This is a genomic window from Sphingobacterium micropteri (genome assembly GCF_014692515.1).
Classification (GTDB): Bacteria; Bacteroidota; Bacteroidia; order Sphingobacteriales; family Sphingobacteriaceae; genus Sphingobacterium; species Sphingobacterium micropteri.
On sequence record NZ_JACOIK010000015.1, the window covers coordinates 1 to 57,671 of the forward strand.

Below are 57,671 nucleotides of genomic sequence, written 5' to 3' on the forward strand. Positions count from 1 at the left end.
CCTCTTCCCATTCCGAACAGAGCAGTCAAGCCCGCCAGAGCCGATGGTACTGCCGTAAAAGGTGGGAGAGTAGGTCGGTGCCGGTTTTTATACGGAGCCCCTGCAGTATAACTGCAGGGGCTTTTTTTGTTTGTGAGGGGCAAACTTCACACATTACTCGCTACTAATTACTACCTTTGCAGAAGATGGGGACTTTACTAGACAACGGTATCAAACCGTATAATCATTATGGAGCATACTTAAAAGAGAAGTATGATGGGCAACGAGTGTTTAAGGTTATTGTAGATGGGAATTTCACTTGTCCTAACCGGGATGGAACAAAAGGTTATGGTGGCTGTACGTATTGCAATGTAGATTCGTTTACTCCCGATACCGCCCGTAAAATACCCTCTATACAGGAGCAGGTGCAGAATGGCATAACACGAGCACGAAATTCCTATGGAGCGGAAAAATTTATTATTTATTTTCAACCTAACACCAATACCTACGCACCTACGCATTTGCTAAAAATGATGTATGACGAAGCTTTAAGTATAGATTCCGAAAATACATTAGGTTTGTCTGTGGGAACTCGTCCGGATTGTTTGGACTTTGAGAAAATCGCCTTGTTAGAATCTTATACTGACCGTTTTGATGTTGATTTGGAAATGGGAATGGAGTCTATTTATAATGATACGTTAGAACAGATCAATAGAGGTTGTTCACATGACGAATTTCTGGCCACGATGCATATGCTTCAAAATACAAAACTGGATTTATGTGTACATACAATTTTCGGTTTTCCTTGGGAGACGGAAGAAATGATGCTTCGGTATGCGGAGGAAATTAATAAACACCCTCAAATAAAGTTTATCAAATTACACCATCTTCATATTGTCGAAGGATCCATTATGGGGGTAAAATATAAGAGGGAACCGTTTAAGTTGTTTTCTATAGAGGAATACACGGATTTCTTGGCAAAATTCATGCCCTTGTTACGTCCTGATATTATCATTCAGCGCATTTTTGGTATTGCAGATAAAGAACTGTTGATTGCACCTAATTGGGGATTTCCAAAATCAAAAATACAAACACATATTGATAAAGGTTTAGAAAGCCGAGGGGTGAAGCAAGGTAGTAAATATATTGGAAATTAAATGGGGCTAAAAATATTTAGCCCCAGATCTATCTTCTATTTTTCAAGAATTGCTTTCAAGTTGGCAGGTGAATAATTGACCGATTTTAAAGTCTTATTATCTCCCTCTCTATACACTAAAAACATGCCGTCGATTTCTTTATAATAAGAATTAACGCCTTTAGTGGAGTAATGGGCTTGGGTCGCCTTTGCTTCTTCCTCTGTTTTACACGCTTTGCTCATGTTCGAGCGCTGTACTTCTTCAAATAACGCATTGAATTTATCTTTTAACCCAAATTCTAATACAGCACCTGAGAGCACATATTGAATATCGCATAGTGCATCAGCTATTTCTACAATATCTTTGTCTTCAATAGCTTCTTGCAATTCCTTTAATTCTTCAGCGATTAAAGAAACCCGTAAGTTGCAGCGTATCTCAGACGGAATGGTTGGTTCCTCCAGGATAGGATGTTGAAAGGTTTTATGAAATTCAGCTACGGAAGTCAGTGTTTTAGGATCTGTCATATTTTAAAGTCAAAAGTTAAAAACCAAAATTGTCTAAAAATGGAGGAGTTTATTTAATGAAATGTTTTAACTGTATAAGTTCTTTCTCTTCCAAATATCTCCATCTCCCACGTGGCAAATCTTTCTTTGTTAGATTAGCATAAACTACGCGATCTAATTTAATAACTTCATAACCCAATGATTCAAAAATACGTCTTACAACCCTGTTTTTGCCAGAATGGATTTGGATACCAATTTCATTTCTACTTCCTCCTTGTACATAGCTTATATCGTCAGGTTTGATGACTCCATCTTCTAATTCAATGCCAAATTGGATTTTATTGAAATCACCCTGTGTTAAATTTTTGTCCAACTCTACATGATATATTTTACTAATATTGTTTCGCGGATGGGAAAGCTTTTCTGCGAGTGCACCGTCGTTAGTAAGCAATAACAAGCCTGTAGTATTTCTATCTAAGCGTCCTATCGGATAGATCCGTTCCTTTGTGGCTTTTGCCACAAGTTGCATAACGGTTCTACGTTCTTGCGGATCATCGGTAGTCGTAATAAAATCTTTGGGTTTGTTTAAAAGCACATAAACCATTTTTTCGCGTTTTAAGCGCTCGCCATTATACCTTATCTCATCCTTTGCCGGATCTACTTTAGTTCCTAATTCTGTTACCACTTCACCGTTCACGGATACCACGCCGGACTCAATTAGTTCATCTGCTTTGCGGCGTGAGCATACACCAGCATTGGATATATAACGATTTAATCGGATTAAACCATCATCTTTAGGTTCCGCACTAGCAATTTTCTTTCTAGGGTAGGATGGTCTATATGTGTCTTTATTTTTGTATTTGTCTTTCGTTTTATTTTCGCCATCGAACCGATCAAACGATTTTTTACCTGACTTATCAAATTTGTTGGAACCACGATAGTTTCCTTTTTCGTCCTTTGAAAAAGGACGGTCTGTATTCTTCTTTAGTTTATCGAATTTATTAAAAGAGCGACTGGAATCATCTTTTTTATTCTTTTTTTCAAACTTGCTAAAGGGATTTGATTTCTTGCTATCTTCTTCTTCAAATCTGGATTTTCTAAATTCATTCGTTGAAGACGACCGTGTTGAGCGACCATTTTTTGAGCGGAAGTTTTCGGAGTTACTTCTACTTTTTTTGGAGTTGTCGTCGCGACTGTTCCTTTTGTTATTGAATGGCATATTTGTAAAGTTTAGCTACAAAGGTAGTATTTTTATCTGGTTCATAGAAAAAAATAATATTATCAAAAGATGTATTGTCATAGCATAGACCACGTTTTTGTGTTTACAAAGCATCTTCGTTCGATTATAACGGTTTGGAAAATTAGGGGAACCTTTGTATATTTGCAGGCTTAAATTGAACCAAGCTATCTTGATCGCTTTTAAGTATTGATCTTAATTTCGTGGATGGGTAGCAGTAAGGGATTGAATGATAAAAAAAAGAGTACTGTGTAGCAGTATAGTATTGTCTGTAATGATTTTGTCAAAGCTATACTCCACGCCAAACTCAACGTCCAAAGAGGATCCTATACGGAAGGCCTTGTTGGAGCAGGTTGAGAAACAAAAAAAAGCGATAGCCTTATCGCCTGAGAGACAAAAGGAAGCATATTATCGCTCCGTAATGTTTGCTAATGAGCAGGTTCCTCTACACAACCCTTCAGTAGAGAAAAAATTTGAGAGATATCTAGCAAACTTTTCTTTCCGAAAGCAACAATCTTATGATTTGCATAAAAAAGCAGCAGCGCATTTACCGCAGATAGCAGCTATTTTAAAATCGTACGGGATTCCAGAGGATTTTAAATATGTTCCACTTGTGGAAAGTGACATGAATCCTCGGATAACGTCCCATAAAGGAGCAGGTGGTTACTGGCAATTTATGCCCGCTACCGCACGGCTTTATGGCTTGAAAGTTAATGGCAGTGTGGATGAACGTAAGGATTTGATCAAATCTACACACGCCGCAGCACGTTATTTAAAAAGCCTATATAAAGAATTTAATGATTGGACGTTGGTAGCCGCGGCCTATAATGTAGGTGGTGGCAGCTTAAAGAATACTATACGTCGTCAGGGAACAAAGGATTATTATAATTTACACTTGAATAGAGAAACAGGTTCTTATGTTTATAAGCTAGTCTCAATGAAACAGGTTATAGAGAATCCTAACAAACATGGATATAAACGCTATGCGCAAACATATGATAGATATCAACACACGAATGAACGAAATTTGCTATAATCTATAGATTAAGTGATAATACGAAGAAAGACTTTCCTTTTTGGAAGGTCTTTTTTTGTTTACACGCTCTATTATTTAGAAAAAGTAAAGAGTGATAAATGTCACTTTTTTATAAAAGATGTATCATTACAGTGTCATAAAAAAAAGGCTACCTTTACCTCCGAAATCAACTATTAGAGTATGCAGGTAGAGCAATTTAATTATGACAACAAGATTGTGCGAAACTTTGGGATCGCAACAATTATTTGGGGATTGGTGGGCATGTCCATCGGTTTACTCATCGCCACGCAATTGATTTGGCCCGAGATGAACTTTCTAAATCAGTACACGACATTCGGTAGAGTACGCCCCGTACACACAAATGCGGTTGTTTTTGCTTTCGTTGGGAACGCAATTTTTATGGGGGTATATTACTCCATGCAACGTGTTCTAAAGGCAAGAATGTTCAGTGATTTGTTGAGCAAAATCCATTTTTGGAGCTGGCAATTAGTTATTGTTGCTTCTGCAGTTACTTTATTGCTAGGTTATACTTCCTCGCACGAATATGCAGAAATGGAATGGCCAATTGACATTGCTATTACCTTGGTTTGGGTGGTATTTGGAATAAATATGTTCGGTACAATCATCAAACGCCGTGAACGTCACATGTATGTAGCGGTTTGGTTTTATATAGCCACTTTTGTAACGGTGGCTGTATTGCATATTGTAAATTCTATTCAGCTTCCGGTAAGCTTATGGAAAAGTTACTATGTCTATGCAGGTGTGCAGGACGCTTTGGTGCAGTGGTGGTATGGGCATAATGCAGTTGCTTTTTTCTTGACTACACCTTATTTAGGTATGATGTATTACTTCTTACCTAAAATGGCTAACCGTCCTGTATACTCATATAAATTGAGTATCCTTCACTTTTGGTCTTTGATATTTATTTATATCTGGGCAGGACCTCACCACCTTCTTTATACCTCATTACCATCATGGGTGCAGTCGTTGGGGGTTGTATTTTCCATTATGTTGATTGCGCCGAGCTGGGGGGGGATGATCAACGGATTATTAACATTACGCGGAGCTTGGGATAAAGTGCGTACAGAACCCACGCTTAAGTTTATGGTGGTTGCGTTGACAGCCTACGGTATGGCAACCTTCGAGGGGCCCTTATTATCGTTAAAACAAGTAAATGCGATCGCACACTTTACAGACTGGATTGTGGCACACGTACACGTAGGTGCATTAGGATGGAACGGTTTCTTAACATTTGCTGTTTTGTATTTTATCATTCCGAAAATTTATAAAACACCGTTATATTCGAAAAAACTAGCGAATGTCCACTTCTGGATCGGTACATTGGGGATTTTATTTTACGCTATCCCGATGTATTGGGCCGCTGTAGTACAGGGACTGATGTGGAAAGAGTTTACGCCGGAAGGTGTATTGAAATATCCAAATTTCTTAGCTACCACCTTGGAGATTCTTCCGATGCATATGATGCGTGCTGTAGGTGGTGCGTTGTATTTAACAGGTGTCATCATTATGACGTACAACTTGATTAAGACAATGAAAGCTGGGAAATTGGTTGCCAACGAAGCTGCTGAGGCACCAGCTTTAGAGCCTGTGGTAACAAGAGAACCTGCTCCGCACCGTCGTTTAGAACGTAAACCTGTTCTATTCATGGTATTGGCTTTGGTTGCTATTCTTATTGGGGGCATCGTGGAAATGATTCCGACGTTTACAATTAGTAGTAATGTGCCTAAAATAGCGTCTGTACAACCCTATACCGCACTTGAGCTTCAAGGACGTGATCTATACATCCGAGAAGGCTGTGTTAACTGTCATTCGCAAACGGTTCGACCATTCCGTTCGGAGACTGCTCGTTATGGTGAGTATAGTAAAGCTGGAGAGTTTGTTTACGATATGCCGTTCCTATGGGGATCTAAACGTACCGGACCGGATTTGCATCGTCTCGGCGGCAAGTATCCGAATAAATGGCATTTTGACCATTTGTTGGATCCAACTATTACGTCTCCCGGAAGTATTATGCCAGCTTATCCGTGGCTAATCGAGCAAACATTGGATAACAGCCTTTTGGATAAGAAGATGAATGCTATGCGTGTATTAGGTGTGCCTTATTCAGAAGAGGAGATCCAAAATGCTTTTACAAATTTGCAAAAACAAGCGGATGAAATAACAGCGGATCTAGCGGCAAATCAAGTGGAAGTTCGGTCTGATAGCGAAATTATTGCCGTGATAGCTTATTTACAACGTTTAGGGAAGGATATCAAGGCTGAAGCACCGCAAGCAGCTGATGAAATTGTATTGTCAGATAATTAAAAGGAGGACTTATGTTTAAGCAGATAACAAATTTAAATGGAGATGAGATTTATTTAATAGCATCGTTGTGGGTCTTTCTGGTATTCTTTGTACTTGTGGCTTGTATGTTATTTTGGATGAAAAAAGATCACATCGATCACATGAAAGATATTCCTTTTGACGATGGGGAGTCGGAAAAGGAAAATGACCAATCATTGCAGAAATAGAGATTTATGAATACATTATTATTAACAGCCGATACCACTGCGACAGCATCCGAATGGGCTTTTGGATCGGGAAATATATACAACGATATTCTTATTGTCGCCCTTATCGTCGTCATGATAGCTCTTTTGGCCTCAGCATTGGTCGTCAATAAGGCCATGAAATCAATTATTAATTTAACTATGCCACAGTTGGCGACCGAGCAACAGGTAAAAAAAGCCAAAAAGATTAACTGGCAGGCTATCGCGGCCAAATTATTGAGCTTGAGACCAATAGAAGAGGAAAAAGACTTGGAAATTGAGCATGAATACGATGGTATCAAAGAATTGGATAATCCTGTTCCGGCATGGTTTAATGCACTCTTTTATTCTACGATTACTTTTGGTGTAGTTTACTTGCTTGTTTACCATGTTTTTGGATGGGGACCTAATCAAGACCAAGAGTATCAACGAGAAATGGCATTGGCGGAAAAGGCGAAACAGGAATTTTTAGCGCAATCAGCTAATCTAATCGACGAAAGCACGATAGAAATAGATGCTACCGGCACATTGGCAGCATCGGGAAAGGCAATCTATATGGCGAATTGTGCCGTTTGTCATGGAAATGCGGGCGAAGGTGGAATAGGTCCCAACTTAACGGACGAATATTGGCTACATGGCGGCGATATTAAAGATGTCTTCGCTGTGGTGAAATATGGTGTTCCAGAGAAAGGAATGGTACCTTGGGAGCAAACATTAACACCAGGACAGATTGCGGAGGTAAGTAATTATATTATCACATTGGCTGGTACTAATCCACCGAATCCGAAAGACCCACAAGGAGAAAAAGTGGCTCCGAAAGCCAATGTCGAAACTACTGATGCTTCAGCAGAGCAGGTAACTGCGGAAAATGAGGTATAAATGAATACAAATGCTATAATTTTTATTTAAATAATCATGGGAACAGTGGTAGATGGAAATAGTGCCCGTACAAATTCAGGGAAAGAAAAGCGTCAATGGATTTACGCCAAAAAGCCCGGTGGCAAGTTGTACAACTATAGGCAGTGGGTAGGATATTCTTTACTACTGTTCCTTTTTATAGCCCCATTTATTAAGATAAATGGCAATCCGTTTCTAATGTTCAATATCATTGAACGAAAATTTTCCATTTTCGGTTCCGTTTTCTATCCACAAGATTTACACATTTTTGTTTTTGGTATGTTGATTATGATGGTGGGTATCGTTCTTTTTACAGCAGTTTATGGTAGAGTTTGGTGTGGGTGGACATGCCCACAAACCATTTTCATGGAACTGATATTCCGACGTATAGAATATCTTATTGAGGGTGATTGGATACAACAGCGGAAATTAAATGAGGGACCTGATTCTGATGCCAGAGCTTGGAAAAAGGTATTGAAGCACACGATTTTCTTGGCCATATCTTTTTTTATATCGAATATATTCTTGGCTTATATTATTGGTGTTGATGCGTTGTACAAAATTATGACTGATCCCGTGGATCAACATATCATTGGCTTTGCGTCCATTATTGTGTTTACCCTTGCTTTTTACGCCGTATTTGCTTATGTACGCGAAATTGTCTGTACAACGTTATGCCCCTATGGTAGGCTGCAAGGTGTATTGCTCGATGAAAAAAGTTTGACGGTAGCATATGATGTGAACCGTGGAGAACCCAGAGGGAAGTTGAAAAAAAATGATACGGAGCAAGGGGACTGTATCGACTGTAAACTTTGTATACACGTATGCCCAACAGGTATCGATATTCGTAATGGCACACAGCTGGAATGCGTTAATTGTACAGCTTGTATTGACGCGTGTGATACTGTTATGGATAAAATAGGAAAACCAAAACGTCTTATCGGTTTTTATTCTATGGACGATCTATCTGAAGAGGGGAAAACAGGTAAGAAAAATAATACGCGTGCGATAGCTTATTCTGCTATACTAGTGGTGTTGACCATCGTATTTGGTTTTTTGTTGTTTAGCCGTTCGGAGATAGACGGACGCTTATTGCGTGCAACGGGAAGTTCTTATCAGCTCCGGGAAGATGGAAAGGTGAGCAATTTATATACGTTGGAGCTATTAAATAAATCTGGAAAAGATATTAAATTTGATATTGAAAGTGTTGACGACAGGATTAACGTGCAAATGGTGAATAATATTCATGACTTGAAAAAGGAGGGAAGTGCAAAACTGAGCTTTTTCCTGTTGATGGACAAGGGAGAAATAGCGCAATATAAACAGAATGTCAAGGTGAACATCATTTCTGATGGAAAAGTAAAGGAGACTTTAAAAACAACCTTTATAGCTCCTCCAAGTAAAAAATAAGGATTAACATGAACTGGGGATTAAAGATCATATTAGGATTGGGGACTTTTATCGTATTTATTGTGAGTGCGGGAATATATATGGTGACTAAGAATACGGATACGTTGGAAGATGAGGATTACTATGAAAGAAGTTTATCCTATGATGAGGTTTACCAGCGGAAGCAGAATTTATTAAATGATAATGCCCGCCCAACAGTTAGCGTTAAAAACGATACATTGTATATTACCTTTAGCGAACCATATAATCGAGGCAACCTTATCTTTAAGCGACCATCCGATAGCATGTTGGATATGTCATTACCATTTGTAACGGAAAGTCAGCATTACAGAATACCTGTGGGTAGCTTTACCAAAGGTAGTTGGCGACTGGAAATTTCTTGGCAACAAGGCGGAACACCTTATACTTCCGATCATAATTTATATTTTTAATAATGACCTATCACTATTTTGCATTTTTTATGGGACTTTTTGGTAGTGTACATTGTGCCGTTATGTGTGGTCCGCTATTGCTCGCTATAAATGGCCAAATGGGCTTGTCGTGGAAAGTGGTTTTTAATCGGTTACTTTATCAAATAGGGCGTATTCTTACTTATGGTATAATGGGACTTTTTTTGGGAATCTTAGGAAGTATGGCTGTCGTACAAGGATGGCAAAGAGGATTAAGTATCGTCGTAGGTATTGGGCTCGTAATAATCGGTATGTTTTATGTCTTTGGGAAAAACACGCAAGCGTTAACTCGTTTTCAAACAAAGGCAGTCCAACCGTTTGCGAGATATATGGGACGATGGCTTTATAGGCCCGGAGGCTCTTTTGTAGCTGGAATATTAAATGGTATTTTGCCTTGTGGTATGGTTTATATGGCTTTAGCATCAGCCATGAACGCTGATTCGTTAACAAACAGTTTTCTTTTTATGGTGCTTTTTGGTTTAGGAACATTGCCCTTGCTCTTTGTTTTCTCTTTTGCTGGAAGCTTTTCCAAACCCATTTTTAAACGTGGATTTAACCGTGTAATACCTTTTCTTTATTTAATCATGGGCATTTGGTTCATTTTGAGAGGAGCGAACCTAGATATCCCTTATCTAAGTCCGCTACTACATGTAGATGGAGCAATTAATTGTGCTTAACCACTATCTAATTATTCCACGGTTTCCGTTGTTTCCTGCCATCCGCCACCGAGTGCTCTATATAAATCTACATAAGCTTCCAATTGTTTCTGTCTGATATCGACCAGTGCTAACTCACTAGAGAGCGCGTTGCTTTGGGCAGTGATTACTTCGAGATAAGTCGCATAATCACTCATAAACAACAACGATGCATTTCTAACGGCTAATTCAGAATTTTCCACTCTTCTTCTCGTCAATTCAATTTGCTCTTTCTGCTTTTCTACCGTAATAACCGCATTGGATACTTCGTGTACAGCTTCCATGACCGTTTTCTGCAGCTCCAATTCGGTCTTTTCACGTTCTATTTTAGCAACTTCCCATTGATTCTTTAATCGCCCATTTCTAAAAATAGGGGTGGTCAATCCGCCGGCAAATCCACCGAGTAACGCTCCGGGAATATTATACCAGTTTTTAGGTAACATAGCGTTTGTACCAAGAACACCGCTAAGCGAAAGCTGTGGATACCGCATAATCTGTCGTAAATTCATTTCCGCATTAGCAGCAATGAGTGCATATTCCGCACGTTTTATGTCTGGTCGATTCCTAATAATTTCGAGAGGAGCACCTAGCGTAATGCTGTTTTCCGTGTTCATTAAGCTGTCTATTTTAAAGCCTCTAGTTACGACATTTGGCATTTCACCTATCAAAACATTGAGTGCATTTTCCTGTAAGGCGATTTCTTTCTCCAATTCGGGGATCAATGACGCGGCAACTAGTCGCTGTGATTCCGTTTGCTGGATGGCTAATGCGGTGATCTCTCCGGCGTCATACTGTAACCGGATCATACGTAATGTACTGTCGTTAAGTAGTAAGTTACGTTTAGCGACCTCGATCTGAGCATCTAACATAATCAGGTTAAAATAACCTTTCGCAACGTCTGCGATTAATCTGGTTTGAATAGCATTTTTTGCTTCGTAGGAATCGAGAAAATCTGATTTTAAGGCATCTTGCTGATGGGCAATCCTGCCCCATATATCCAGTTCCCAGCTAAACTCTAAGCCCGCACTAAATTGTGATTGGTATTGAAATAGATTATCGGGAGCCTCTTCTCCACTTTCGCTATACCACTTTGAAGACGGGTTGCTATAAAAATCCTTAGAACGAAATTGCCTATTTACGGTAGCAATATTACCATCTACAGAAGGAAGGTATTCTAGCTTGTTTTGTCTCAGATTACGATTGGCGATTTCAATATTCTTTAAAGCTGTTCGCATATCGTAATTGTTTACCAGTGCCGTATCAATAAGTGCGATCAGCTGTGGATCATTGAAAAAATCACGCCAGGAAACCTGTGCGAAGGCAATCGTATCCTGTTGATAGGTCAGTGTATCCCCCCGAAAATTTTCGGGAAGATTTAGTTCCGGTTGGACATATCGCTTACCGACTTTGCATGCAGATAAGCTGACCAATACTGCCGTAATATATACCAGTTGTTTCAGTGTCATAAGTTTCATGCGTTATTCGTCAGAAGATTTAAGTTTTTCCCTTACTTTTTCATCTAGTGCCTTAAAGACCATAAACAAGACCGGGATGATAAATATACCAAATATCACACCAGATAGCATGCCACCTGCAGCGCTAAAGCTGATCGAGTGATTTCCGATAGCGGAAGGACCAACGGTCCACATTAAAGGGACTAGACCAGCGACGAAAGCAAGGGAAGTCATGAGTATGGGGCGGAGACGTAATTTTGCGCCCATGATGGCAGCGTCGTAAATACTTAAGCCTTTATTTCGCTGTTGTATGGCAAACTCAACAATAAGGATTGCATTTTTTGCTAATAACCCGATTAACATAATCAATCCGACTTGTACATAAATGTTGTTTTGTAAACCTACTATCCAAATCGTGGAGAATACACCAATTAATCCTACGGGAACCGACAGTAAGACCGCCCATGGAAGAATATAGCTTTCATATTGTGCTGCTAAAAGGAAGTAGATAAAGATGAACGAGAGTCCAAAAATAAGGATGGTCTGTGAGCCAGCCTGACTTTCTTCATAAGCCATTCCCGTCCACTCATAACCATAATTGGCGGGTAGTTCTGCGATAGCAAGTTGTTCAATAGCTTCCATAGCGTCTCCTGTACTGTAACCGGTAGCAGGTGTGGCATTTACAGTAATCGAGTTATATAGATTATACCGTGAAACAGATTCCGGGCCGATAACTTTATTTAGTGTCATTAATGTTCCTACAGGTACCATTCTACCGTCTTTATTTCGGACAAAAATTGAGTTTAGTGATTCTGGATCCGTTCGAAAATCAAAATCGGCTTGTAAATATACCCTATACGTTCTGCCGAAACGGTTAAAATCTCCACCATTCACACGAGCGAAGTATAGCCGAATGGTACTCATCATTTCCCGAATGTCAACGCCCAAACTTTTTGCTTTGACGACATCGATATCCGCTTCAAACTGTGGGAAATTAGATTTAAACGTTGTATATGCATTGCCTACTTCTGGTAGATTATTGATCTGACGAATAAACGTATCCGCTACGAGATCAAAGTCGCGAATATCTCCCCCCAAACGATCTTGCAATACCAGTTCTAATCCGGCAAATTCACCGAAACCTTGTACGGTAGGTCGAGGAAAGACCGTAAATGTGGCTTCATCTATTTGGGACAAGTCGTTTCGGATAGTGTCCATAAAGGCATTGATGGATTTAATGTCTGTTCGCTCTTTATGTGATTTTAGGTTGATATAACCTGCTGCAAATGCAGGGCTAGCTCCTCCATCCAATGCGTTGAAGCCTGATACAGTTGTCATACCCGCTATATCTTCTCGTTTCTTTAAGATACTATCTGCTTTGCGCAATACAGCGGTAGTTCTGGATAACGAAGCGCCAGGGGGCATAGCCAACGAATAAGTTACAAAACTGTCGTCTTCTGTAGGGATAAAGCTTCGCGGTGTGTTCATCAAGAAGACTGCTCCAATAAGGGTGATGACAACTAACCCTAAAAAAGCTATTTTTTTATGATTTAACAGATACTTTACACCAGCAAGATATTTGGTGGTGAATTTATCAAAAGCTGTATTGAAGGCTGTGAAGAACCTTGTTTTATACTTTTGAAAAGTATTTAGTTTTTTCTCCTCCTCTATTTGTTGGGGATGTACAGGTTTTAGCAACAGTGCACATAAAGCAGGGGAGAGTGTTAGCGCATTCACAGCAGATATTAATATCGCTGTTGCTAGGGTATAAGCAAATTGTTGATAGAAAATACCTGCCGGACCTTGCATAAAGCCCACTGGGAGGAATACCGCTGCCATAACCATCGTAATGGATAGAATAGCACTTGTGATCTCGGACATGGTTTGGATGGTGGCTTCTTTTGCTTTCAAACCTGTCTCATGCATTTTTTGGTGAACGGCCTCAACGACTACAATGGCATCGTCAACCACGATACCAATAGCGAGAACGAGTGCAAACATCGTGAGTACATTCAACGAGAAACCAAAAAGACTTAGAAAGAAAAACGTACCGACGAGGGATACCGGAATGGCAATAGCGGGTATCAATGTGGAGCGGAAATCTTGTAAGAAAATAAATACAATGATAAATACCAAAATAAAGGCTTCAAAAAGTGTATGCTTTACTTGGTTGATAGATTCGTCTATTTGATCCCGTACACTATATGATATTTCGTAATGCATCCCTTTTGGAAAAGCTACCGATATCTCCTCTAGTACTTTTCGTACTTCTTGGTCGATCGCGTGCGCGTTCGAACCACTGGTTTGTGTAATATTAAGGGTTAAACCAGGATAACCGTTCACCTTATTGTCGCTATTTAAGTTTGTTGCGCCAAACTCAATACGTGCAATATCTTTTAGATAGAGGACAGACCCATCAATATTTGTCTTGATGACCATATTTTCGAATTCTTCCGGTTGCGAAAAACGTCCTTTATGTCGGATAACTGTTTCGAAAACCTCATCGGTAGCCTCCCCAAACTTGCCGGGGGCCATCTCGAAGTTCTGGTCACTTAAAGCCTTTGTGATATCCTGTGGTACTAAATTATATAGTGCTAATTTTTCGGGATTCAACCAAACACGCATGGAATAGTCCCGCGCACCAATTCTAGCTACCTGTGCCACGCCGTCTACCCGTAAAAGCGGGCGGATCATATTGATCTGTGCATATGCCTGCAAGAAGGTCTCGTCATAAATGGAATCTTTATGATCAGAGTATAAATTTATAGTCATGATAGCCCCACTCTGTCTAGGCTGCACGGTTATACCATTCTCGTTTACTTCTGCTGGAATAGTGGATATTGCTCTGGAAATACGGGTTTGTACATTCACCGATGCGATATCAGGATTGGTGCCCGTTTTAAAAAATACTTGTATACTGCCCGATCCCGAGTTGGTGGCTGTAGACCGGATATAGGTCATGTCTTCTACACCATTAATAGCTTCTTCAACAGGTAACAAAACACTCTCTGCTACGGTTTCGGAATTCGCTCCCGGATAGCTCAAGGAGACCACTACACTGGGAGGTGCAATTTCGGGGAACCTACTGATGGGAAGTATCATCATCCCTACTAGGCCCAAAATGACTAAAATTAAGGATACTACGGTGGCTAGCACCGGTCTATTTATGAATGTTTTTAACATTGAATGTACTTTTTAAAATCAATCTGATGAGAGGAGATTGTGGGTGAAGAGAGCATTCGCAATTATTGGGCAATAGGTGTTACGACAGAACCGTCCGTAATTTTATCAATGCCCGAAAGTAATACCCTATCACCGATGTTTAAACCAGAGACAATATAGTTATCTCTACTGGTACCTTCGATTTTAATGGAACGACGTTCCACTTGGTTATTATCATCCAAAGTATACACGAACGTTCTATCTTGCAGTGAACTCGTCGCAACCTGCGGAATTTGGATTACACCTTTTTTTGTTTCTGAAATTTTTAATGTTCCTGTACTACCATTTCTTAAGATATTATCTTCATTCGGAAAAGATGCTCTTAACGATATAGCGCCTGTTGTTCTATCGACCTGACCATCAATGGCGTCTACGATACCTTTCTTCTTGTATTGTTCACCATCCGCAAGAATCAAGGTGGCTTCAGGAAAAACAAGTCTGTTTTTGGAATTTTTGATACCTAGTAAACTATCTTCCCGTGCTTTTATTTTTGAAAAATATAAGAAGTCCGATTCATTCATCGAGAAATAAACATATACTTCCTGCACATCTGACAATACGGTCATCGGTTCTCTGTCACCTTTGGAAACAAGGTTTCCTATTCTTTTCGGAATCCGACCAATATAACCACTAACAGGCGCCGTTAGAATGGTGAATTCTTTGCTAATTTCAGCGTTTCTTACCTCTGCAGCAGCTTGATCGAGTGAGGCTTTGGCCACATCGTAGTCTGACATTACTTTCCGGAGTCTGACTTCCGATATGACATCATTCTCTACTAAAGGTCGTAACCGCTCTACCTCCAATTTCGCATTTTCCAATCTTGCTTTCGCAACATTTTGATTGGCAAGCGCGTTATTAAGACCTTCTTGATAAACCGAAGCATCTATTTTAAATAAATTTTGGCCCTTTTCTACGTATTGGCCCTCGTCCACGTATATTTGTTGCAATATACCCTCAACTTGTGGGCGAATTTCTACATTTACTTTGCCTTCAATGGTTCCTAGGTAATCTTTTACCGTAACCGCATTACTTGTATCAACTGTGTGTACCGGTAAAGCTAGGGGTTTATTCGCCGTATCTTCTGATTTGCTTGTGTTACAATTTGTGAAAGTAGCTACGCCGACTCCCGCCACTAATATGTATGCTATTTGTTTTAATATTGAATTTTTTATGTTCATCTTTTGTATTATATCTTTTACATCTGTCTTTATTTGTAACGGTTTAGTTACAGGTGTATGCAATTATAACGCTTTTTATATACAATAGTTGCTCGTTTAACAATTCTTAACGAATACAATGGTTCGGTTAATTCCGACAAAAAACCTATTTTTATTGGGACATTGATCAATATATGGAATTTACACAAGAATTGCTCCAGTTTTTAAAACAATGGTATTGGATACCTATTGTTTTTTTATATTTGGGAGTACTTAGTACTATTTTAATTGAGAACAGGAATCCTACTAAAACCCTATCTTGGATTTTGGTCATCGTTTTCTTGCCTGTTGTCGGCTTGCTGATTTATTATTTATTCGGACAGAAATTCAATAAAGTTAGACGTCTCAAACGTGTGAATGATGCGCAAATGATGCGTTTGAAGAAAGAATGGCAGCGTTTGGAGCCCTATATGGAACAGAATCTTGTTCGCATCAGTGACCGGATAGGAACGCTCTCGCGGGTGTTTACTTTCTTAAAAAATGAGCGTGTGTCATCACCGACGACGGGAAATAGCGTCAAATTGCTCATCAATGGCGAAGAAAAGTTTCCCGAATTCCTGAAATCCTTGCGTGAAGCCCGTCATTCTATTCATTTAGAATATTATATTTTCGAGGTAGATACAATTGGTAAGGAGGTTTTGTCTCTTTTAGAAGAGAAAGCCAAAGAAGGTGTTTTTGTGCGTTTATTAATTGATAGCTTTGGCTCGCCGGGCTTGGTAAAATATTTATCGCGTAGAAAAGATTTAAGTTTTGAATACCATCATTTTTTTCCGGTAACTTTTACGTCTATGGGGAATAGTAATTACCGAAACCATCGTAAGGTTGCTGTCATTGATGCAGAAATAGGGTATATTGGGGGAATGAACATTTCCGATCGGTATATCAATGATCCTGCCAATAGTACCGCTGTTTTTTGGCGAGACACTTCCGTGAGAATTGAAGGGCCTGCAGTGACTATGCTTCAAATCGGTTTTTGGAATTCTTGGAATTTGGCAGATGGTACACCTTTTCAATTGAGTGAGGGATATCTTCTCCATCAAATGCCGCACATAGAAAAGAAAGGAAGTGCAGCAGTTTCCTTTGTGGAAAGTGATCCGGGGTCGTTAGGGCCTTTTAATATGGAAGCTATTCTTGTGGGGTTGGGGGAGGCCGACAGGAAAATCCAGCTCGTTACACCTTACTATGTGCCGAGTGATGAATTAGCAACGGCTCTAAAGGTTGCAGCGGCATCGGGTTTGGAAGTGGAATTGATGTTGCCCGAGAAATCAGACTCTTTTATCGTGCAGCATGCCAGCCTTTCGTTTATTAAACCTCTTCTAGAACGAGGGGTCAAAGTTTATTTTTATAAGAAAGGCTTTATCCATGCTAAAACAATCAACATTGATGGGAAGCTTTCTTACATCGGAACAGTCAATCTAGATACACGTAGTTTTTATATCAATTATGAAATTGCCGCCGTAATCTCCGATGATACTGTTTGTAGACAATTAGAAGAGCAATTTGAACGTGATAAAGAAGACTGCGAACGCATGACTTTGATAGAATGGAAAAAACGAAACGTATGGAAACGTGGACTTGATTCTGTATGTCGTTTGCTCGCTCCATTGTTATAAGGTGTTAAACATGGGCGCAAAACATACATTTTCAGAAAAAAAATAGATAACTTTAACTCCGCGAAAAAACTGTATATTAATGAAGAAGCTTTTTATTTTCTTATTTATTACCTTTCTCCTATTCGGATCAAGAAATGGATTTGCCCAACAACTACCCGCTATACCTATTAATACAGTGGTAGAGCGCGTACAAAAATATTTTGGGGTGTATCCGGTGGAGAAAGTACATTTACATTTTGATAAACCTTACTACGCTGTTGGAGACACCTTATGGTTTAAAACATATTTACAGCATAATCTATTTGAATATACCCCTAGTAAGATTATTTACGTGGAGATGTTAACGAGCAAGGACTCGTTGATACAAACGCTGCGTATACCTCTTACGGACAATAGTGGAAAAGGACAATTAGTGTTAGATCCACAGTTTATTGCACAAGATAATTATCGTTTTCGGGCATATACAAAATGGATGGCAAATTTTGATAATGCTTATTTCTATAATAAGATTGTGCCGGTGGGGGACGCTATTAATAAGAAATTAGGTGCGGAGATTACATATACACCCGATGGCAACAACAAAACGAAGGCCACAATACAGTTTAGGAATAGAGAAGGTAACTTGTTGGGAAGGCGAAAGCTGACGTGGGAGGCTATTGATGGTTGGGATCCATTTAGTAAAGGGAAAGGGGAGACGGATGATATGGGACGGGTAACCATCAATCTCACCATAAAAGATAAGGAATATCTGAAAAAAGGAAGACTTAATGTAAAAATTGACGGAGATAAATTAGAGCCGGCTTTAGTAGGTAGTTATCCCTTACAGCATGCGTTATGGGATGCTGATGTCCAGTTTTTCCCCGAGGGGGGAGACCTCCTTGCAGGGGTGGCTAAGAAACTAGCTTTTAAAGCAGTTAGCTCTACTGGAAAAGGTATAAAAGTGCAAGGTAAGATCTTGGATAGCAAGAAGAAAGAAGTCGCATCTTTTAATGACATTGCATTTGGTATGGGAGCAATCGACTTTATGCCTATTGCGGGAGAAAGTTATAAGGCGACTGTATCTTTTGAAAATGGAGAGCAACGGACATATGATCTTCCGGAAGTCAAAACAGAAGGGATTAACGTGGTGCTGCACAGTGAAGATGATGCTTCGCTGCAGATGGGGTTAATTGCAAATGACGCCTTTTATGAAAAGATGGCAAATCAGCCGTTCTATGTTTTAGGGCAATCGAATGGTCATTTGGTGTACGCTGCACAGGCTACTTTAAAAAATTCGTCGGTATTGATTAGCCTTCCGAAAGATAAACTCCCCAATGGTATCGTGCAGCTGTCGATTATGCAGCCTGATGGGAAACTGTTGAGCGAACGTTTAGTGTTTAATCAGTCTCAACCATTGCTGAACATAGATGTAAAAACAGATAAATCAACCTATGCAAAAAAAGAAGGTGTAAAGTTGACAATTCAGGTTCCTATCATGGACTCGCTGAAAAGTAATTATTCGGTATCGGTGATTGATGATGTGAAGACACCTTATGACGATGATCAAGAATTGGGGATTTTGAGCAACTATTTACTAACTTCAGATCTTAAGGGATATGTAGAACAACCAAACTATTATTTTAATGAAAAAAATGAAAAGCGAAAGGAATCACTAAATGTGTTGTTAATGACTCAAGGATTTAGACGGTTTTCGTATGATGATTTAATTGCCGAAAAGCTTCCTCAGGTTCAATTTATGCCAGAACAAGGAATTACGCTTTCAGGTATTTTACGGTTAAATACGGGACGTCCTCAGCCTAATGGAGGATTGTTATTATCTATTCCATCGAGAAATATACGGAAGGACGCCTATACAGATAATCAAGGACGATTTGCCTTCGAAAATTTGGTATTCTCCGATTCTTCTAAAGTAACCATAAACGCTCGAGGTAACGATAACTTTAGAAACTTGGTTATCAATATGGACCAGACTTATTTTCCGGGAATCGATCAAGGAAATCCCTATGCAAGTGACAATGTGCAAAATATTGATCAAGAAATGAAGGCTTATCTAAACAATAGTAAGAACGAATATAGAACTTCTATTTTGATAGATGAAGTCCAGGTTACGGGCATTCAGCGGAAAATGGTCACTAGTAAAGAGTTTTCGTCGCTATCTGGATTGTCGATGCCAGAACATCGCATTGAGGGTGAACGTCTTTCGGGTTGTAACGTACTGACCATGTGTTTGACAACCATGTTGACAGGTATCACGTATGATAATCAGACGTTGAAATACCATGTTACAAGGAACTATAATCAGGGGAGTCGAGTGCCGGTTCAGTTCTTCTTAGATGGCATGCCCATCGATGAACCTGCTCTAAATTCTATTATTCCTTCAGAGATTGAGGCTATCGAGATTTTTTTACGGGATGAATTGGGAACGGTCAGCCGTATGTATCAAAATGATGGTGTTGTTTCCATTATGACGAAAAAGAAAGACCAAAGTAAGCAACCACGCATGTCGTTGGCTGAAATTGAAAGTATGTTGCCGAAGACAAATGTGATTGATATGGTCCCTCTTGGTTATGTAAAAGAAAGACAGTTTTATTCACCAAAATACGATACCCCGGATAGTAAAAATACAAACGATTATCGAACGACCATTTATTGGAATCCAGATGTGGTCCTGGGTAACGAGGGCAATGTTACCTTGGATTTTTATAATGGTGATGGCAATGGTAGATATAAGGTGGTTGTGGAAGGACAGGATAATACAGGTACCGCCGGACGAGCTGTATATTATTATAATGTGAAATAAGCTTTGTTATACCTTATTGGTATTAAATCTTTAACTTCATCTCTAATGAAAAGTATGCTGATTACTGTTGCTTTATTAATAAATAGTCTATCCTTTTTAGAAGTAAATGCTCAGAAACTCCATAAACTGAACTTTAACAATATGGAGGAGATGTATGCGTACTTCGAATACGCGCCCGATAAAAAGATTATTAGTGGTCATCGTGGTACAATAGAGAAGGGACTTCCTGAAAATTCTATTGTGGCGATGAAAGCGGTGCTGAAGCATACTCCGGCTATTTTTGAGATCGACCCGCGTCTATCCAAAGACGGTTTGGCGGTTATGGTCCATGATGCAACCTTGGATCGGACAACGACAGGAACAGGGAAAGTCTCCGACTATACTTGGAAAGAGCTTAAAAAATTACGGTTGAAAGACCATCAGGGTAATCCGACTAAATATCGTATCAACACGTTAGACGAAATGATTAAGTGGGCGAAAGGAAAGACCGTCCTCAACCTAGATAAAAAGGATCTGCCTTTGGAGGTAACAGCTGAAATAATCCGGAAGCACAATGCCTATAAATGGGTATGGGTTACGGTACATAATGTAGAACAAGCGAGATTTTACCTGGACAAAAATCCCAATCAATACCTATCTATGCACATAAAGGATGAAAAATCTTTGGAGGAATTTAAAGCTTCCGGTCTACCTTATGATAGAATGATCGTCTATATCGGGCCTGAAATAAAGGAAGCTAACCAAGTGATGTATGATTTCTTTAAATCCAAAGGTGTGATGTGTATGATATCGTCTGCTCCAACGTATTACAAATTACCAACGAAAGAAGAGCGGGCAGAGAAATACCGCGCTATATTCGTCGACGGCGCTGCGGTGCTGGAGTCTGATTTACCTATTGAGGTGAGTGAAGCAATAAACTAAATAAATGTTATTCCAGCTCTTTTACTTCAACCCGAACAGCATACGACCTCGGCCGCACTCCTCGTCCATATTTAATAGCATAATGTTTCGTAAACTCGGCACCAAAATATAAAATAGCCGCGGAATAATACACGAAACTTAGCAAAATTATAATGGAGCCTGCTGCTCCAAACGAGCTTGCGGTAACATTCGAAGATAAATACCAAGAAATAAGTGATTTTCCTAATAAAAAGAGTAAAGCTGTGAAAATCGCACCCCACAATACATCCCGGAAGCGGGTCTTGGCATCAGGAAGAAAAGCAAATACACAAGCAAATAAGGTCGCAATAATTAAAAACGATACACCGGTATTGATTAGATTAATCATCTGGAGATTGATGTTTGGAATATATTCACTCAAAAAATCACCCAATTTGCCCATCAACAGTCCGATTACACTACTGAGGATTAAGGAGACCATAAGGAGAAATCCCAAACCTAAAATCATCGAGAAAGAAAGAAGACGGTCGATAATAATTTTCAACCAACCTTTTTTAGGCTTGACTTTAATATGCCAGATTTCGTTGATGGAATTTTGTATATCGACAAATATCGTTGTAGAAGAAAAAACAAGTACACCGATACCGATGTAAAGTCCGATACTGTTTTTACTATCCAAAGATATTTTTTTAATTGCGTTATCCAACATATTGGTGATATCTGGCCCAAAAAGTTGATTAAGTTCCGTCATGATCTCGTCGCGTGCACCCGTTGGGGAATCCATTTGGCTGCCATAAAAAAAACCTAAAGCCCAGATTAGGATTAAAATTAAGGGACCAATGGAGAATACCGTATAATACGCTAAAGAAGCACTTTTTTTAAGACATTTATCGTTAAGGAAACTATTGATAGTATCTAATAACAATTGTCCAAACCCTTTTAGTTTTTGCCAAGGTGTTTCTTTCTCCATACGTGTAGTTTTTGTTTTAATGTTCGTATAGTTGGTTGATTATAGTCTCTGTATTTTTTAGAATAACTTTTCGTTTCAAACTCAACTTCGGTGTCAGTTCGCCGTTATCGATAGTCCATTCTTTAGGTAGCAATTCAAATTTTTTCACTTTTTCCCACTGTCCGAAACCCATATTTAAGCGATCGATTTCCCGTTGGTATTTTTCGATGACCTGTGAATCTTTAACGATCTCTTCTTTCGAAACAAAAGGTATGCTCTTATGTTTGCACCATTTTTCCAGTTCCTCAAAAGCAGGTACAATAAGTGCTGCAGGAAAACGTTGATTTTCGCCAATGACCATGACCTGTGCGATCAACGTAGATTCCATCAGCTTGTTTTCTAGTGCTTGTGGAGCAACATACTTGCCTCCCGCAGTTTTAAACATTTCTTTTTTCCGGTCGGTGATTTTGAGAAAACCATCGGGTGTAATTTCACCGATGTCGCCGGTATGTAAATAACCTTCTTCATCAATAGCTTCCCGGGTAGCTTCTTCATTTTTATAGTATCCCGGACTAATGCTGGGACCCTTAACGAGGATCTCCCCGTCATCTGCAATTTTTACATCTAGATTCTTCAATACCCTTCCTACAGTACCAAATTTAACGTCGGTATCAACATGGGAGTTGACAGCTATAACGGGCGATGTTTCCGTTAGCCCGTAACCCTCTAATACTTTAATATCTGCAGCCCAGAAGATACGGCCTAATCGTTCTTGGAGAGCAGCACCTCCTGACACGATTAGTTTGATATTGCCCCCGAGCGCATCTCGCCATTTGGAGAAAATCAGTTTTCGGGCTATCGCTAACTTCAAATTATAGAAGAAACTGTTTTTGGGAGGTTCTTGGTATCTATGGCCGAGTTCTACCGCCCAGAAAAATAGCGCTTTTTTTATGCCGGTTAATGTTTTCCCTTTTTCGATTATTTTATCGTACACCTTTTCTAGAACCCGTGGTACAGTGGTGAAAATTTGCGGTTTTACATCATTGATATCGGCTACGATATTATCTAGGTTCTCTGCATAGTAGATTTGGATACCTTTGGAAAGATAGATGTAAACCACCATTCGTTCAAAAATATGACACAGTGGCAGAAAACTTAGTGCGGTAGTGGTGTCTTTTGGGACAAGGTGCTGACAAGCTTCTACATTGCTGATAATGTTTTTATGTGTTAAAAGCACGCCCTTGGGTTTTCCAGTCGTGCCGGAGGTATAAATTAGTGTAAGCAAATCGTTGCCCTGCACCGCATCTCTATAAGGTTGCAGATCAATATCTTGTTGGGTGCCCAGATTAATAAGTTCTTGGTAACCTGGCTTGTTCGGTACATCGTCAAAAGTATAAAGCTCGATGGACAATTGCTGTTCTTGGATAGCTTGTTCTGCTTTTTGCGCCAATTCCGTATTGCTCGCAAAGAGCAATTTTACTTCGGCATTATGAAGGATAAAAGAAAGATCTTGGGCCGATAGCGTGGGATACAATGGAACGATTGCTATTCCAAGCTGATTACAGGCGAAATCTACAATATTCCATTCAGGGCGGTTTCCGGACATTAACGCGACCTTATCCCCCTTTTTTAATCCTTTGGAAAGAAGAGCTTTGCTCAAATTGTTGGTGAGCGTCATAAAACGCTCGCTCGTTACAAGTTGCCATTCTCCATTCCTTTTTCCCGCAACCATACAGGTATTGGTGTCTGTCGATGTATATCCATCTAAGATATCAAACAATCTATTTAGCTTACTCATATGTTGCGTCGTATTATGAGGTTTACAATTTGTTTTTCCCTATACTAAGATAACGTTTTATCCATAAAAGTGCGAATATCATACCAAACTTAACGGAAAATGATAACAGAATTTAACTTTTGAACGTTTAAATAAAATATTACTTTTGACGTACGTAAAACTTAGTATAATATTCATGAAGAAAGCAAATTGGCTGTTATTGACATTAGGGATTATTTTATTTTCATTTGATACATCATGGGCGCAATTGAATAGCCAGCATGCTGTGGGGGGGCGTTTTGGAAGCGCCACAGGGTTTAGTTACCGTTATACGTTGTCAGATGATAGGGCCGTAGAAGGAATTCTCAGTATACAGAGCAATTCTAAATCAAGACGCTTCCGAATGGTAGGGCTTTATCAGTATCATAAACCGTTGGCAGAGAATTTTACTTGGTTCTATGGATTTGGGGGGAGTGTGGGAAGTTTTCGATACAAATCTGAGGTTACGCAGACAACGAATCCAGATGGTTCCGTTACAACGAGACGTACCGACCCGAAATCGGAGCTAGCGTTGAGTATAGATGGTATCGTTGGTATAGAATATAATATCCCGACTACACCACTTTCTGTTTCGCTGGATGTTAAGCCGTATTTTGACTTTTTACAAGAGAGCTCCATACGGCTAATCGATCCGTTTGGTCTGACTATTCGTTATAAATTTTAGCGTAGAGTTTAAAGGTATGCGTGCTGGATCTCACGGTACGCATGCAATATCGCTACGTTATATCCTTGTCGATACCTATTTTCATGACCAGACCTTCAAACTCATCTCTGTTTCCAGCGGCTTTATTCCTCATCTTTGTCCTGTAATTATAGATAGTTGAAACCGAGTAGCGCAGGAAATAGGCAATTTTTATGCTGTCGGTAATACCTAAACGGATTAGTGCAAAAATACGAAGGTCGGGCGTAAGGTTGCTGTTGGCTTTAAAACTGATTCTTTCCTCTTTTAATAATAACTTGTTTATTTCTTCAACAAAATTCGGAAATAGGCGTAATATAGTCTCGTCAAAATTCTTATAGAATTCCTCCAGGTTATCTTTTGGGTCGAGCGATAAATCGATGAATTTCAAGAGTGCTTGTTCCCCTTGTGTTTTAGCTATCTTTTGGGCTTTCAGCCTAAATTGTTCTATTTTTGAAAGATAATCGGAAAAATGACCTATATATAAACCGATATATTCTTCTTTGAGAATATTCGAATCTGAAAGACTCTGATTGCTTTCCATTAATAGTTTGTTCGACCTCGATAGTTCATCCTTGGTTATGGATAGTTTTTTCTTTTGCTTATACACGTATAGTAATGTAAAGAATATGAACGTTAACAATACCCCTATAATCACCAGAATAGTTAGCAATAGTATTTGGCGTTGGTCTTCCTTTTTCTGATATGCTTTATCAATAAAATCGAACATCTCGGAAGATTCAAGTGTCCGAAGTCTGGCGTTATAGAATATCGCATCCTGCATCGAACATTTCATATAACTATATGCACGGTTTACATCTCCATATTCAAACAGTACAGCTGCTAGTCTTCGGAGCGACATATACTCTTTTACCCCATTTTTGATATCAGCGATTGCCGATCTTGCAAGATACTCGATAGCTTTGTCCGTGTCCCCCTTCTCTTCATATACTTTAGCTATAGAATAGGCTAATATGGCAGCCTCCCGTTCCTCCGGATCGAGATTAGCATATGCATGACGGAGATCCCTTAAGGCTTGATCATATTGCTTTTCTTGTTGTATAAGGCGTTCTGTATTTACGTATATATAGTCCATTGGTGATAGCGTTTCCCCTGAGACCAATCTGTTTCTTAATGAGGCTGTGATTGTTTGATATCTCTTTTTTTCGTCGTTGTTTTCAGAAGTTTTTATTAATAAGTTATAAACGGACATTTTTGTATATAAATAAAATGTTTTTAAATCATCAGAGATTCTTAAAGTATCTACGTTATTCAATATATCAGTAGATTCTTTGAGTAATCCCATTGTTTTTAATATACGGACACGGAAAAGCTCAGAATCGATATATTCTTCATAATCGTTGGCCTGCAGCGCATACTTTTCTAATTTTCGGGTGTACAAAAGTGCCGAATCAGTCATAAATACAATATAGTGAAGACAGATCTCTTTCGTAATGGCAATCTGGTCTTTCACATCCGAGGATTCGTGTAATCTCGTCTTTAAACTATCGATAGCGCCTTCCTTTTTTGCGGCATAAATATTTTTATCCTGAATAGCCTTATCTAATACGTGCAGTAATGAATCAAGTTGTTTATGGTATGCATTAGCTGTGGAAGCTGAAGCTATCAGGAATATAATTAATACTAAACTTTTCATACTTGGTATAATAAGGAGCGAATTAAATACAATAAAAGGTTTCTATAAAAATAATCGGATAAATACTCTTCTTCAAAACTACAAAATAATATTATTTTATAACCATTGCGATAGGAAGATATGGTTTTTTAGTGTCGTTTTTTTATCAGAAGTGGCGTGAAAAATTTCGAAGGAATAAAATTCAATACGTTTATTCACTACATTATCTATATGTTGTTGTTTTGTTAAGTTGCTGTATGTGAGCTGTTTGTTTGTTGTCTGTCCTATATTATCACTACATTGAAGAGAATCGATATAAAAGAACGCGTTAAAATCTGATAAATTTGATTTCTCAAAACTAACTTATAAATCTTTGCACATGGTAAACTTACTAAATGAACAATGTTGGGGTACTATCAGATATCAGAAGGTAGCGGCTATTTCGCATATCCTAAGTGATGCAAAAGCGACCACCCAGGAGATATAGGCATCTCCGATAAAATACAATTAATTTACACTTTATAACTAAATAAACTGTGAAACGAAGAACCTTTATTCAAAACTCGGCTATACTTGGAGCAGGTATGTTAGCCCACAATTTTTCTTTTGGTAGCCCTAGTCAGGTATTTCCCGTCGTAAGAGTTAGCGAGAAAGACCGGCACTTTAAAAGCCCGGTCATTGAGAAACTCATTAAAGAGTTCCAAACTAATGTAGCAGACAAGGAGCTGGGCTGGCTGTTCAACAATTGTTTGCCGAATACGTTGGACACGACTATTTATGATGAATCAACCTCACAACAAAAGCTGACTTATGTCATTACAGGAGATATTGATGCGATGTGGCTGCGGGATAGTAGTGCGCAGGTATGGCCGTATCTACCTTTTATGCGAAAGGACAAGCACCTTCAGAACCTAATTCTCGGATTGATCAACAAACAGTCCAAGTGTATCAATATCGACCCATATGCCAACGCGTTCTATAACGACCCGACGAAAAAGGGCGAATGGTTTTCTGATCATACCGATATGAAGCCTGGAATCCATGAGCGTAAATGGGAGATTGATTCACTCTGTTATCCAATACGCCTCGCTTATGCCTATTGGAAGGAAACAAAAGATACGACGCCTTTTGACAACGAATGGGTGCGGGCGCAAGAAAATATCTATAAGACATTTGTCGAGCAACAACGCAAGGAAAACTTAGGACCTTATAAATTCGAACGTACAACGTCGCGTGGGACAGATACCTTACAGGTCGATGGATATGGTTATCCTGTTAATCCCGTAGGTTTGATCTGTTCAAGTTTTCGCCCATCCGACGACTGTAGCATATTCTTATTCTTGATTCCAGCCAACCTGTTTGCGGTAGTTAGCCTGCGACAGTCGGCTGAAATCTTGCGTAAAGTCAAAAACAATACTGAATTGGCAGCTAAAATGGAAGGATTGGCCAATGAAGTCGAGGATGCGGTTAACAAATATGGTATCATTGACCATCCAGTGCATGGACGTGTCTACGCTTACGAAGTAGACGGATTCGGTAGTTACTTGATGATGGACGACGCCAATGTGCCTAGTCTGTTATCGTTACCTTATCTGGGTGCGGTGGATGTCAATGACGAAGTCTATCAACGTACCCGGCGTTTTGTGCTGTCAGAAAACAATCCGTTCTATTTCAAAGGAAAGGTAGCTGCTGGCATCGGTGGGCCACATATTGGCCGTGATATGATATGGCCTATGGCACTGATTATTCAAGCGCTAACGTCTACAAGTGATACCGAAATACGTCAATGTATCCAGACATTGAAAAACACGCATGGTGACACCGGATTTATGCACGAATCGTTCCACAAGGACGATCCGAAGAAGTTTACCCGACACTGGTTTGCCTGGACAAACACGTTGTTTGGTGAATTACTATGGAAAGTGTACCAAGAGAAACCGGAGTTGCTGCGTTAAATAACTTTATTATAAACCAAATAAGCTATTACTTTATGAACAAAACATGTATTGTCATCCCATTGCTTATTTATCTTTTGGGTTTTACTGTCAATAGTTATGCTATAGATGCGAAACCGATCAAAGGAGATAAGCATGGTCTAAATCAATCAACCTATATCGGGGTTGTAAAAGATAAATTAGGAAAACCGATAGTAGGGGCTACTATTTCTATACGAAATCGTCCAACCACAACCCAGACGGATAGTGACGGACAATTTTCCATAGTGGCTTCCGCAGGCGATGTAATCGAAGTCTCTTTTTTAGGGTATGCGCAAGCGAATATTTCGTTGGGGCAGCAGACACTATTAAATATCACCTTGGAAGATGCCATAAATACGGAACTAGACGAGGTCATCGTTATTGGTTACGGGACAACTACCCGCCGACGTGTAGTGGGTGCTGTGGATAATGTCAACTCGGATCTCATTGAAAATAGGCCCGTTACTAACTTGACACAGGCGTTGCAAGGAACCATGCCGAGTTTGAATATTCAGCAACGAAGCATGAATCCGAATGATAATACCCTGAATATTAATATCCGGGGTATTGGAACCATGAACAAGAATTCACCGTTAATCGTTATCGATGGATTGGTGTCTGATAATGCTAGCTTGGACCGCTTGAATCCCAATGATATCGAAAGTGTTTCCGTATTGAAGGATGCCGGTACTGCAGCGATCTACGGATCCCGGAGTGCCAATGGCGTGTTGTTGGTCACGACCAAAAAGGGAAAGAAAAATCAAAAACCTACGTTACGTCTGAGTACACAGACTGGTATGCAAACGCCTAAGATTCTTTTTAGACCCGTGGAAGGGTATCAAAATGCGACGTTGAAAAACTTGTCATTGACCAATGTGAATGCCCCTGCTCAATTTACGCCAGAACAAATTCGGGATCTCTACGATCACCGAGCGGAAGAGGAGTGGAATTATGATGTCATTCTTCGGGATGGTCTACAACAAAATTATAATGTGACGTTGAGCGGCGGAAGTGAAAACACCACCTACCTGTTTTCAGGTGGGTTTTTAGATCAGGAAAGTAATTTTGCCGGTGATTTCGGTATACAGCGCTATAACCTACGAGCGAATGTTACTTCGGATATAAACGATCGTATAAAAATCAGTAGCATTTTGAACTACGCTCGGAACAATAATAAAGCTTCCACAGCCAGTAATGCAATTATCAATTCTTCGCGAATTCCACCCTATTATTACTACCGAATGCAGGCGGATAATGGGAAGTATTTAGTCAACAATGCGTTGACCGATCAAAATCCATTAGCGGAACTTCGAGATGGAGGACGGATTGACTCGGACAATGATTATTTCAATGTCAATCTTGGATTGGATGTCAAAATTATTGACGGATTGAAACTGAGGGGAGTGTTCGGGGCAGATATGTTCTCCAACCATCGTTATACGCGGCGTTTACAGATTCCGCTGTATTCAAGCCCAGACGCCACAACACCTTTAGTGTTTGTTAATACCGAACGAAACACAGAAGATTATAATGAAAAAACGTATCTGTTAAATTATCAACTCTTATTGGATTATGATAAAACATTCGACAAACACCAAGTTACTGGTTTGTTTGGCGCAAGTAATGAATCTTATACACGGCGCGCAAACGAAATCCGGCTCCGCTTTACGGATCCGATTCTAGGTGTACCCGTTTCGGAAACGGAAATATTGCCCAGTAGCTATGTTTCGCCGCAGCAAACTCAGCAGACTGGTTTGAGTTCCCTGTTTGCTCGTTTGGGTTATTCCTTTGATCAAAAATACTTTATAGAAGGGAGCTTCCGTTACGATGGATCATCCAAATTTTTAAAAGAGAACAGATGGGGTTTTTTTCCATCGGTATCCTTAGGCTGGCGACTGTCTGATGAGTTATTTATGGATAGTTACCGGGACAAAATAGGCGATGTAAAAATACGAGGTACATATGGTCATCTCGGTAATCAGGATATAGACAATTATCAGTATTTAACGGTCTATACCCCATATACTAACGCTTATGGTTTCAACAATACGCCTGTAGCAGGTGCGGGATTCCGATATGGTAATGAAACCATTTCGTGGGAGACAACGAAATCGTTTAACATCGGAGCGGATCTTACCTTTTTTAGCCAACGTTTAAATGCTAGCTTAGATTATTTCAATAATAAAACGGTCGATATTTTGACAGAACCTAATCTTTCAGCGGTTTTTGGAACCAAGCTAGGGAGTCTGAACATTGGAGAGATGGTCAACCGTGGATGGGAAATTTCGGTAAGCTATGGTTTCGAAACCGGAAATGCCAAGCACCGCGTTGGTGGAAATGTGGGTGATACTTTCAATAAAGTTACTAAGTACACTAATGATGAAGATATCTTAACAAGTGACAATATAACAAAACTAATCCGTGTCGGCGTGCCTTTTATGTCTTATTACGGTTATAAAACCGCAGGTTATTTCCAAAGTATGCAGGAAATTGAGGCGGCAGCACTTCCTGTGGGTGTAGCGGCGGATGATCTGAAACCGGGAGATGTCCGTTATGTAGACCGGAATCAGGATGGAGTTATCGATGGCAGAGACCGCTTCGTGCTGGGATCCGGTTTTCCGAGATTTACGTTCGGGTTTACCTATGATGTGTCTTATAAAGGTTTTGACTTTGGCATGTTGGTTCAAGGGTCCGCTAAACGGGATATGATGGTTCGGGGCGAATTGGTGGAACCGTTTCATTCCAACTATTCATTCGTGATGTATCAACATCAATTGGATTATTGGACACCCACCAACACGAATGCGACGTGGCCGCGTCTGACCGCTGCCGGCGCGACATCCACCGCAAATAATTATGGGCGTGACTCCGATATTTATATGTTTGATGGTGCCTACGCCCGACTCAAAAATATTCAACTAGGGTATATCATACCAAATACATATAGTGAAAAAATTGGTGTCGCCAATATGCGGATATTTGTTAACGCACAAAATCTGTTGACACTAAGTAAAAATTCCTGGATTGATCCGGAGTCATCAGAATTCAACTCCAATATGAGTGGTAGTGCGAATAGCGCCCGTAATTATCCGACACTGAAGTATTATGGTTTTGGTTTAGATATTCAATTTTAGTGTACAAATGAAAAAATTAAGATATATAAAGCAAATCTGCATCGTTGCCTTATTGCTGGCCCTTGGTAGCTGCAATACCATGGATCCCATTCCGACGAATGATTTCACCGATGCGAATTTTTGGACATCTCCAGAGAATGCCGAATTGATAGTGAATATGGCTTACAATCAAATGTATTCTGCGGATAAGATGTGGAACGATGAAGCATTAAGCGATAATGTATTTGAAGGACGAACAAATACGGATCAACGGATTATTCGAAACGGGATTGCTGACCCTTCTCTGGGTCTTTTCGATACCGAATGGGAGTGGGCCTATGGGGGTCTGAAGACATGTCATGTGTTTTTGCAGTTTATCGATATTGTTCCGGGCATGACAGCAGAACATAAAGAAAGACGTAAAGCCGAGGTTCGGTTTATAAGAGCTCATCTTTATTTTAGGTTGGTAAATTTCTATGGTGATGTGCCGTTCTTTACATCCGATGTATCGCTAGACGAGTCGCAGCGCGTACCCCGTACGTCGAAGGAACAGGTTATGTCGTTTATTCATCAGGAACTGGATGAAATCATCCCACTTCTACCCAGCCGTAATCAACTTTCAGCGGCAGATAATGGGAGAATCACCAGTGGCGCAGCAGTGGCATTTCAGGCTCGTGCATATTTGTACGAGAGTAATTGGTCAAAAGTCATTGAATATGGTGATAAGCTGATTAACCAAGGAGAGACGTTTGGTAATTATAGCTTATTTCCGAGTTATGCCGGCTTGTTTGAAGCGGCAAACGAGTACAACCAGGAGGTGATTTTGGATTATGCTCATGTTCCATCCGTAAAATATTGGAGCAAATATTACGATGCGGCTCCTTTATCGGCAGGAGCACGGCTCAATGCTTACGCTCCTTTACAAGAGCTAGTGGATAGCTATTTGACAACGAACGGTCTTACTGTACAAAATGACCCGACCTATAATGACAATAATCCTTATACGAACCGTGATCCTAGACTGGCAGCATCGGTGGTCTTTCATGGGGGGCAATGGACGAGTTTTGATGGAACTACCAAAACGATCTATATCAGGCCAGGTACTGGCGGGACCGCAGAGGAGCGAATGGATGTTTATATAAACTCCAGCTCCAATTCTACCGCTACGGGATATTATATGCGGAAATATTATGATCAAACGGCGATTACCAATTATCAATCCGGACTGAATATCATCATGTACCGCTATGCCGATGTATTGTTGATGTATGCCGAGGCTCTCAATGAACAGAACGATATGGATGAAAATGCATGGAATAACACCATCGGTGCGATAAGGGAGAGAGCTGGATTTACGAACCCTACGGCACTTTCGTATCCATCCACGGCTACGCAAGCTCAATTGCGGGAGATTATTCGTAACGAAAGGAGAAGTGAATTGGCGTTGGAAGGATTACGCTATTATGATATTATTCGTTGGAAGGCAGGAACCCAGTATCTGAATGGTTTTGTTCATGGGGCTAAATTTGCTAATGGTGGCACAGCTTACATTCAATTGGATAATAGGAGATTCGATGAAAATAGAGATTACCTCTGGTCAGTGCCCAGAGCGGAGATGGATATTAATAATAATTTAAGACCAAATAATCCGGGTTACGGAAACTAACAATAAATTATATACAGATGAAAAAGTTAACAACGATATTATATGTTTCTATTGCTTTACTGGTATCCGTGGTATCCTGTAAGTCAGACGATATGAATTACAAAGACGCTACCGTTACGGCAGTAAATACGCTGTACGAACCCATAGATAATCGAACGATTAAGATTTTGAGTTCAAACACGGCGTCTGTTTATTTTGAATGGGAACGTGTCCGTGTAGAAGATTCGGGCGCCGCATTATACGAAGTTGTGTTCGATAAAAAGGGCAATAATTTCGAAAACCCATTGTATACAATGGTATCAGACAACAATGGTTATTCTAATGGCGCAACGGTAACCCATCGTATATTGAATCGTATTGCCAGTATGGCGGGCGTTGCACCCGGTGAGACTGGTGAACTGATCTGGACAGTCGTGGCATCAAGGGGAATTAATACCGCAGTTTCCGCAGTTGTGCGTCATGTAAGTATTACCACACTCGACGGTTTTGTGGACATTCCGGAAGAGTTGTTTCTTACCGGAGAAGGAAGTGAGGCGGGGAACGTGCTGACTGGCGCCATGCCTTTTAAATCGGTAGCGCCTGGAGAGTATGAGATATTTGCACAATTAACTACAGGAAGTACTTATCAATTTGTGGACCGAAATCAAGGCACGCCAAGGGCGTTTTATAGCGATGGTAATCTGAAATTGATAGAATCGAATACAGATGAAAGCAGCACGGCAGCCAAAAACGGTGTGTTCCGTATCCAGGTGGATTTTAATACGGCTACTGTCGCAATGACCGAGATAAAAACACTAGGCTTATGGTTTTCTCCCGATAATAAAGTATTATGGAATTTGAATTATGAAGGAAAAGGCATTTGGTCAGGGTCTGGCGTGGTAAACTTTAAACAAGAAGGATGGGGTCGTGATGAGCGTTACAAGTTCCAATTGACGGTCAACGATGGGCAGGATCGGACAGTACAACTAGGTACTTTGAACGGTACGGATTCTAAACCTACATCACAGTCTCCTCCGTCCTATTATTTTGTGAAATGGATAGAAAGCCCGACACAATGGGACGACAAATGGAAATTTGTAGATGCAGTTGATGGTAAATCACCTACCATAAAGGTTGTACTCCAAGGAGATAAAGAATATACGCACTCGGTAACCGTAAACTAAAGAAGAAATGACTATGAAAACTTATGTATGGTTGTTTATAAGTGTCGGACTTATACTGTCATCTTGTCAAAAATTCGAAGATGAATATGTATATGAAACTGAAACCGTGGATAACTGGTCTGCAGTTGCCGATACAGCGTCCGATGCGTTGATTGCCGCTTTTTGGAATGAAGAAGGCTATTTTAATTATGGAAGTAATAATTCGGATATAGGGTTTCAATATTGGCCGAATGCCCATGCTATGGATGTCGTGATTGATGCCTATGAACGGACGGGTGATAATAAATATTTAGCCTATTTTGATCCATGGTATGAAGGGGTTTTCATGAAAAATGGGAACACCTATCTAAATCCGTTTTATGATGATATGCAATGGAATGCCCTGACGATGCTCCGCATGTACGAGGCGACCGATCAGGAGAAGTATCTGAATACCGTATTGTTCTTGTGGGATGATATTATTGCTGGTTGGGAAGAAAGTTTTGCCGATGGTGGAATCTCCTGGGTCAAAAATCAACGGTATAGTAAAAACGCATGTTCCAATGGACCAGCCAGTTTACTAGCAACTAGATTGTACCAATTGACACAGGAACAGGTGTATTTGGACTGGGCGATTAAAATCTATGAATGGCAGAAAAACACCTTGTACAATAGAAGTTCGGGTGCGGTCTATGATAATATTAATGGCAATACCGGCCAGATCAATACCGTAGCGCTTACCTACAATCAAGGAACTTTCTTAGGTACCGCCGTAAATTTATATGTAATCACCGGAGAACGTTTATATCTCAACGATGCACAGAAAATTGCAAATTTCACGGTTTCCAAATGTATCGATGGTGCTACCAACCTACTACGAAATGAGGGGGTCGGTGACAATGCTTTATTCAAAGGGATTTTTGTTCGCTATTTTCTATATCTTTTGGATGTACAAGATCTTGATCAAGCATACCGGAACAAATTTGAAAACTTCTTGACACATAATGCCACTGAACTGTGGGTGAAAGGACGTAATATACAAGGTAATCTATTCGGCCCGGCATGGGACCAAATTGCGTTGGGAAATGTACAATTGACAGCACAGGCTAGCGCTTGTATGACGATAGAAGCGAAAGCAAGGTTTATAAAAAATAAGTTATGATAAAATATTGCACGATAGTAATTTTAGTTTTTTTGACAGGAATCGTTTTTTCCCAGGAGTCTTCATCAATGCATGGATCAACATCGGTAGATATGTTGAAAGCTGCGGATAGCTCATTGGATGTGATTCTAAAAAAATATGGAAGCAAAAAGACCTTTTTACTTCGGGAGAATTTCCCAGTAGATGGGGGTTACAAAGCAGACTATTTAGGCGATGATGCCAGCGGTAAACAAGAGTATGCCTACCTTTGGCCCTATTCAGGAGGTTTATCTGCTACGGTTGCGCTCTATGAACACAGTGAAAGTAAAAAATATAAATCCATCATTGATAAATGGCTCATCCCCGGATTAGAAGAATATTATGACGATAAAAGAAAGCCCGCAGGCTATGCTTCTTACATCTCGTCTGCACCCGTATCTGACCGTTTTTATGATGATAATATCTGGATCGGGATCGACTTTACCAATCTTTATCTGTTAACAGGTGAGACGAAATACCTGGAAAAAGCAAAGATAGTTTGGGATTTCGTTTATAGCGGTCATGATGATTTATTGGGCGGTGGCATTTATTGGTGTGAGCAAAAAAAGACATCTAAAAATACCTGTTCGAATGCACCAGCGGCAGTTTTTGCACTTAAATTATATGAAGCCACTAAGGAAGGTAAGTATCTAGGAATGGGTAAGTCCCTATATGAATGGACCAAGACCCATCTGCAAGATACAGATGGCGTCTATATGGATAATGTCCGCTTAGATGGTAGTGTAGATCGGGCAAAGTATCCCTATAACTCGGGGCAGATGATCGAAGCTGCTGCTTTGTTGTATAAGATAACGAACGAACCGCATTATCTTGAAGAAGCGCAGCACGTAGCCAAAGCGTCTTTCCATCATTTTTTTGAGACAGATGGCTCACACCGGTTAAAAAATAGTGATAATTGGTTTATCGCTGTCATGATGCGGGGATTTGTCCAGCTCTATAAATTAGACAATAATCCCACTTACTTACAATCATTTCGTAAAAATCTAGATTTTGCATGGATGGCCAATAGAGATGAAAATGGTCTTTTTTATAAGGATTGGAAAGGAGAGAAGAAAAATGAGCGAAAATGGTTACTAGACCAATTTGCTATCGTTGAAATGTTCGCGAATATTTTAGTTTTGAAATAAATTTTTGGTTGAAGTGAGTGTGAAGATAGTGTAGAGACGCTACATCCAGCGTCTCTGCATTATTTATATCGATAACCAAAGATTCCCCAATTCCTTCTCTGCCGCGGTGGCATCCAGCTTTTCTCGAATTGACCACTGCTGTTTGATAGAGCGGCGAAGAGGTGCGTGGATGGTACGTACCAATCCATCTCGGGAAACCAACACGTCAACAATTTCATCTATTTGGCCATGTTGTAGTATAAATTCCAGTTCTTTACCTGCCAGATCGAGTCTGTTTCCATTGATGGCAATAAGTTCGTCTTCAACATTTAATCCTGCGTCCCAAGCACTTGAGCAACGTTCTACATGCTTTATAAATATCCGTCCGTCTTGGTTCGCTATTTTAATTCCCAAAGTTAGCTCCTGTCTACCACGGTTTAAATCGATTAATTCGTATCCTACACGATTGAAATATGTATTATAATCAAGTTCCTGGGTGCTATGTGCGGCATAAAAGATCGCAGAAAGATCTACACCTGTTACGGTTTCCGCCAATGTTTGAAATTCTTTTTCTTCGAAGCCTCGATTTTCTTTTTTGTAGAACGTTTGGTAAGCCGCTCGAAGCACATTATCCAACCGCTTTGTTCCTTGCGTCTCCGTTAGAATATGAAGATCCAGTGCAACGGCGAGCATAGCCCCTTTATTATAGTAGGATATACTTGTGTTCGCCGAATTTTCATCCGGTCTATAGTGCTTTATCCATGCATCAAAACTAGCTAAAGCCGCGGATTGGATACGGTGTCCCGGCCGATTATACACTTGGTTGAAATCATTGACAAGCATATCGAGGTATTCCTGTACGGAAAAGAAGCCACATCGCCGTATGATGAGATTATCGTAATATGACGTGAAGCCCTCCATTATCCACAAACCTGTTGTGTAATTCTCCTCATCGTAGTTGAAGGGACCGAGTTCTTTGGGGCGAAGCCTTTTGACATTCCAAAGATGAAAGTATTCGTGCGCCACAAGGCCTAGGAAGTTTTTATAAGCACTTGGCGTTTGATATGCATTTCGGCTAGCACCCAACACCGTGGAGTTGAGGTGCTCGAGTCCGCCACCCCCTGTTTGATAGTTGTGGGTAATGAAAACATAATTTGTATTTGGGTTTTCTCCCCATATTACCGTCTCCTCTTCCACTATCTTTGTTATGTCGGACGTTAGTTGATGCTTGTCGTAATTCCCGCCGCCTACCATCGCAAACTCATGTTGTACACCCGCTGCTTCAAAATACCATATATCTTGGTTTCCGATTTCTAACGGAGAGTCATATAGTATGTCGAAATCTTCTGCATAAAAAGTATATTCACCTTCGGATGTTTTCGGCAAACCTGTGGAAATGTGAGTCCACTTTTCTGGAAGTACAACCTGTACAGTGCAAGATAGATCAATACGGTTCTTTATATACATGAAGGTAGCCGCCGGACTAATAAATGCGCGGTCGACATTGATCATATTTGTTCTCACCGATATTTCGAAACCATATACCCTATACCGTATTTTGATATGTTGGAGTGGATTTTGTATACGCCATGTATTTTTAGAAATCTTCGCGCAATGGATAGGGTCTGTCCCCGCAAAAGCTTCGACAAGCTCCACATGACGTTCATATTCGCGAATTAAATAAGAACCTGGCGTCCACACAGGCATAGCCACGTCTAAGATAGTTCCCGTAAAGTCGGTGATGTCCATGTCGATTTCTACGTAGTGCGCTTGAGGTTCCGTAAACGAGATAGTAAAGTGTATGCGAGGATTTGACATGATTTGCTGATTTTATCGCAAAGCTACACAGATTGAAGCAAAGCTTCAAAAGTATTTTATACACGAAAAATTGTTATCTTTGGGATGCACAAAATAAGATTTAAACAGCATATATGATTTTAGTTGCAGATAGTGGTTCTTCCAGTTCTGATTGGATGCTTAATTTGCCAGATAGCGCCCCTTTATCTTTTCGTACAAAAGGATTGAATCCATTTTTTGTAAATGAGAAAGAAATTGCCCGTGTGATGCAGGAAGTACCGGAGATATTGCCCTACGCTAGCGAGATTCATGAAGTTTATTTTTTTGGGGCGGGATGTGTTACACCGGATAGACGAGAGATCGTTTCCAATGCGCTTACAGAAATTTTTCCAACGGCGTTCATTTCTGTTGAAAGTGATATGCTAGGATGTGCCTATGCCACTTGTGGGCATGATAAGGGGTATGTTTGCACAATAGGCACAGGGTCGGATATAGGTTATTACGATGGTGTAGAGTTGCACCCGAGTGTACATGGCGTAGGATATGTATTGGGGGATGAAGGCTCGGGGGCCTGGTTTGGGAGACGGTTGATTATTGACTTTTTGTATGAGAAGATGCCAAAAGACCTCCACAAAAAATTTGCAGATAAATATCGAGTTAATAAAGACGTTGTAATTAGAAATGTGTACCAAAAGGATCGTCCGAATGCTTATCTAGCATCCTTTGCAGAATTCATGGCTGAAAATAGGTTACATCCTTATATTGATACGTTATTAAAAAACGGATTTGACGAATTTATTCGCACACATGTAATTACCTATCCGGACTTTTGGGAGTATAAAGTCAACTTTGTCGGGAGGATTGCTTACCATTTTGATCTGCAATTGCGGGAGGTATGTTCGGTATTGGGGGTTCGTGTCGGATCGATTTTAAGCAATCCGATAGAACAATTATTCCATTTTGTTGTTGAAAGAGAAACGAAATTGATTCTTAAGTGATGCGTGAAGAGTAAATAAACGATAATATCTTTACAGATGAAAATAATAGCGAGTATAATGTTGTTGGCTACTATGCTGTCGCCAGCAACATCGATTTACGATTTCAGTTTTACATCTATCGATGGTAAAGCGGTGAATATGTCGGATTTTAGAGGTAAAAGTATCTTGATTGTCAATACCGCCTCAAAATGTGGCTTCACCAAGCAATATAAAGATTTGCAAGCTTTGCACGAACAGTATGGTGATGATTTGGTCATCATAGGTTTTCCATCCGATAACTTTGGAGGACAGGAACTTGATAATAACGCGGAAATTCAGAATTTCTGTGAACGAAATTATGGGGTCACTTTTTTACTGTCTGAAAAAATTGATGTAAAAGGAGATAATATCAATCCACTGTTTAAGTTTTTGACTACACAGGAAAACACTGATTTTACAGGAGATATCAACTGGAACTTTGAGAAGTTTTTAATCAATAAAGATGGAAAGCTGATACATCGTTATCGTTCCCGTACAAATCCGCTGGATAAAGCGATTGTTAGCAACTTATAGTTTATCATCTGATAAACCAAAATAGCAAGCGCGACAGCGGGGTTCATAGCTGTTTTTCTCGCCCAAGAGGATACGATTCTCACTCGATGCTATTCGGTAAGAATAGGCCGCGGGTGCACCGCATTGAACACAGACAGCATGCACTTTCGTTACATGTTCTGCTATGGCCATAAGAGCGGGAATCGGTCCAAAAGGAAGACCTTTGTAGTCCATGTCCAAACCCGCGACTATGACACGGACACCTTTGTTGGCTAGCTGTACGCAGACATGCGGAAGTTCGTCATCGAAAAATTGTGCTTCATCAACACCCACTACCTTAGTTTCCGTACCCAATAGTAAAATCGCCGAGGAATGTGCTATTGGTGTACTAGGAATACTATTGCTATCGTGTGATACAATGGCATGATCAGCATAGCGAATGTCCATCGCCGGTTTAAAAATCTCTACAGGTAATTTTGCAAATTGTGCTCTTTTCATCCGTCGGATAAGCTCTTCGGTTTTGCCGGAAAACATCGAGCCGCAAATGACTTCGATACTACCTACCTGCCGATTTTTTTGAATAAAACTATGTTCCGAAAACAGCATAGGATTCTTTAAATTATTCTTCCGTATAATCTGCGCTAATATCGAAATTATTTCATTAAATTTGAGTATTCTATATCAAAACGAGATATCTAATGGCGTATACAAAGGAATCCATATTTTCAAAAATAGGTGAGTTGTTAGTGGAGATTAGCGATGATTACACAACATTATCCGATAAAAATATAGCAGCATCAGATGAAGCATTGTTGTTATTGGAGGCAAAGGCTAGATTTTTAACTAGTCATATTGAGGTACTGCAAAAATTAACCGTGCCACAAAGAGAATATACCCCAATACAAGCAGAAGAAGGATTTGCACCATCTGTAGCCTCAGCGGGAGAGATAGATACGCAACCTGTTTACAGTGAGCTTCAGGAAGTGGCACAGACAGAAGAGCAACAACCAGAAGAATCTGATGTAGTGGATGGGGAACCAGTGGAACAAAAACAGACGGAGGTACCTTCATTGGTAGAAAACCCGACGGATATTGCCGCCGACGAAGAGGAACCTTTAGCCCCATCTATACAGTCTATACCTATTGAAAAAGGGGAACAGCCTAATCAGGTAGTGGAGGAGTCGAAGCGTACCATGACGGAAGAAATTGAGTTTCAACATAAGCCTGTGGAAGATTCAGAGACGGAGCGAGTGGTGAACGAGATAGTAGAAGAATCGAAGGAAATTATATTGGAGCAAAGTCAAAGTATACCGGCCGTCGAGGAAGAGAAGCCAGCGCGTCCGTTGACATTGAATGAAATTCTTCAACAGCAGCGTAAAGCGGGGTCACATAGCACTCCAGCATCCTTATTCTCCACGCCAACAGGGGTGGAGAAAGATAGGATAGTAGATCTCAAATCTTCCATCAATTTAAACGATAAGCTCTTGTTTATTAAAGATCTGTTTAATGGGTATTCCTTGGCATATAGTGAAGCAATTGAACTTTTGAACCGCTATGTGACGTTTGCGGAAGCAGATGCTTTTCTACAGACGAATTATGCCTTGAAAAATAATTGGGCAGAAAAACCGCAAACAGTAGAGAAGCTTTACGCCATTTTGCGGAAGAAATTTATGTTATAAAAAACGGGCATGTCGCCCGTTTTTTTTATGCAATATCAAACTGAACCCAATCGGTTCCTTTTCGGCCGTAAATAAAATATTTCGGTTGTATAATTTCTGCACATATTTCTATGTCATGTAGAAAATCGATACGCTCCATTCCAAAATTTCTTTTTTGAATAATATAGATATTATTTGATTGTACGGCGTCGGTCCTACTTAATATTTCATCTTGAAGAAGGGTCGGAACATCGGTGTAAAGTTTGTCGTTTTCCTGAACGATGAATAATAGCGATGGGTTATCATATTTCTCCGTAAGCAGTTTTCCGCCGGCAATGGCTACACTATCCGTAAGCTGTTCATTAAATAACGGTTGAAAGCCTGTTTGCTGTGTTAATATAAGTGTCGATGGGCGTTGATCTTCGGGAATGAATTTGAGTTTATGTATCAGGATATTGACCTCTTCCTCCAAATGATCAGCCATATCAGGTGCAGTTTGTTGTATATTTTGGAGTAATGAAATATAAAAATTAAGATTTTGCATGTACGTTACGCTTGTTAAGTTGCGACAAATTTAAGGAAGGCAACGTAAAGAACCTAATGTGTATTGTTGATATAGGAATATTGTCCTTATGCTATGGATTTTGTAAATTGCAGCATAAAATGAGGGATATATTATGTTTGATAAGTTGTTTCAAGCGCAGCAAAAAGCGGAAGAAGTAAAAAAGCGTTTAGATAGTATTTCTGTTTTTGGTGAAACAGAAGGGGGTAAAGTGAGAGTCGTGGCTTCGGCTAGTAAAGAAATAAGAGAAGTTGTGATTGATGACGAATTTCTTAAGCAGCTCGATGATAAAGAAGAGTTGGAAGAGTTGCTGGTCGTCGCATTGAACAAAGCTTTGCAGCAGGCAGAAAACGTAAGCCAAGTAGAGATGCAGGCGGTATCGCAAGATTTACTCGGAGGTCTTGGTAACTTGGGGAATTTATTTGGTAATAAATAGTATTTAGTGATATTTAAAAATCTAAAGAGATGGAAGTTACTTATTACGGACAGTCGTGTGTAGCGTTTGATTTTAATGGTCGTCACGTTTTAATAGACCCCTTTATTACGTATAATCCGTTGGCAAAAGATATTGACGTCAATGTTTTAAAACCTGATTACATTTTTTTAACGCATTGCCACGAAGATCATGTTGCTGATATGAAAAATATTCAGTCGAATAGCGGTGCCACGGTTGCGGCTGTAGTAGAAACAGCAGCGTGGGTAAGAAAGCAGGGAGTACCCGATGACAAGGTCATTGAATATAATTTTGGCGGTACACTTTCTTTACCTTTTGGAAAGGTAAAAATGGTCTACGCATTGCATACTAATAGTACGCCTGAAGGAGATTATGCGGGTGTGCCCGTAGGATATGTGTTTTTTGTAGGTAATAAAAAAATTTACTTTGCAGGAGATACGGCGCTGACGTTGGAGATGAAACTATTAGAAGATCTACAATTGGATTGGGCGTTTTTGCCAATCGGCGGACACTATACCATGGATGTTGACGATGCTATTAAAGCGGCCAAATTTGTAAACTGTAAAAATATTATTGGAATTCATTATGATACCTTTCCGCCAATTCGTATCGATACGGAAGAGGCGAAGCAGAAATTTGAAGCAAATGGATTGCGCTTGTTTCTACCGAAAATTGGTGAATCGGTAGTATTATAAATAGTAGCGACGCAGTACATTGCGTCGCTACTAAAATATTTTTTAATTTGGATTCTTCGCTGATCTATCGATGTGGTAAACGACCAGATCATCTATTGGCGAACGTATGATCTTACCTACTTCCATTTCATAGCGTTTAGCTGTTTCTTCTAAAACATTACGGAAATTATAGGCTACAGAACCGATGCAGTTAAACGTATATTTTTGGTAATCGGGATATTTGCTTACTAAATTTTTAAAGAAGGTGTCAAATGCCTCTTCTACTATGCCACGTGTATACTCTATATTGACATTGTTGTCGTATACGAATTTGCTGAAACTGGCACAGAACCGGTTTGCAAGAGGTTTTGTGTAAACATTATCCATGATTTCATCCGGAGTTAGTTTATATGTTTCGAAAAACAATTTTTCAACTGCTTCTGGCATTAGTCCGCGGATATAATCCGTTAACAGTTTCTTTCCGATGTAACTTCCGCTCCCTTCATCTCCTAATATATACGCAGCGGAATCAATGTTGTGTGTTATTTTCTCCCCATCATATACGCACGTATTTGTTCCTGTACCCAAAATTGCGGCGAAACCAGGTTGATCTGCCAATAACGCGCGCGCGGCGGCCAGCAAGTCATGACCGATTTCTACTTTGGCATTAGGAAATACCTTTTGCATAGCCATTTCTACGATTTTCGCTTTCTCTTCGTTATGTACACCGGCTCCGTAATAATTTACTTCGGTAATTTTTTCAAAAGGCAAATCACTGGGCAGCCCTTTTTTTAACGAGTTAACAATATATTCACTGTCGACAAAATAGGGATTGTAACCCTCTGTGTTGAAGTATATCTTTTTGTTTGAGTCATCTAACAAACACCAGTTTGTTTTTGTCGATCCTCCGTCCGCAATGATTATCATTATAGATTTGGTTTTATTGTGTTATGTTTTTGTTGCTAATTTAATTTTCTACTAATGCTTGCCCGAAAATACGTGTTTCTGTTTAAAAACAAGAATTTTAAATAGTAAAAAAATAAACCGATCAAAAAACGGAATGCTTTTTTTTGATAAAAACGCTATTTAACGTGCTTTTAAGGCTGTTTTGCTCTGTTGTAACTTTTTTTGATGCTTAGTGTATTTTGTACAATATGTTTCGGGTAATTTGGGGGAATCTCGTTTTCATTTAGCCGTTTAAAACAATTTTTGATTACGAACGTTATAGTAAGGACTGTTCGGGAATTATGGTATCCCGGTTCGATAGGGACAAACGGTTTCAAAAAAATATTTTACAAATTTTATTTGAATATACAAATGTTATGTTATTTTTGTGCCAATTCTCAGATTTATCCTAGAGAGGGGTTGAATAGCATGTGTTACTAAATTTAATTTAGTAGAACAGTTATGGTGTCTCTGTCATATTTTTAGCACATCTAGAAAAATAATGGAATAGCATTTGCTAAAAATATAATTTGGATGAATTCAAAAAAGTAAAATCCTATATCTCATAGTAAAAAGTTAATGGATATTAATGCACTAAACACCAAACTCGTGTCAGAGTTACGCGAGATTGCAAAAGTACTGGGCATCACTGATGCCGATAAATTGCGTAAACAGGAATTAATTGACCGTATCACTGTTATAGCAAAGCAATCTGTCGAAGAGGAAAGTCCAGAAAAGAAAGCAGCAGAGATTCCTGTTGCCGAAAGAACAAGGAAGCGCGTCCGGACATTAAAAACGGAACCTGTAGCGGTAACCAAGCGGACATCGCTAGCGGATTCATCAAAAACAGATGAAGGTTCCGTAACTGAAGCTCCATCCGATGCTAACGTAGCAAACGAAAAAGAAGCCATTGCTGCCCCTAAAGCAGAGGCACCATCTCCGGTACTTCCAACAGATTTTGATAATGTTATTGTTAACGAGGGCGTTTTAGAAATTATGCCAGATGGTTATGGTTTCCTACGCTCGTCAGATTATAACTATTTAACATCTCCAGATGATATTTACGTTTCGCAATCGCAGATTAAACTATTTGGGTTAAAGACTGGTGACAATGTACGCGGTTCTATCCGCCCACCAAAAGAAGGAGAAAAATATTTTCCGTTGGTTCGGGTAGAGTCGATCAATGGTCAAAACCCAGCAGAAATTAGGGATCGGGTACCTTTTGATTATCTGACACCGTTGTTTCCAGATGAGAAACTGAACCTAGACTTGGGTACAGGAAACTATTCTACACGTATTATGGACTTGTTTACCCCTATCGGTAAAGGTCAGCGTGGACTGATTGTGGCACAACCTAAAACAGGTAAAACGAACCTATTAAAAGAAGTCGCTAATGCGATAGCAAAAAATCATCCGGAAGTATACCTTATCATCTTACTGATTGATGAACGTCCGGAAGAGGTGACTGATATGGCAAGAAATGTACGCGCTGAAGTGATTTCGTCGACTTTTGATGAACCAGCAGATCGCCATGTGAAAATTGCTAATATTGTCTTGGAGAAAGCAAAGCGAATGGTAGAATGTGGACATGATGTGGTCATTCTATTGGATTCCATTACGCGTTTGGCTCGTGCTTATAATACGGTTGCCCCTGCCTCTGGGAAAATCCTATCGGGTGGGGTGGATGCAAATGCGCTACACAGACCAAAACGTTTCTTCGGAGCAGCGCGTAATATCGAGAAAGGTGGGTCATTGACTATATTGGCAACAGCTTTGACAGATACGGGTTCCAAAATGGATGATGTCATTTTCGAAGAATTTAAAGGTACAGGTAATATGGAACTTCAGCTTGATCGTAAATTGGCTAATAAACGTATTTTCCCGGCGATCGATTTGACAGCTTCCAGTACGCGTCGTGACGACCTATTGGTAGACCGTGATACCTTGCAACGGATGTGGGTACTACGCAATCACCTAGCAGACATGAATTCTACGGAAGCAATGGAATTCTTGTTGACGCAAATGCGTGGAACTAAATCAAATGAAGAGTTTTTAATTAGCATGAATAGCTAATTCCTTTGATATTTTCTATTTTTAAGCCATCCTTTGCACGCAAGGGGTGGCTTTAATTTTTTGTAACTGTGAAAAAACATATACCAAATACCTTGACTTGTTTCAACCTTTTCAGTGGTTGTGTCGGTATCTTATTTGTATTAAAAGGGGAGTTTCTGTTGGCGTTCTACTGCGTTCTTGCCTCAGGCGTATTTGATTTCTTTGATGGAATGGTGGCGCGCCTGCTTCATGTTAAATCGGATATTGGAAGAGAATTAGACTCTTTAGCCGATGTAATAAGCTTTGGGTTTCTACCGGGAGCGGTACTGTATAAATTATTAGAGGTGTCTACAGGTCATATTTACCTGCCCTATTTGGGTTTTGTTGTTACCGCATTTTCGGCGTTGAGATTGGCGAAATTTAATATTGATGAGCGACAGACATCCGAATTTATAGGACTTAATACACCAATGAATACGTTCTTTATCATGTCTCTACCCTTTATTGGTGTTACGTATCCAACTTGGGTATATCAACCTTGGGTATTGCTTACGATCGTGGCGGTGGTTAGTTTTCTTTTGGTGTCCGAAATCCGTCTATTCAGCATGAAGCTATCTTCGCTGGAATGGAGCGAAAATAAATTTAAGTATATTTTTCTATTTATCAGTATTGTCCTTTTATGCACACTTCGGTTTTTGGCTTTACCATTTATTTTGCTTACTTATTTCATTTTCTCACAACTGCATTTTATTTTACAGAAGCGGCAGGATAAATCGTAGTTAACATTCGGGGATTTTACGTATGCTGTTTATAGTCGGCAATTTCCTGCAATAGTGTTTGTATCTCCCTTTCGATATCCATAAATAGGGTATGGATATGAGGAATTTCGGTGCCATTTTTTCCTGCGTACTCTAATTGTTGCAATTTCTCGCGTAAAGCCCGCGCGCCAATATATTCCATTGTTGGCTTTATATGGTGTGCCTTATTCGCTATTTCGATGTGTACCTCCGATGTCACTGCTTCCTTTAACGCTTGTAAATCATTAGGGATCTGTTCTTGATAGAGACCGAGAAATTGTAAGACCAACTCCTTGTTGTTCATTAAGGTTTCTTGGATAACCAAAGGATTAATCAATCTATATTGCATTGTTGTCGTTTGGGTTATAAAGATGTACGTCAAGACTATCTTCGCATTGTGTTAATAGATCTATCGTTGTTAGGCCTAATTTAGGATGAGTGAAAGAAGGCGCGATTTCAGAAAGGGGTACTAATACAAACCTTCGATCCGGTAGATACGGATGCGGAACAATTAAACGTTCGTGTTGAATACAGTCGTGATTAAAATATAAAATATCGATATCTATTACGCGAGCACCCCATTTCGATAGTCGTACGCGTCCCAGATTATTTTCAATTGTCTGGATAGTGTCTAGGATATCCAGCGGTGGAAGCGAGGTAGATACTAATGCTACTTGATTAAGAAATGTAGGCTGATCCGTTACACCCCAGGCTTCGGATTCGTAAAGCGATGAACAAACCTCTATCTTTCCCACCTGACTTTCAATTTTCTCGAGAGCCTTTGCCAATTGCGTAGCGGGATTACCCAAATTTGCACCTAATAACAAAAACACCTTATTCATCGCTTAAAGATAAAGCTAATCTATTTAAATTTCGAATTCTTCAAAAGAAACCTCTAAATTAGAGACGAAAAAACATAGAATAGTTATGAGGTCTTTTTTTAAATACGTTTTAGCAACTATTACAGGAACGATTATCGTTTTTGCTATTATATTGATCGTGCTGATTGGGTTTATCACCGCGACGATCAGTAGTATGGGGTCGAAAGAGGAGGTGTATGTTCCTTCCAGTGCCGTGCTTTATGTTTCGTTAAATCATCATATTCCGGAACGCACATCGTCGAACCCTTGGGAGAGTATGAATTTGCCCGGCTACGGAGAGATGAAATCGCTAGGGTTAAACGATATTCTTTCGCGTATCGCAGCAGCAAAAGAAGACAGCCGGATAAAAGGGATATATCTTAGTCCTACATATGTCAATGTCGGTATGGCCAGTTTGCGAGAAATTAGGGACGCACTGGTTGATTTTAAATCGTCAGGTAAATTTATTGTAGCGCATAGCGATATCTATACACAAAAAGCGTATTATCTCGCATCGGTAGCAGACGAAATTTATATGAATCCCGAAGGTTCTTTAGAATTTAAAGGACTTTCTGCCTCTGTCATGTTTATGAAAGAAGCGTTGGATAAATTGGGGGTGGAGATGCAAGTAGTCAAGGTAGGTACCTATAAATCGGCCGTTGAACCTTTTATCTTAAACGAAATGAGTAATGCCAACAGGGAACAATTGACAGCCTATTTGGAGAGTATGTATAGTACATTTCTGGAGAATGTGTCAGATGGCAGACAAATTCCCACAGATACATTGAAGGATATTGCGAATAATTTTTTGATAAGGAATGCAGACGACGCTTTGCATTATAAATTTATTGATGGCAAATGCTATAAAGACGAGGTGCTTACGAAGCTGAAAGAACGTTTGGATGTAGAAGAGAAAAAAGACATTCCTGCAGTTTCCTTATTGGATTATAACAAAGAAGAAAATGCGACCACAAAAGGGGATCGTGTAGCGGTGTTATATGCATATGGTGATATCGTTGATGGTGAAGGTGTGGAGGGTAATATCGGCGGGGATAAACTTTCTCGGGAACTTCGAAAATTACGCCGTGATGATCGTGTAAAAGCGGTGGTGTTACGCGTGAATTCACCAGGTGGTTCCGCATTGGCATCGGACATTATCGCCCGTGAAGTAGCATTAACAAAGAAAGTGAAGCCTATCACGGTATCCATGGGGGACTATGCCGCCTCTGGCGGATACTATATTTCTACCATGGCAGATTCTATTTTTGCAGAAAAGGAAACACTTACAGGTTCTATAGGTGTATTTGGCCTGATTCCTAATATGCAAGGGTTGCTTAATAATAAACTAGGGATACATGTGGATGAAGTCAAAACTGGGAAATTTGCCGATTTGATGACTTCTGTGGATCGACCGCTGACAGAAGAAGAAAAGGCTATTATACAAGCCGAAGTGAATCGGATTTACGATACATTTACAACTAAAGTGGCAGAAGGACGAAATATGGAGGTGTCTGCCGTAGATAGTATTGGGCAGGGGAGAGTATGGACGGGAAGTCAAGCATTGGATCGTGGATTGGTAGATGGTATCGGAAATCTTGACCGCGCTATACAGGCAGCGGCAGCAAAGGCGAAGTTGAAAGATTATCGAATTATGTATTATCCGACACTTAAAGACCCGTTTGCTTCGTTATTAGGAACTTCTAAAGAACGTATACGGATGTGGATGTTGGGTGAAGAACTGGGCGAATACAGACAGCATATCGAACAACTTCGTACGGTATTAAAGTCATCCGGTATACAAGCCCGTATACCGTATAGGATTGAAATTAGATAAATACGTGTAAGTATTCTTACTTTTTTCTATATTTAGCCCGCGGTTTAAACCGTGAACTATAATGCGTAAACAAAAATATATATATGAAAACTATTGATGATTTAAATTTCTCAGGGAAGAAAGCGTTAATTCGCGTGGATTTTAATGTGCCTTTGGATGAGGATTTTAATATAACGGATGATAATCGTATTCAAGGTGCAGCTCCTACCATCAAAAAGATTTTGGCGGATGGCGGTGCTGTCATACTCATGTCTCATTTGGGGCGCCCAAAAGAAGGACCTACTGACAAATATTCATTAAAGCATATCGTTGGACATTTATCAAAAGTATTAGGTGTCGATGTGAAGTTTGCAAATGATTGCATAGGCGAGGAAGCTATTCAGAAAAGTGCGGAACTAAAGGACGGGGAAGTGCTTCTTTTGGAAAACTTACGTTTTTATAAAGAAGAAGAAAAGGGAGATGTTGGTTTTGCAGAGAAGCTGGCAAAATTCGGTGACGTATATGTGAATGACGCTTTTGGTACAGCACATCGTGCGCATGCCTCTACCGCCATTATTGCGCAATTTTTCCCTAACAACAAATATGCTGGCTATTTGATGGCGGCGGAAATTAACAATGCAGAGAAAGTATTGAATAAGCCGGAGCGTCCTTTTACGGCTATCATGGGAGGCGCAAAAGTTTCCGACAAAATTCAGTTGATCGAAGCGCTATTGGATAAAGTGGATAACTTGGTCATCGGTGGTGGAATGGCCTATACCTTTGTCAAAGCCCGTGGAGGAGAGATTGGAAAATCCTTAGTGGAATTAGATAAATTGGATTTAGCCAATGAGCTTGTAAAAAAGGCCGATGAAAAAGGAGTGAATTTGGTACTTCCTACGGATGCCCAAATAGCGGATAAATTTGCAAATGATGCAGATACCTACAATGGGCCTAATGATCAAATTCCTGCTGATCGGGAGGGATTGGATATCGGGTCGGAATCTTCGGCACATTTTGCAGAAGTGATTAGCGCTTCTAATACCTTATTGTGGAACGGACCAATGGGTGTTTTTGAATTTGATACGTTTGCCAAGGGTACGAAAGCGGTAGCTGATGCGGTAGTAAAAGCTACAGAGCGCGGCGCATTTTCACTTATCGGTGGCGGTGATTCTGCTGCTGCTGTATCTAAATTCGGTATGACGGAGCATGTCAGCTATGTCAGTACAGGCGGTGGTGCTTTATTGGAGTATATGGAAGGTAAAGTGTTACCGGGCGTGAAAGCTTTAGAAGACTAACAATAACATATATTATAATGAAAATAGGGCAGGCTTATTAGTCTGCCCTATTGTATTATATTGTTATTCCTCGTTTAATAACTGTAACTGATCCCAAACGTAGGGACAATTTTGTTACCAGCTGTATTATCATTGATATAGGTGAGTTTTGCTGCTACGTTGATGTCGGGTAATACATAACGGAATACATTGAAGTCAGCAGATACCCCCACTCCAAAACTTTTTGGAGCCAAGTCTTCATCTATATTTTGAAAATCAGAAAATAGCAAGCCTTGGAGGCGTTTAACATAGGCAATAGAGCCTATGCTCCAATCGGGATAAAAAAGGGGTAACCGATAGTTTGCCATAGCGGTGTTGTTAACGAACGGTGAATTGAAATGTCCCCATCCTGAAACCATTGGGATGTCATACGATCCTCGATAAATACCGTTGTTCTGTTGTGCGGCAAACCGTAGCTGTAGACTGTGATTGGTCCACAAGCCGGGGAAATAGAAGTTTGTACGTAAGGCTAATACTTCACCGGCGGCATCAGGCTCGAAAGGGAGGTGACGGAAGGTAAGGCTGATATTTTGCCCCCAGCGCGGTGCTAGATCCATAGTGCTTCGCATACTATTTCTATTCATATATACCTGATAATTCAATGGAAAAGCAATAACATCATTGAAGTTCTGTAGCGCTAGACTGGTATTGTAGCGTTTTGTATAAGATGTACCGAAATTAACACCATAACTGTATACGATATTGCGCCGGTATACGGATAGGGGGATAGACATTTCAAAGGTTGCATGGTGGTCGCGGTAATCAAACATCACGATATTGCTGGGGTTGTTTCCAGATACAGCATTGCCTACCATCCCTCTATTCACATATCGCGCAGTGAATGTCGGAAAATAACGCTTATAAGAAACTTCTGCAGAATAGCGGCTTTTTGATATATCAGGATCAAACTCATAGCCGAATTTAACCTGCGTGGTGTTTAATATGTCATTTGATAACCAAAATATACCCGGAATGTAATTATCAAAACTTTCAAAGTTAGACCCGCTAATGGATAAACTGTGAAAATTAATTAAATGCGCATTAGGGTTATATTTTTTAACAGTGATGGGAGAGACCGGTTCGTTTGATAAACTGTCTCTTTGTATGTTTTCCAATGTGGGAGAGACATAGGGGAGACGGGTGGGGGCAAGTTGCCCGATCGTGGCAGGAGTGATCTCTTTCCGTGCAAGTTTATACCCGTTGTGTTGATAATCGTTATACAACAGTAGCCCATTAGGGGCGATAGATGGGTTAAATCCACCATACGCCGCATTTGTCAATTTGTGTTGCCCTGCAACCCTATTAAACAAATAAATGTTATCAATACCGTTGTTGTGCCCTTTAAAAATAATTTCATCATGATAATAAAAAGGGCGTTCCAATTGCTGATTCCCCCATGGAAGAAGGAAATCATACGCTTTCGTCATGAGGTTAAATTCCACTAAATTTGTTCCTTGTTCTGCAACGGCGATAGCTATAATTTTTTCGCCGGAATCATTATATTTTGGTTGTTGTATATGTATTCCATCAGGAATGGCAATACTATCCCGTACAGAGCCCGTTTTCGAATCGAGCACGATCAATTTGCTTATATTTTCGGGATTTACTTCCACAACGACTATTTCATCACGAACTGGGTGAAATGCGGGGGAGTAATAACGGGATGCTTTCGTAAGCGTTTTGGTGCGTCCGGTTTCTATATTATATACATTGATTATATTGTAGGTTTGTTTACCAAATCGAGGATGTTTGCGATATTCATCCCATACAATTTCATCGTTTCGTAGATGAAAGTATGGTGTTATCTGTCGACCGGTTTTTACCATGCTAATTTCATTTCCCACACTATCCAGACGCTTGATTTCATTGACCGCAGTAGGGGAGGATTTGAGTATGTACAATTCTTGGTTATCATTCATTTGCGGTAATAAATAATCACTAGGATACCGGGTGCCTTTCGTCGTTATATTCGGTGTATCGGGTGAAACAGGAGATTCTTGTTCCCATTTTTTTGTTAATTCCGTGATGGTGTTATCAAAGATTTCGGTTGGCTTCTCGTTCGAAACCTGCTTGACTGCTCGCCGGAAGTTAAATGGGCGGAGTAATTTTCCGCGCATATCTGCCAGTATTTTCTCGTGACTGTCGATGCCATGATGATTGGTTAAATAGCTACTCATAAAGAATCCAATCGTGTAATAAGATGGAACATTATCCTTAAAAGAACCTAATACATATTTATTGAAATCATATGATTTTCCCGAAAGGATATTGGCACGTATCGGCATTTCCCAAGAAGGTAATCTGCCTCGTCCGCCATCGCTGTAAATTGTTTCGACTTGTACCGCATCCCCTTCAAAATACCAAGCAGGCAAGTTCAATCCATAAAGGGCGAAGGCGAGTTGTTCGAAAAAAGGGGCTTTCAGCTTTCCTGTCAATTTGTCAAATTGGGCTACATGTCGAAGTTCGTGTAATGCTAGATTCGGAAGCCATTCTTGATTATCAGCAGTAGAAGAGGGGATAGGAAACATTTCAGATTTTCGAGGAGCAAGTTGCACAAAACCATTTTGCAAAAGATGGTTCCCTTGTAAAACTAATGTTATTTTAGGAGGGAGTATCTTCAAATTCTTACGGCTTTCCTCTTGTATTTTTGGAAGCTGTTGGGCTAATTTTTTTGCTGCATTTTCAAAAGTACTAGGGAAAATCAGACGGAAATTTTCGGTGTCTATTTGATGCCATTTTACGGACGAATGTGCTTGATCATCATCAATAATCTGACTTTTCAGTTCATATGAATTTGTTAGTGATATTAATAATGTTAATATGCTGATATATAATTTATTATTCATTTATATTCGTTGGATAATATCTATTTGCTAATATTGTTAGTTAACTATTGTTTGCTTGTATGAATTATATGTTTCGTTAAATTCTTTATTATATTGATATTAAATATGATATACTATTTACAGTGTCGTGTTTTTATATTGAAATATAGCATGTTTTTCATCCAATTATTAACTGACAATGATATTAAAAATACATATTTGCGTGTTTGGAGTAGTCTTTATATTTCCTGTGCAAGATAGGATAAAATTGTTAAATTTCCTTCTTGTCACACGTCGTTTTTGTCGACGTTGAAATATGCCTTATCGTAAGGTATAAAAGATACAATTAAAAAATATCATCACCGAGTTTATGGGATAATCGAATCTGGAGGAGGTGTTCCTATTCCCATGACAACTGTTGCTTCCTCGGATGGTCTTGTTTGATAATTATTGTTCGTTTATTTGATCGATGCGGTATAAATCTATGACTATTGGGTTGGTGACATGTTGTCATTTTTTTGGAGTAGCACGTATAAGGTAACAAACAATTGTGCTTCGTTTTGGTTATATTCCACCCAAAAAAAGTATTAGTTATTTCCAATTAAAAAGGCGACTTTTGCTGCGACAAAAATAATTGATACCAATGTAGGATTTATAAAATAGGAGAGCTTATGGAAGAATTAGAAATGCAGATAGAGCTTGTGGAAAATTGGATCGAGTCCGGTGATATCGCCCAACTGCAAGATTTTCTAAACGAGCAGAACATTTCTGACGTTGAAGAACTAATCGACAGTCTTCCAGAACATGCCGCCCTATTTATAGAAACGCTTAATATAAACCGAGCTGCCCGCGTTTTTGGTATTTTGGATTTCCCTACACAAGAGAGGGTATTCAAAAAATTATCAGCAAATAAAGCCCGCGAGCTGATTAACGAAATGCCTCCCGATGATCGTACGTCCTTTTTTAGCGAATTGAAAGGTGACGTCGTCAAGCATCTTATCATCATGCTTTCTCCGGACGAACGGAAAGAAGCATTGTCTCTCCTAGGTTATCCCGAAGATAGTGTGGGACGTTTAATGACGCCCGATTATATTACCGTGAAGCCTCACTGGACGATCACCCGGGTATTAGACCACGTGAGACGCTATGGAAATGCATCGGAGACGATTGACGTACTATATGTTATCGATAGTGACGGTCGCTTGATGGATGACCTTCGTATTCGGGATATTCTAATTTCAGATCCGGATACAAAGGTCGAAGATCTAATCGACAGCAGGTTAATATCTTTACATGCTGACGACCCACAGGAGGAAGCCGTCAACGTGTTCCGGATGAATAACCGGGTCGCTCTTCCGGTCGTGGACGAGCAGGATATTATGCTGGGTATCGTCACCATAGACGATATCCTTTGGGTAGCTAACGAAGAATATACCGAAGATATGCAACGTATCGGGGGTACAGAGGCGTTAGATGAGCCTTATTTGGATGTCTCTATCTTCCATTTAGTAAAAAAGCGTGGAGGCTGGCTTATTGTGCTTTTCCTAGGGCAATTGTTGACCGCATCCGTTATAGAGCATTTTGAAGGACAGTTGGAAAAGGCTGTTTTTTTGATGGCACTGATGCCGCTGATTATGTCGAGTGGTGGAAATAGTGGTTCCCAAGCATCAACGTTGATTATCCAGGCGATGGCCATGGGAGAGGTCACGTTGATGGATTGGTGGCGTGTCATGAAACGCGAGATACTTTCAGGATTGTTTCTGGGGCTAATACTAGGTGCTTTAGGATTTGCCCGTATTGCGGGATGGGAAGCTTTTGCCCATGCCTATGGCGAATATTGGGTTTTGGTGGGTATTGTAGTCAGTTTATCTTTGGTCGGGGTGGTTATGTGGGGGTCGTTGACCGGTTCGATGCTGCCTTTTATTCTACGCCGTTGTGGTGCAGATCCGGCAAGCTCTTCGGCACCATTTGTCTCGACATTGGTAGATGTCACGGGCTTGATTATCTATTTCACGATTGCCACGCTGATACTGGGGGGCGTACTTCTGTAGCTGTAAACCGGCCGTGTGCCTTCGGAAGCATGCTATTCTTTTCGTAATGTCTCTAAAGGCGAACGGTTAAGTACCGATAAGCTGTTGGTTACACCTATACCAACGGTCAGTACGGAAACAAGCGCTGTCAATACTAAAATAAAGCCGATCGAGGGAACAAAGGTCGTTTCAAATATAAATATACCCAAAAGGTTACTTGCAATAAGTGCGATAACGATACCGGTGATTGAAGCCAGTATGCCCAACATGAGGTATTCACTTGCCGTTATAGTAAACACCTGTCTACGACTCGCCCCTAAAGTCCGCAACAGGACATTTTCCTTTAAACGCTGATATTTACTGATTCTTACAGACGCGATTAAGACCACAAGCCCTGTCAGAATGCTGAAAGAACCGATAAATTGGATAACAAAGGCGATTCTTTCCAATAGGCTCTCCAAAATATCGATAGCGGTGTTGATGTCAATGACAGAAACATTGGGAAAGCGATTGACAATTGCCTGTTGGAATGTGGCTGATTGCGTCTCGTCATCAACGTGTGTCATGATCAGATAAAACTTTGGAGCATTGTCAATTATACCTTCCGCAAAAACTACCCTGAAATTTGATTGAAAACGGTTCCAGTCCACTTCCCGGAAGTTACTTACTATGGCCGGTATTTCGACTCCTTGTACGTTGAACAACAGGCTATCGCCAATCTCCACACCAATTCTTTCGGCATAGCTTTTTTCCAGCGATACCTGTCCCATTTCGCCCTTGGATACACGGCCTGTCCAGTGGCCCTCCACGATCTTTTCTGATAACGTGAGCGAGTCGCGGTACGTTGCTCGGATTTCACCACGGAACGATCTTGCGGAAATATTGGAAGTCGAATCCGATAGATAATCATTTGCTCTTTTGCCATTGATGGCGGCGAGCTGCATGGTAACAATAGGGACATCCTCTACAATAGGTAATCCTGCTTCTCGTGTCATGTTTTTAATGGTGTCACGTTGTGGAGGTTGAATATCAAAAAGTACCATGTTTGCCTGGTTTTCGGCTGATGCTATCTTCACTCGTTGCAACAGCATATCTTGCACAAAAAATAAGGTGGCAATCAACGCAGTCCCCAATCCAATGGAAATCAATAATACGATCGTCTGATTGTTCGGCCGGTACAGATTAGATAGTCCCTGCCGCCATAGGTATGGCCATTTTTTTGGAAAATATCGCCTAATTAAATACGTGAATCCCTTTGCTACGCCATACAGAAGCGCGAATGTGAAACCTAAACCTACGATAAAAAACAATGTTTGTGCCCACCCATTCAGCTGTAAACGGGTAAATACAATTATAAAAGTTAATATCAATACATAAATCCACCACCTCAGGTTGTCTGTCCATAATGATTGCGGCTCATCGCTGACCCGTAATGAATGCAATGGGGAGATGTGTCTTACGGAAATAAGCGGTAGCAAGGCAAAAAGTATAGAAATTACCAATCCCAGACCTATACCCTCCGTTATGGCATTTAAGGATATTCGATTGCTCAGCGCAACGGGGATAATATCTTGCATAACAATGGGGATCGCATACTGGATTAGTGTTCCCAATGTAGCACCTAATATGCCGCCTATTAGACCAATAGCTGCAAATTGCACCAGAAAGATAAAAAAAGCTTGACTTGAACGCGTGCCCAAACATCGCAGTATAGCTACTGAAACCAATTTCTCACGTATATAGATATGGACGGCACTCGACACACCGATACAACCTAACAGCAACGCTACGAAACCGACAAGCTCCATGAAATGAGCCATATCGGAAAAGGAACGACCTGTATTTTCTTTTGTAGTCGATACGGTGGCACTGCGCAGTTGTAGCTGTGTGAAGCGTTCTTTCTGTTTTTCTACAAAATCGTCCGTCCGGAATTGGGAGG

The 57,671-nt window shown here is 40.1% G+C and carries 44 protein-coding genes and 1 rRNA gene (1 of these 45 running past the window's edge); 29 read left to right on the forward strand and 16 right to left on the reverse strand.

The annotated features are described in order from the left end of the window. Positions 1 to 86: ribosomal RNA gene (gene rrf, locus H8B06_RS18015) — 5S ribosomal RNA — on the forward strand; the annotation flags it as partial. A gap of 99 nt (positions 87 to 185) precedes the next feature. Then, positions 186 to 1,136 (forward strand): TIGR01212 family radical SAM protein, encoded by a 951-nt coding sequence (locus H8B06_RS18020; protein WP_190995601.1) that lies wholly within the window; start codon positions 186 to 188, stop codon positions 1,134 to 1,136. A 35-nt stretch (positions 1,137 to 1,171) separates the two neighbouring features. Here the strand turns inward: H8B06_RS18020 and H8B06_RS18025 are convergent, their stop codons facing one another. Further along, a complete protein-coding gene (locus H8B06_RS18025; RefSeq protein ID WP_190995602.1) occupies positions 1,172 to 1,639 on the reverse strand; it encodes a pyrophosphohydrolase domain-containing protein in 468 nt (155 codons plus the stop codon). Between the two features lie 49 nt (positions 1,640 to 1,688). Next, positions 1,689 to 2,837, reverse strand: a complete 1,149-nt coding sequence (locus H8B06_RS18030; RefSeq protein WP_190995603.1) for a pseudouridine synthase — start codon at positions 2,835 to 2,837, stop codon at positions 1,689 to 1,691. A gap of 292 nt (positions 2,838 to 3,129) precedes the next feature. Here H8B06_RS18030 and H8B06_RS18035 point away from each other — a divergent pair, with 292 nt between their 5' ends. The 7 genes from H8B06_RS18035 (at position 3,130) to H8B06_RS18065 (ending at position 9,873) form a co-directional block, all read left to right on the forward strand. Continuing rightward, positions 3,130 to 3,891 carry a lytic transglycosylase domain-containing protein gene (locus H8B06_RS18035; protein WP_223857766.1) on the forward strand — a complete coding sequence of 254 codons (762 nt, stop codon included), beginning with the start codon at positions 3,130 to 3,132 and terminating at the stop codon, positions 3,889 to 3,891. A gap of 180 nt (positions 3,892 to 4,071) precedes the next feature. Beyond that, complete coding sequence (gene ccoN / locus H8B06_RS18040; RefSeq protein WP_190995605.1) at positions 4,072 to 6,216, forward strand: cytochrome-c oxidase, cbb3-type subunit I; 2,145 nt, start codon at positions 4,072 to 4,074, stop codon at positions 6,214 to 6,216. An 11-nt stretch (positions 6,217 to 6,227) separates the two neighbouring features. Beyond that, a complete protein-coding gene (locus tag H8B06_RS18045) occupies positions 6,228 to 6,422 on the forward strand; it encodes a hypothetical protein (protein WP_130139505.1) in 195 nt (64 codons plus the stop codon). A gap of 6 nt (positions 6,423 to 6,428) precedes the next feature. After that, on the forward strand, positions 6,429 to 7,319 hold the full coding sequence (locus H8B06_RS18050; RefSeq protein ID WP_190995606.1) for a cbb3-type cytochrome c oxidase N-terminal domain-containing protein: 891 nt from the start codon (positions 6,429 to 6,431) through the stop codon (positions 7,317 to 7,319). Positions 7,320 to 7,355: 36 nt separating this feature from the next. Further along, positions 7,356 to 8,747: a cytochrome c oxidase accessory protein CcoG gene (gene ccoG / locus H8B06_RS18055; protein WP_190995607.1), complete on the forward strand. Its 1,392-nt coding sequence runs from the start codon at positions 7,356 to 7,358 to the stop codon at positions 8,745 to 8,747. 8 nt (positions 8,748 to 8,755) lie between these two features. Further along, positions 8,756 to 9,178 carry a FixH family protein gene (locus tag H8B06_RS18060; protein WP_130139508.1) on the forward strand — a complete coding sequence of 141 codons (423 nt, stop codon included), beginning with the start codon at positions 8,756 to 8,758 and terminating at the stop codon, positions 9,176 to 9,178. A 2-nt stretch (positions 9,179 to 9,180) separates the two neighbouring features. Beyond that, positions 9,181 to 9,873, forward strand: coding sequence for a sulfite exporter TauE/SafE family protein (locus tag H8B06_RS18065; protein WP_190995608.1), 693 nt, complete (start codon positions 9,181 to 9,183; stop codon positions 9,871 to 9,873). A gap of 11 nt (positions 9,874 to 9,884) precedes the next feature. On the opposite strand, the gene H8B06_RS18070 is transcribed toward H8B06_RS18065, so the two are convergent. From H8B06_RS18070 to H8B06_RS18080, 3 genes are all read right to left on the reverse strand, one after another. Then, positions 9,885 to 11,357 (reverse strand): efflux transporter outer membrane subunit, encoded by a 1,473-nt coding sequence (locus H8B06_RS18070; RefSeq protein WP_223857767.1) that lies wholly within the window; start codon positions 11,355 to 11,357, stop codon positions 9,885 to 9,887. A 12-nt stretch (positions 11,358 to 11,369) separates the two neighbouring features. Beyond that, the gene (locus H8B06_RS18075; RefSeq protein ID WP_190995610.1) at positions 11,370 to 14,528 is read right to left on the reverse strand and encodes an efflux RND transporter permease subunit; all 3,159 of its coding nucleotides are present in this window, start codon (positions 14,526 to 14,528) and stop codon (positions 11,370 to 11,372) included. Positions 14,529 to 14,590: 62 nt separating this feature from the next. Continuing rightward, complete coding sequence (locus tag H8B06_RS18080; protein ID WP_190995611.1) at positions 14,591 to 15,745, reverse strand: efflux RND transporter periplasmic adaptor subunit; 1,155 nt, start codon at positions 15,743 to 15,745, stop codon at positions 14,591 to 14,593. Positions 15,746 to 15,918: 173 nt separating this feature from the next. On the opposite strand from H8B06_RS18080, the gene cls reads away from it, so the two are divergent. The 3 genes from cls (at position 15,919) to H8B06_RS18095 (ending at position 21,118) form a co-directional block, all read left to right on the forward strand. Beyond that, the gene (gene cls / locus H8B06_RS18085; RefSeq protein ID WP_190995612.1) at positions 15,919 to 17,397 is read left to right on the forward strand and encodes a cardiolipin synthase; all 1,479 of its coding nucleotides are present in this window, start codon (positions 15,919 to 15,921) and stop codon (positions 17,395 to 17,397) included. A gap of 79 nt (positions 17,398 to 17,476) precedes the next feature. After that, on the forward strand, positions 17,477 to 20,197 hold the full coding sequence (locus tag H8B06_RS18090) for a carboxypeptidase regulatory-like domain-containing protein (RefSeq protein WP_190995613.1): 2,721 nt from the start codon (positions 17,477 to 17,479) through the stop codon (positions 20,195 to 20,197). A 45-nt stretch (positions 20,198 to 20,242) separates the two neighbouring features. Next, positions 20,243 to 21,118, forward strand: coding sequence for a glycerophosphodiester phosphodiesterase family protein (locus tag H8B06_RS18095; RefSeq protein ID WP_190995614.1), 876 nt, complete (start codon positions 20,243 to 20,245; stop codon positions 21,116 to 21,118). Between the two features lie 7 nt (positions 21,119 to 21,125). Here the strand turns inward: H8B06_RS18095 and H8B06_RS18100 are convergent, their stop codons facing one another. Together H8B06_RS18100 and H8B06_RS18105 are read right to left on the reverse strand one after the other, a co-directional pair. Then, on the reverse strand, positions 21,126 to 22,067 hold the full coding sequence (locus tag H8B06_RS18100) for a YihY/virulence factor BrkB family protein (RefSeq protein WP_190995615.1): 942 nt from the start codon (positions 22,065 to 22,067) through the stop codon (positions 21,126 to 21,128). A 16-nt stretch (positions 22,068 to 22,083) separates the two neighbouring features. Beyond that, on the reverse strand, positions 22,084 to 23,844 hold the full coding sequence (locus H8B06_RS18105) for an AMP-dependent synthetase/ligase (protein ID WP_190995616.1): 1,761 nt from the start codon (positions 23,842 to 23,844) through the stop codon (positions 22,084 to 22,086). Positions 23,845 to 24,019: 175 nt separating this feature from the next. Between H8B06_RS18105 and H8B06_RS18110 the strand changes: the two genes are divergently transcribed. Then, positions 24,020 to 24,547 (forward strand): hypothetical protein, encoded by a 528-nt coding sequence (locus tag H8B06_RS18110; RefSeq protein WP_190995617.1) that lies wholly within the window; start codon positions 24,020 to 24,022, stop codon positions 24,545 to 24,547. 52 nt (positions 24,548 to 24,599) lie between these two features. Here H8B06_RS18110 and H8B06_RS18115 read toward each other — a convergent pair whose 3' ends face one another. Then, the gene (locus H8B06_RS18115) at positions 24,600 to 26,219 is read right to left on the reverse strand and encodes a DUF6377 domain-containing protein (RefSeq protein ID WP_190995618.1); all 1,620 of its coding nucleotides are present in this window, start codon (positions 26,217 to 26,219) and stop codon (positions 24,600 to 24,602) included. A gap of 515 nt (positions 26,220 to 26,734) precedes the next feature. Between H8B06_RS18115 and H8B06_RS18120 the strand changes: the two genes are divergently transcribed. From H8B06_RS18120 to H8B06_RS18145, 6 genes are all read left to right on the forward strand, one after another. Next, positions 26,735 to 28,153, forward strand: coding sequence for a glycoside hydrolase family 125 protein (locus H8B06_RS18120; RefSeq protein ID WP_190995619.1), 1,419 nt, complete (start codon positions 26,735 to 26,737; stop codon positions 28,151 to 28,153). 35 nt (positions 28,154 to 28,188) lie between these two features. Next, positions 28,189 to 31,308, forward strand: coding sequence for a SusC/RagA family TonB-linked outer membrane protein (locus H8B06_RS18125; protein ID WP_190995620.1), 3,120 nt, complete (start codon positions 28,189 to 28,191; stop codon positions 31,306 to 31,308). 7 nt (positions 31,309 to 31,315) lie between these two features. Continuing rightward, positions 31,316 to 32,953, forward strand: coding sequence for a RagB/SusD family nutrient uptake outer membrane protein (locus H8B06_RS18130; protein WP_190995621.1), 1,638 nt, complete (start codon positions 31,316 to 31,318; stop codon positions 32,951 to 32,953). A 17-nt stretch (positions 32,954 to 32,970) separates the two neighbouring features. Next, positions 32,971 to 34,116 (forward strand): SusE domain-containing protein, encoded by a 1,146-nt coding sequence (locus tag H8B06_RS18135; RefSeq protein ID WP_190995622.1) that lies wholly within the window; start codon positions 32,971 to 32,973, stop codon positions 34,114 to 34,116. 13 nt (positions 34,117 to 34,129) lie between these two features. Continuing rightward, entirely contained in the window at positions 34,130 to 35,257 is a 1,128-nt protein-coding gene (locus H8B06_RS18140; protein WP_190995623.1) for a glycoside hydrolase family 76 protein, read from the forward strand. 68 nt (positions 35,258 to 35,325) lie between these two features. After that, positions 35,326 to 36,423 carry a glycoside hydrolase family 76 protein gene (locus H8B06_RS18145; protein ID WP_190995624.1) on the forward strand — a complete coding sequence of 366 codons (1,098 nt, stop codon included), beginning with the start codon at positions 35,326 to 35,328 and terminating at the stop codon, positions 36,421 to 36,423. 63 nt (positions 36,424 to 36,486) lie between these two features. Here the strand turns inward: H8B06_RS18145 and H8B06_RS18150 are convergent, their stop codons facing one another. Next, entirely contained in the window at positions 36,487 to 38,220 is a 1,734-nt protein-coding gene (locus tag H8B06_RS18150; RefSeq protein WP_190995625.1) for a M61 family metallopeptidase, read from the reverse strand. A 113-nt stretch (positions 38,221 to 38,333) separates the two neighbouring features. Here H8B06_RS18150 and H8B06_RS18155 point away from each other — a divergent pair, with 113 nt between their 5' ends. Together H8B06_RS18155 and H8B06_RS18160 are read left to right on the forward strand one after the other, a co-directional pair. Beyond that, complete coding sequence (locus H8B06_RS18155) at positions 38,334 to 39,197, forward strand: N-acetylglucosamine kinase (RefSeq protein WP_190995626.1); 864 nt, start codon at positions 38,334 to 38,336, stop codon at positions 39,195 to 39,197. A 36-nt stretch (positions 39,198 to 39,233) separates the two neighbouring features. After that, positions 39,234 to 39,749, forward strand: coding sequence for a glutathione peroxidase (locus tag H8B06_RS18160; RefSeq protein ID WP_190995627.1), 516 nt, complete (start codon positions 39,234 to 39,236; stop codon positions 39,747 to 39,749). Here H8B06_RS18160 and H8B06_RS18165 read toward each other — a convergent pair. Next, a complete protein-coding gene (locus H8B06_RS18165) occupies positions 39,744 to 40,334 on the reverse strand; it encodes a thymidine kinase (RefSeq protein WP_190995628.1) in 591 nt (196 codons plus the stop codon). The two genes, H8B06_RS18160 and H8B06_RS18165, sit on opposite strands and share 6 nt — an antisense overlap. A gap of 92 nt (positions 40,335 to 40,426) precedes the next feature. On the opposite strand from H8B06_RS18165, the gene H8B06_RS18170 reads away from it, so the two are divergent. Continuing rightward, positions 40,427 to 41,407, forward strand: a complete 981-nt coding sequence (locus H8B06_RS18170) for a hypothetical protein (protein ID WP_190995629.1) — start codon at positions 40,427 to 40,429, stop codon at positions 41,405 to 41,407. A gap of 25 nt (positions 41,408 to 41,432) precedes the next feature. On the opposite strand, the gene H8B06_RS18175 is transcribed toward H8B06_RS18170, so the two are convergent. After that, entirely contained in the window at positions 41,433 to 41,870 is a 438-nt protein-coding gene (locus H8B06_RS18175; protein ID WP_190995630.1) for an ABC transporter substrate-binding protein, read from the reverse strand. A 193-nt stretch (positions 41,871 to 42,063) separates the two neighbouring features. Between H8B06_RS18175 and H8B06_RS18180 the strand changes: the two genes are divergently transcribed. Beyond that, positions 42,064 to 42,384, forward strand: a complete 321-nt coding sequence (locus H8B06_RS18180) for a YbaB/EbfC family nucleoid-associated protein (protein WP_190995631.1) — start codon at positions 42,064 to 42,066, stop codon at positions 42,382 to 42,384. Positions 42,385 to 42,413: 29 nt separating this feature from the next. Further along, positions 42,414 to 43,097 carry a metal-dependent hydrolase gene (locus H8B06_RS18185; protein WP_190995632.1) on the forward strand — a complete coding sequence of 228 codons (684 nt, stop codon included), beginning with the start codon at positions 42,414 to 42,416 and terminating at the stop codon, positions 43,095 to 43,097. A gap of 42 nt (positions 43,098 to 43,139) precedes the next feature. Here the strand turns inward: H8B06_RS18185 and H8B06_RS18190 are convergent, their stop codons facing one another. After that, complete coding sequence (locus tag H8B06_RS18190; protein WP_190995633.1) at positions 43,140 to 44,003, reverse strand: N-acetylglucosamine kinase; 864 nt, start codon at positions 44,001 to 44,003, stop codon at positions 43,140 to 43,142. 597 nt (positions 44,004 to 44,600) lie between these two features. Here H8B06_RS18190 and rho point away from each other — a divergent pair. Both rho and pssA read left to right on the forward strand, forming a co-directional pair. Beyond that, the gene (gene rho, locus H8B06_RS18195; protein ID WP_190995634.1) at positions 44,601 to 46,094 is read left to right on the forward strand and encodes a transcription termination factor Rho; all 1,494 of its coding nucleotides are present in this window, start codon (positions 44,601 to 44,603) and stop codon (positions 46,092 to 46,094) included. Between the two features lie 68 nt (positions 46,095 to 46,162). Beyond that, positions 46,163 to 46,852: a CDP-diacylglycerol--serine O-phosphatidyltransferase gene (gene pssA, locus H8B06_RS18200; protein WP_190995635.1), complete on the forward strand. Its 690-nt coding sequence runs from the start codon at positions 46,163 to 46,165 to the stop codon at positions 46,850 to 46,852. A 16-nt stretch (positions 46,853 to 46,868) separates the two neighbouring features. Here pssA and H8B06_RS18205 read toward each other — a convergent pair whose 3' ends face one another. Both H8B06_RS18205 and folK read right to left on the reverse strand, forming a co-directional pair. Then, entirely contained in the window at positions 46,869 to 47,219 is a 351-nt protein-coding gene (locus tag H8B06_RS18205; protein WP_190995636.1) for an Hpt domain-containing protein, read from the reverse strand. Beyond that, the gene (folK, locus tag H8B06_RS18210) at positions 47,209 to 47,712 is read right to left on the reverse strand and encodes a 2-amino-4-hydroxy-6-hydroxymethyldihydropteridine diphosphokinase (RefSeq protein WP_190995637.1); all 504 of its coding nucleotides are present in this window, start codon (positions 47,710 to 47,712) and stop codon (positions 47,209 to 47,211) included. Before folK ends, H8B06_RS18205 begins: the two co-directional genes overlap by 11 nt. Before the next feature lie 85 nt (positions 47,713 to 47,797). On the opposite strand from folK, the gene sppA reads away from it, so the two are divergent. Beyond that, the gene (gene sppA, locus H8B06_RS18215; protein WP_190995638.1) at positions 47,798 to 49,564 is read left to right on the forward strand and encodes a signal peptide peptidase SppA; all 1,767 of its coding nucleotides are present in this window, start codon (positions 47,798 to 47,800) and stop codon (positions 49,562 to 49,564) included. 83 nt (positions 49,565 to 49,647) lie between these two features. Then, positions 49,648 to 50,838: a phosphoglycerate kinase gene (locus H8B06_RS18220; protein WP_223857768.1), complete on the forward strand. Its 1,191-nt coding sequence runs from the start codon at positions 49,648 to 49,650 to the stop codon at positions 50,836 to 50,838. A gap of 74 nt (positions 50,839 to 50,912) precedes the next feature. On the opposite strand, the gene H8B06_RS18225 is transcribed toward H8B06_RS18220, so the two are convergent. After that, positions 50,913 to 53,723: a hypothetical protein gene (locus H8B06_RS18225; protein WP_190995639.1), complete on the reverse strand. Its 2,811-nt coding sequence runs from the start codon at positions 53,721 to 53,723 to the stop codon at positions 50,913 to 50,915. A 650-nt stretch (positions 53,724 to 54,373) separates the two neighbouring features. On the opposite strand from H8B06_RS18225, the gene mgtE reads away from it, so the two are divergent. Then, entirely contained in the window at positions 54,374 to 55,753 is a 1,380-nt protein-coding gene (mgtE, locus tag H8B06_RS18230) for a magnesium transporter (protein WP_130139541.1), read from the forward strand. Positions 55,754 to 55,785: 32 nt separating this feature from the next. Here the strand turns inward: mgtE and H8B06_RS18235 are convergent, their stop codons facing one another. Next, positions 55,786 to 57,671 carry the 3' portion of an ABC transporter permease gene (locus H8B06_RS18235; protein WP_190995640.1) on the reverse strand. Its footprint extends 646 nt past the window's final position, so the window shows 1,886 of its 2,532 coding nt (coding positions 647–2,532); its start codon lies off the right edge, out of view; the stop codon is at positions 55,786 to 55,788.

Excerpts from the sequence above, each read along its gene's own strand:
- H8B06_RS18020 (WP_190995601.1), top strand. The coding sequence starts at position 186 with ATGGGGACTTTACTAGACAACGGTATCAAACCGTATAATCATTATGGA.
- H8B06_RS18025 (WP_190995602.1), bottom strand. The coding sequence starts at position 1,639 with ATGACAGATCCTAAAACACTGACTTCCGTAGCTGAATTTCATAAAACC.
- H8B06_RS18030 (WP_190995603.1), bottom strand. The coding sequence starts at position 2,837 with ATGCCATTCAATAACAAAAGGAACAGTCGCGACGACAACTCCAAAAAA.
- H8B06_RS18035 (WP_223857766.1), top strand. The coding sequence starts at position 3,130 with ATGATTTTGTCAAAGCTATACTCCACGCCAAACTCAACGTCCAAAGAG.
- ccoN (WP_190995605.1), top strand. The coding sequence starts at position 4,072 with ATGCAGGTAGAGCAATTTAATTATGACAACAAGATTGTGCGAAACTTT.
- H8B06_RS18045 (WP_130139505.1), top strand. The coding sequence starts at position 6,228 with ATGTTTAAGCAGATAACAAATTTAAATGGAGATGAGATTTATTTAATA.
- H8B06_RS18050 (WP_190995606.1), top strand. The coding sequence starts at position 6,429 with ATGAATACATTATTATTAACAGCCGATACCACTGCGACAGCATCCGAA.
- ccoG (WP_190995607.1), top strand. The coding sequence starts at position 7,356 with ATGGGAACAGTGGTAGATGGAAATAGTGCCCGTACAAATTCAGGGAAA.
- H8B06_RS18060 (WP_130139508.1), top strand. The coding sequence starts at position 8,756 with ATGAACTGGGGATTAAAGATCATATTAGGATTGGGGACTTTTATCGTA.
- H8B06_RS18065 (WP_190995608.1), top strand. The coding sequence starts at position 9,181 with ATGACCTATCACTATTTTGCATTTTTTATGGGACTTTTTGGTAGTGTA.
- H8B06_RS18070 (WP_223857767.1), bottom strand. The coding sequence starts at position 11,357 with ATGACACTGAAACAACTGGTATATATTACGGCAGTATTGGTCAGCTTA.
- H8B06_RS18075 (WP_190995610.1), bottom strand. The coding sequence starts at position 14,528 with ATGTTAAAAACATTCATAAATAGACCGGTGCTAGCCACCGTAGTATCC.
- H8B06_RS18080 (WP_190995611.1), bottom strand. The coding sequence starts at position 15,745 with ATGAACATAAAAAATTCAATATTAAAACAAATAGCATACATATTAGTG.
- cls (WP_190995612.1), top strand. The coding sequence starts at position 15,919 with ATGGAATTTACACAAGAATTGCTCCAGTTTTTAAAACAATGGTATTGG.
- H8B06_RS18090 (WP_190995613.1), top strand. The coding sequence starts at position 17,477 with ATGAAGAAGCTTTTTATTTTCTTATTTATTACCTTTCTCCTATTCGGA.
- H8B06_RS18095 (WP_190995614.1), top strand. The coding sequence starts at position 20,243 with ATGAAAAGTATGCTGATTACTGTTGCTTTATTAATAAATAGTCTATCC.
- H8B06_RS18100 (WP_190995615.1), bottom strand. The coding sequence starts at position 22,067 with ATGGAGAAAGAAACACCTTGGCAAAAACTAAAAGGGTTTGGACAATTG.
- H8B06_RS18105 (WP_190995616.1), bottom strand. The coding sequence starts at position 23,844 with ATGAGTAAGCTAAATAGATTGTTTGATATCTTAGATGGATATACATCG.
- H8B06_RS18110 (WP_190995617.1), top strand. The coding sequence starts at position 24,020 with ATGAAGAAAGCAAATTGGCTGTTATTGACATTAGGGATTATTTTATTT.
- H8B06_RS18115 (WP_190995618.1), bottom strand. The coding sequence starts at position 26,219 with ATGAAAAGTTTAGTATTAATTATATTCCTGATAGCTTCAGCTTCCACA.
- H8B06_RS18125 (WP_190995620.1), top strand. The coding sequence starts at position 28,189 with ATGAACAAAACATGTATTGTCATCCCATTGCTTATTTATCTTTTGGGT.
- H8B06_RS18130 (WP_190995621.1), top strand. The coding sequence starts at position 31,316 with ATGAAAAAATTAAGATATATAAAGCAAATCTGCATCGTTGCCTTATTG.
- H8B06_RS18135 (WP_190995622.1), top strand. The coding sequence starts at position 32,971 with ATGAAAAAGTTAACAACGATATTATATGTTTCTATTGCTTTACTGGTA.
- H8B06_RS18140 (WP_190995623.1), top strand. The coding sequence starts at position 34,130 with ATGAAAACTTATGTATGGTTGTTTATAAGTGTCGGACTTATACTGTCA.
- H8B06_RS18145 (WP_190995624.1), top strand. The coding sequence starts at position 35,326 with ATGCATGGATCAACATCGGTAGATATGTTGAAAGCTGCGGATAGCTCA.
- H8B06_RS18150 (WP_190995625.1), bottom strand. The coding sequence starts at position 38,220 with ATGTCAAATCCTCGCATACACTTTACTATCTCGTTTACGGAACCTCAA.
- H8B06_RS18155 (WP_190995626.1), top strand. The coding sequence starts at position 38,334 with ATGATTTTAGTTGCAGATAGTGGTTCTTCCAGTTCTGATTGGATGCTT.
- H8B06_RS18160 (WP_190995627.1), top strand. The coding sequence starts at position 39,234 with ATGAAAATAATAGCGAGTATAATGTTGTTGGCTACTATGCTGTCGCCA.
- H8B06_RS18165 (WP_190995628.1), bottom strand. The coding sequence starts at position 40,334 with ATGCTGTTTTCGGAACATAGTTTTATTCAAAAAAATCGGCAGGTAGGT.
- H8B06_RS18170 (WP_190995629.1), top strand. The coding sequence starts at position 40,427 with ATGGCGTATACAAAGGAATCCATATTTTCAAAAATAGGTGAGTTGTTA.
- H8B06_RS18175 (WP_190995630.1), bottom strand. The coding sequence starts at position 41,870 with ATGGCTGATCATTTGGAGGAAGAGGTCAATATCCTGATACATAAACTC.
- H8B06_RS18180 (WP_190995631.1), top strand. The coding sequence starts at position 42,064 with ATGTTTGATAAGTTGTTTCAAGCGCAGCAAAAAGCGGAAGAAGTAAAA.
- H8B06_RS18185 (WP_190995632.1), top strand. The coding sequence starts at position 42,414 with ATGGAAGTTACTTATTACGGACAGTCGTGTGTAGCGTTTGATTTTAAT.
- H8B06_RS18190 (WP_190995633.1), bottom strand. The coding sequence starts at position 44,003 with ATGATAATCATTGCGGACGGAGGATCGACAAAAACAAACTGGTGTTTG.
- rho (WP_190995634.1), top strand. The coding sequence starts at position 44,601 with ATGGATATTAATGCACTAAACACCAAACTCGTGTCAGAGTTACGCGAG.
- H8B06_RS18205 (WP_190995636.1), bottom strand. The coding sequence starts at position 47,219 with ATGCAATATAGATTGATTAATCCTTTGGTTATCCAAGAAACCTTAATG.
- folK (WP_190995637.1), bottom strand. The coding sequence starts at position 47,712 with ATGAATAAGGTGTTTTTGTTATTAGGTGCAAATTTGGGTAATCCCGCT.
- sppA (WP_190995638.1), top strand. The coding sequence starts at position 47,798 with ATGAGGTCTTTTTTTAAATACGTTTTAGCAACTATTACAGGAACGATT.
- H8B06_RS18220 (WP_223857768.1), top strand. The coding sequence starts at position 49,648 with ATGAAAACTATTGATGATTTAAATTTCTCAGGGAAGAAAGCGTTAATT.
- H8B06_RS18225 (WP_190995639.1), bottom strand. The coding sequence starts at position 53,723 with ATGAATAATAAATTATATATCAGCATATTAACATTATTAATATCACTA.
- mgtE (WP_130139541.1), top strand. The coding sequence starts at position 54,374 with ATGGAAGAATTAGAAATGCAGATAGAGCTTGTGGAAAATTGGATCGAG.